The sequence below is a fragment of the Rhodococcus sp. IEGM1339 genome (assembly GCF_050321925.1).
In the GTDB taxonomy this organism is placed as follows: domain Bacteria; phylum Actinomycetota; class Actinomycetes; order Mycobacteriales; family Mycobacteriaceae; genus Rhodococcus; species Rhodococcus pyridinivorans.
Window position 1 is genome coordinate 29,564 of record NZ_JBNQFT010000008.1, and the last position, 56,779, is coordinate 86,342.

Consider the following 56,779-nt stretch of genomic DNA (forward strand, 5'->3'; position numbering starts at 1 on the left):
CGGGAATGAACGAGAGAAGAACATCGAAAAGAAAAGGTATCCGGGAAAGCCAGGGTGGTGGGGGTGTGAGGGATCCCCACCCCCCCCCACTGCTGTGATCAGGCTTTCTGCCCGTTTTCCTCCTGCGGCGACTAGACTTCTCGGGCACTTTCGTCGACGCGTCACCCCTGCGGCGGCGAGCGATCTCGTCCTGTCTATCCCCGAGGAGTCCCTGTGCCGGTTGATGGCGCGTCCCATCCGGAGCTCGATCGCGAGCAGGCCTACGTGGCGATGCTCTACACGCATCTCGACGGTCTGCGCGACTACGCGAAGACCCGGCTGGCCCGCGTGCTGCGCGAGACCGGAGGCACCCCGCAGGCGCGCAGCGAACGCGAGTCGTACACCCACATGTACACCGAGGACATCGCGAAGTACGACGCCGCCGAGCACGGCTTGTGCTTCGGCCGCATCGATGTGCGGGACGACGGGACGGACACCTCCGGCCCCGTGACGGAGGACGGCGCGGAGACCCGCTACATCGGCCGCCTCGGCATCCTCGACGAGGACAACGACTACGAGTCGCTGCTGCTCGACTGGCGCGCACCCCAGGCCCGCCCGTTCTACCTCGCGACCCCCGCCGCTCCGGACGGTGTCGTGCTGCGCCGCCACATCCGCAGCCGCGGCCGCTCCGTCACCGCACTGCACGACGAGTACCTCGACCTCGACGCCGCGCTCGAGCACGCCGACACCCCACCGGCCGGTGGCGTGGCCGGAGAATCGGCGCTGCTCGCCGCTCTGAACGCCGCGCGTACCGGGCAGATGCACGACATCGTGGCGACGATCCAGGCCGAGCAGGACGCGGTCATCCGGTCCGAGCATCGCAGTGTGCTCGTCGTCCAGGGCGGTCCGGGCACGGGCAAGACCGCGGTCGCGCTGCACCGCGCGGCCTACCTGCTCTACACCTACCGCAAGCAACTGGCCAAGAGCGGCGTGCTGATCGTGGGTCCGAACAGCCGCTTCCTCGACTACATCGGTCAGGTGCTGCCCTCGCTCGGTGAGACCGGCGTGCTGCTGTCGACGGTCGGGGATCTGTATCCGGGGGTCACGCCGACGATCGAGGACGATCCGATGGCCGGCGAACTGAAGGGCTCCCTGGACATGGTGAAGGTGCTCGAGAAGGCGGTCCGCGACCGGCAGGAGGTGCCCCGATCCCCCGTGCAGCTGAGTTTCGACACCTACGCGCTCACCCTCGACCGCACGATCGTGACCCGTGCGCGGGGTCGCGCCCGGTCGTCCCGTCGGCCGCACAACCTGGCCCGGCCGATCTTCGTGAACGGTGTGATCGATGCCCTCGCCGACCAGTTGGCCGGGATCATCGGATCGAACCCGCTCGGTGGCGCGAACCTGTTGAGCCGGGAGGACATCCACGACATCCGGTCCGAGATGCGTTCGGATCCCGACATCGTCGGTGCGATCGACGCGCTGTGGCCGGAACTGTCCCCGCAGCAGGTGCTCTCGGATCTGCTGGCCTCCCGCGACCGGATCGCGTCGGCGGCTCCGGCCCTGACCGACGAGCAGATCGATGCGCTGCACCGTCCCGATGCATCGGGACACTTCAGCGCCGCCGACGCTCCACTGCTCGACGAGCTCGCCGAACTGCTCGGGGTGGACGACGCCGCCGAACGCGAACGCGCGAAGCGGCGCTGGCGCAAGCAGATCGCCGACGCGCAGGGCGCACTCGACATCCTCACCGGTTCGGCACCGCAGGATCTCGAGGACGACCTCGATCCCGAACTGCTCATGGCGTACGACCTGATCGACGCCACCCAGCTCGCCGAACGGCAGAACCACCGTCGTCACGAGACCACGGCGGAGCGGGCGGCCGGCGATCGCACCTGGACGTACGGTCATGTGATCGTCGACGAGGCGCAGGAGTTGTCGGCGATGGCGTGGCGAACGATCATGCGCCGCATCCCGAATCGCTGGATGACCCTGGTGGGCGACACCGCGCAGACCGGGGATCCGGCGGGAACCGAGTCGTGGCAGCAGATTCTCGAACCGTATGTCGCGAACCGGTGGAAGAAGACCGAACTGACGGTCAACTACCGCACGCCGGCGGAGATCATGCGGATCGCGCACGCGGTGCTCGCGGAGATCGATCCCGACCAGGTGCCGCCGCAGTCGGTGCGCGAGTCCGGTTTCGAGCCGTGGTCGCAGCACGTCGAGGCGGACGCGGTGCTCGCCACCGTGCAGGCAGCTCTCGAGGCGGAGACCGGCCCGGGTACGACTGCCGTGCTCGCCCCGGCGCGACTCGTGGGTGCGTGGGAGCACCTCGCGTCCGAGTCGGTCACGGTCGCGACCGTCAAGGAGGTCAAGGGACTCGAGTTCGACGCGGTGCTGCTCGTCGAACCTGCGGAGATTCTCACCGATTCCTCACGCGGGATGAACGACCTGTACGTGGCATTGACCCGCGCTACCCAGCGTCTCGGGGTGGTGCACTCGGAGGCGTTGCCGGAGGTGCTGGCCGGTATCGCCGGACCGACACGCTGCTGAACCGACACGGTTCGGCCGACACCGCCGAGCGGACCCCGGGACCGGCCACCGGACGGTACCGTCCTTCGGGGCAAGGAGATGGGACGGATCATCCGCGGAGGGAACGAACACGTGGCCTATCGGGCAGCGCACCACCGGATACGTCGAGCGGGGTGCGCTGCGATCGCGGCGCTGAGCGGGTTCTTCGTCTCCGCCGCGTGCGGATCGGTCACGCCGACCCAGGACGAGGCGCAGGCCACGACGTCCACGACGTCGGTATCCCCTACCTCGTCGACGCCGCCCGACGCGCGTTTTCTGCGGGTGAAGGAGGCACTGGAGGCGTCCGGTCTGGTCGCCGACGTCACGGACGACACGGTGCTTGCGGTGGTGCGAGGGGTGTGCGACCAGTTGCGCGCGGGCGTGCCGGAGCACGACGTCCTCGTCACGCTCCGGCCGATCGCCGCCTACGCCGCGGGCGCCTCGGGTTCGCGCATGTCGGCGGACGACGCCGCCGCGCGCTATCTCGAAACCGCCCGCGAGGAGTACTGCTGATCCGTCAGCGGACCGTGTGCACTACCAGCACGTCGCACAGGGCCTTGCGGGCGACGTCCGAGGGGACGGAGCCGAGCAGCCGCCCGGTCAGCGTGTTGAGGCCGCGATTGCCGATGACGATGAGATCGGCTTCGACCTCCTCGACGAGCGTGAGGAGCGATTCGACAGGTGCACCGACGATGGGCCGCTCGGTGATCTTGCGGGCGCCGGCGACGGTTGCCTTCTCCCGTGCGGTGCGCAGGATCTCGTAGGTCGGTGCCGAGCCGGTGACCTGGTACGCCTCGTCGCGCAGCGCGTCGGCGGCCTGTGCGGTGTCCTTGGGGTCGGCCGGGTAGTAGGCGCAGGCGATCACCAGTTGGGCGCCCGCGTCGCCGGCCAGAGCAGCTGCCTTCTCCACGGCCCGATACGACGATTCGGAACCATCGGTTCCGACGACTATGGTCCGGTAGGCGCTCATTCATCCTCCATCGAGTGTGTGGTCCATCGACGCGGGCCGCCGATGCCGTCGTCGACGGAGGACACGCACGCTCCCCCGCCATACGCTGCGTCGACAGTAGCGGGATGGGCGGCCCGGGTGGGAGGTTTGGGTCTCATCCCACAATCAGGTTTGATGTTACCGCGCGTCACCGTAACGCGGGCCGAACAGGCCGGCAGGGAATACCTCGGCGTCGACGAAGGCGTCGCGCCACGGCAACGCGAGGTCGAGCAAACGTTCCACCCCCTCCTCACCGAGCGCAGTCCACGGCGCGACCGCCAGGTCGTCGGTGAGATCCTCGACGAGTTCGCGGACCTCGAAGCCCTCACCGGTGAGCTCGCCGCGCTTGTCGAGCAGGCCGCGCCCGCGCAATCCCTTCTCGGCGTCCGCCCACTCGTCCCGCGACCAGCCCCGCAGCTTCCGGGCCGGATCAGTGGCGAACCCGATACCGGTCGCCGTGTGGGTGACGAGCGCATCGAGCCCCGAAAGCCCTGCCGTCTGCAGGGCCGCGATATGACCGTCGCCGCGATACTCGCGCAGCAGGGTCAGGGCGTGCCACAGGCGCAGGTGCGCCTCCTCGGGCCAGGGCAGGTCGGCGTAGGCGGCGTAGAGCGGGCGACCGTCCGGGCCGGGAATCGCCCGCGCCGCGGTGGCCGCGAGGTCCGCCGCCTCGTTCATCTCCGCGGAGCCGAGTACGTCCTGCCCGAGGACCCGTCGATGGAGTGCGTCCAGAGCCCGCAACCGCGCCGCGATGATCGTGGCCGGCTCGGCCGTCTCCCACACTGCCGGGACGGCCGATGCCACCAGGCGGGGCGAGAAGCTGCAGAACGTCGCGGTCACGACCCCGGGGCCGACGGCACCCAGGGGTGCCGATCGCCCACCGAAGTACTGCGCAGCCGGTCCGTCGACACCGAGCGCGGCGAGTTCACCCGCGATCTCCGGCGCGAAGTAGACGACCGAGTGCAGCAGTTCGAGTGCGCGGGCAGCACGCCCGGCGGAAGAGGGATCCATGGGAGTGGACCCTACCGATTCTCCGGCGCCGATCGGGCCGGGCGACTACTTCAGACCCGCGGCGTCCATGCCGCGCAGCTCCTTCTTCAGATCTGAGATCTCGTCGCGAAGCCGTGCGGCCAACTCGAACTGCAGGTCGCGGGCGGCCTGCATCATCTGGTCGGTGAGCTGCTGCACGAGATCGGCGAGCTCGGCGCGCGGCATCGTCGAGGTGTCGCGACCTTCCACCACACCGGAGCTGACGGCCCGTCCGGACTCGCCCTGGGCTCGGCGACCACGCGAAGCGTTGCGGCCGGAGCCGCCCACCTCGACGGCCTCGGTGTCCTCGGCCTCCTGATAGACCTGGTCGAGGATGTCGGCGATCTTCTTGCGCAGCGGTTTCGGATCGAGACCGTGTTCGGTGTTGTAGGCGATCTGCTTCTCGCGCCGCCGTTCGGTCTCCTCGATGGCCCGCGCCATCGAGTCGGTGATCTTGTCGGCGTACATGTGCACTTCGCCCGAGACGTTGCGGGCCGCGCGGCCGATGGTCTGGATCAGCGAGGTCGTCGACCGCAGGAAGCCTTCCTTGTCGGCGTCGAGGATCGCCACCAACGACACCTCGGGGAGGTCGAGACCCTCGCGGAGCAGGTTGATGCCGACGAGCACGTCGTATTCGCCCAGGCGCAGTTGTCGCAGCAGTTCGACGCGGCGCAGGGTGTCGATGTCGGAGTGCAGATAGCGCACCCGGATACCGAGTTCGAGCAGGTAGTCGGTGAGGTCCTCGGCCATCTTCTTGGTGAGGGTGGTGACGAGGACGCGTTCGTCGCGCTCGGCACGTTCGCGGATCCCGTGCACGAGATCGTCGATCTGCCCCTTGGTGGGCTTGACGACGACCTGCGGGTCGACGAGGCCGGTGGGGCGGATGACCTGCTCGACGAACTCGCCGCCGGTCTGTCCGAGCTCGTACGGGCCGGGGGTGGCCGACAGGTAGACCGTCTGCCCGATGCGGGCGGCGAACTCCTCCCAGGTCAGTGGCCGGTTGTCGACCGCCGACGGGAGACGGAAACCGAAGTCGACGAGGTTGCGCTTGCGCGACATGTCGCCCTCGTACATCGCGCCGATCTGCGGCACGGTGACGTGCGACTCGTCGATGACCAGTAGGAAGTCCTCCGGGAAGTAGTCGATGAGCGTCGCCGGCGCGGACCCGGCGGGTCGTCCGTCGATGTGGCGGGAGTAGTTCTCGATGCCGGAGCAGAAGCCGACCTGCCGGATCATCTCGATGTCGTACTGGGTGCGCATGCGCAGACGCTGCGCCTCGAGCAGCTTGCCGCGGTTCTCCAGATCGGCCAGGCGCTCCTCGAGCTCGGCCTCGATGCTCGCGACCGCGCGTTCCATGCGCTCGGGACCGGCGACGTAGTGGGTGGCCGGGAAGATGCGCAGGGAGTCGACCTTGCGCACGACGTCGCCGGTGAGCGGGTGCAGGTAGTACAGCGCGTCGATCTCGTCGCCGAAGAACTCGATCCGCACGGCGAGTTCCTCGTAGGCGGGGATGATGTCGACGGTGTCGCCCTTGACGCGGAACGATCCGCGGGTGAACGCCATGTCGTTGCGGGCGTACTGGACGTCGACGAGCAGGCGCAGCAGCGCGTCGCGCGGCACCTCCACACCGACCTCGAGCTGGATGGACCGGTCGAGATAGGACTGCGGGGTACCGAGACCGTAGATGCACGAGACGGACGCGACCACCACGACGTCGCGGCGGGACAGCAGCGACGAGGTGGCGGAGTGCCGCAGCCGCTCGACGTCGTCGTTGATCGACGAGTCCTTCTCGATGTAGGTGTCGGTCTGCGCGATGTACGCCTCGGGCTGGTAGTAGTCGTAGTACGAGACGAAGTACTCGACTGCGTTGTTGGGCAACATGTCTCGCAGCTCGTTGGCGAGCTGCGCGGCCAGGGTCTTGTTGGGCGCCATCACGAGGGTGGGTCGCTGGACGCGTTCGATGAGCCACGCGGTGGTGGCGGACTTGCCGGTACCGGTGGCACCGAGCAGGACGACGTCCTTCTCCCCCGCCCTCAGCCGGCGCTCGAGCTCGTCGATGGCGGCCGGCTGATCGCCGGCCGGTTCGTACTCGCTGACGACCTCGAAACGGGCCTCGGTGCGCTCGATCTCACCCACCGGCCGGAACTCGGAGTGTGCGACGACGGGATGCTCACTTGCGAACGCCATGGAATCCAGAGTAAGCGCTCCCACCGACACGCATCGCGGTCCTGCGTGCGGCGCGGTTCGCACGCTAGCGTGCATCCCGTGTCCGCGACCCCGCATCCCGTGAAGACCGAGATCTTCGACGTCGCCACGAAGACCAACATCGACCCCAAGGGCTTCGCGCGGGCTGTCGACGAGTACCGCGTCGAGGAGTGGGGGCTGTACATGGCGCGATCGTCCGACCACCCGCAGTTCCACTATCTCGAATCGTGGTTGCTGCCGGACCTGCGTCTGCGGGCCTCGATCTTCCATTTCACGCCGGGCAACGAACGCGACCAGGACCGCTACGTCGACGTCGGTGAGTTTCGGCGCGACGGCGACGTCTGGTACTCCCACGACCACTATCTCGACCTGATCGTCCGCACGGGCCGCGACACGACGGTCGAGGACATCGACGAACTGGTGGTCGCGGTCACCACCGGGATGATCGACGCGGCGGCGGCCGAGACGGCGATCGACACGGCACTGCGGGCGGTGGACGGCATCGCCGCGCACGGCCACGACCTCGACGCGTGGCTGCGGGAGCGGGGCGCGCCCGTCTCCTGGCGCTGACGCGCACCACCGCTGCGCAGGTGCCGTCACCTGCGCAGACAGCGGGGGCGCAGGAGCGAAAAAGTTACTGCCGCAAAGGACATGGTAATCTGCCCCGGCCGGCGAAGCAGTGCACCGAGAAGGCGACCATCGGGGCCGGCCCGGATCGCCCCTCCGCGTGCACATCACCCGACCGAGGACACCCCTCGCGCCGGCGGCGCGCGCCCGTGCAGCCCACGAGCGCCGACGAGAACGCCGCCGATCACTTCGTCGGCACACGCCCGGATCCGGGCGTGCCCTGCTGGAGCGGTATGCCGCGCCCGCCGGCCCGTGGCCGATCGGGCGCCCGACGCATGCCCACCGTCCGGCGGTGGATCGGACCGACGCCGCAGCGGAACCGACAGACAGGACGCGTGCAGCGCGCCCTGCGTTCCACTGCGCTCCGACGACCGCGGACGTGACGCGAACACGAAGGAGGTCGCAGTGAACGACACCGAGCTCGTTCAGTTCAGCGCCGCGACGATCGTTGCCCTGCTCGTAATCTTCTACGGCGGAACGCTTCTCGTCTCCGCCCGAATCGGGAAGAAGGACGAGAACGCCGACGGCTACATGACCGCCGGCAACAAGGTCGGTTTCGGGGTGTCGGCGGCCAGCATGACCGCCACCTGGATCTGGGCGTCCTCGCTGTACGCGTCGGCGACCTCCGGATACACCTACGGCATCTCCGGCCCGATCCACTACGGGCTGTGGGGCGCGTTGATGATCCTGTTCATCTACCCCTTCGGGAAGCGCATCCGCGCGGTCGCCCCGAAAGCACACACCCTCGCCGAGGTCATGTTCGCCCGGCACGGGCGGTCGAGCCAGCTCATGCTGGCCGGTTCGAATCTCGTCGGCAGCCTCATCAGCCTGATGTCCAACTTCATCGCCGGCGGTGTGCTCATCTCGCTGATCTCGCCGTTCGGCTTCGTCCAGGGTGTCGTCTTCATCGCCGCCGGTGTGCTGCTCTACACCCTGTGGTCCGGCTTCCGAGCGTCCGTGCTCACCGACTTCATGCAGGTCGTGGCGATGCTCGGTGCGGTCGTTGTCATCATCCCGGCGGTCTTCTTCATCACCGGCTTCCCCGACGCGTTCGACGGTGGTTCCGGGAACCTCACCGACCAGCAGAGCGACTTCTTCTCCAGCGATGCCTTCCTGAACCAGGGCGCGCCGTACATCGCCGCCGTGCTCGCGTACGCCATCGGCAACCAGACGATCGCGCAGCGCCTGTTCGCGGTGCGGGAGGATCTCATCAAGCCCACCTTCGTCACCGCGACGATCGGCTACGGCGCCACCGTCATCGGCGTCGGCATGTTCGGTGTGCTCGCGCTGTACCTGGGCATCGACCCGATGGACGGCGACGTCAACAACATCGTGCCGCAGATGGTGGCGTCCTTCCTGCCCACGGCTCTGGTCGTCGTGTTCTTCGTCATGATCATCGGTGCGCTGTCGTCCACGGCCGATTCCGACCTGTCGGCGCTGTCGTCGATCGTCATGGCCGACATCTACGGCCAGAACATCGCCGGCGGCACCCGCAATGCCGATCCCAAGCGGATGCTCTTCATCGGGCGCGCCACGATGGTCGTCGCGACCGCAGCCGCCGTGGCGTTCGCGAGCATGAGATTGAGCATCCTCGACCTGCTCGTGTTCGTCGGCGCGCTCTGGGGTGCGCTGGTCTTCCCCGTCATCGCGAGCTTCTACTGGCACAAGGTCACCAACAAGGCGTTCACGACGTCGGTGCTCGTCGCCCTGGCAGCGTTCCTGCCGGTGCGTTTCGGGTGGTTCCCGATGGACGGGGTGCTCGCCTGGACGGTGGACATCGCATCGGTCGTCGGTGTCGGCGTGATCGCGGGTCTGATGGCATTCGGCTTCTTCGGACTCCGGGCCGCACGCGTCATCGGTGTCGTCGCCGCGGGGGTCGTGGCGCCCTTCGCGCTCGGCTCGGTCCACGACTACGCCGTGCTCAGCGCCTCGCTCGTCGCCTACGCGGTCAGCACGGTCGTGTGCTGGGCGATGTCCGTGAACTCCGACGAGAACTTCGACTTCGAGGTCATCGCGCAGCGTGTCGGTGACTTCGACGTGGCTGCGGACGACGTGACACCCGAAACCGACCCTGCCTCGGCGAACGTCCCTGCCTCGGCGAAAACCCCTGCGTCCGAGACGGACGCCGCGGCGACCACTCCGGAGAAGGAGAACCGATGAGCACGCTCGCACTGACCGTCTACGTCCTGATCTGGCCCGTACTCGTCGCCGGTGTGCTGGCGGCGCTCTGCCGCGGGTTCTTCAAGGAGTGGCTGCAGGCCCGACGGGACGGCGAGGATCTGATCTGACAGTCACCGCAGGATTCCCTCCCGCACGGCTCGGAGGACCGCTTTCGTGCGGTCCCGGGCGCCGAGCTCGAGCAGGATCGACGACACGTGGTTCTTCACGGTGCCCTCGGCCAGGAACAGCACGTCGGCGATCATGCGGTTGCCGAAGCCCTCGGCCATCAACCGCAGCACCTCGAGTTCACGTTCGGTCAACTCCTGCACGACCGGGGTGTCGTCGGGCTGTGGAGCGGAGCGGATCGCGCGCAGCAACCGGTCGGTGATCGAGGGGGCGACGAGCGCGCCACCCTCCTCGAGGGTCCGTACCGCACGGGCGAGTTGCTCGAGCGTGACGTCCTCGAGGAGATATCCCCGGGCTCCGGCACGTAGGGCCGCGAGCACGAGTTCGTCGTCGCCGAAGGTCGTGAGCACGAGCACCGGGACTTCGAGGCTGCGCTCGCGGAGACGGTCGAGGGTCCACGAGCGGTACGTGGCCGAACTCTCGGGCTGCGGCCGGTGGGGAACGAGGCTCCCGAGAACGACTCGCTTCGTACGATGTCACAGCGCTTGACCACCCAGTACGTGAAATTCGTCCGCTCCGAGGAGATAGGCTTGGGCGAGAACTGATCTCGCGGTATTGTCGACGGGTGGTCGACGCTGCCCCCGACGGCGTCGACCACTTCGGGCCGCGAAACGTTCGCAACTCTGCCGCCCGCCGAACCGAGTCTCGAATGCGCATGTGGGGCAATGTGTCTGCTCGGGATGGCGAGGGGGCTCGATGGACGAAGCCGAGTTGATCGAGCGGTGCCGGGCAGGCGATCGGGCAGCGTTCGCCGAGCTCGTCGCACCGTCACGGGAACGCGTGTGGGCGGTCTGCGTCCGGATCACAGGAAACCGGCACGACGCCGAGGATGCACTGCAGGATGCGCTGATCGCGGCGTGGCAGAATCTCGGCAGATTCCGTGGTACAGCAGCATCCGGAACGTGGTTGTATCGCATCGCGAGCAATGCGGCGCTCGCTGTCGTGCGGACGCGACGTGGTGAGGTCCTCGACGAACGGCTCAGGGACGAATACGTCTCCGGGGAAACGCCTCTCACCGAGAGCGTGGTCGACGGTGATGTGGTCCGGCGAGCTTTTCTCCTTCTCCCCGAACAGTTTCGGGTTGTCATCGTGTTGCGTGAGTATGCGCAGCTCGGTTACGCCGAGATCGCAACGCACCAGGGCGTGGGTGTGCAGACGGTGAAGAGCCGGATCAGGCGTGCCCGTATGCAACTCGCCGATCTACTGAGTCCGGCACTGCTCGGCGCCGAAGAGGTTGCCCTCCGACCGACGGTCGGGTCCGCCGACACGGAGGGCACCGAACCGCCGAGGACAACCCGGAAGGATGAGCAATGACGCAGAGCGAACCGATTTCGTTGCCCCGTCGAGGGAATCGATGAGAACGATATCGAGCACCCCGCCATCGACGACCTGCCGATCGAACAACTCGATGATCACGGCAACGACGAGCTGCCGAAGCCGGAATTCGTCGTCGACGCAACCGATCCCGACTCGAGGTAGCCTGCCCTGCAGAGATCCGGCCCGCATCATCGCAGTCCCATCCCGGTCGATCCGAGATCGGCGACCACCTCGTGCAGTGGTCGCCCGACCGGACCGACCGCCAGTAGACCTCGGATCGTCGCCGTGAGGACCATCGTCGAGAATCCTTCGTGGTCGAATTCCGGAAGGTCGCGATGGGCCTCACCCAAGCGTTCGTCGGTGCTCAGCCGTTCGGCGACGTCGTCGCGTTGCTGCCGGAGCCCCGAGATACGCTCGAGCTGCGCTTCCTCGGCGACCGCGAAGTTGATCGCGGTGCTCGCCACCGCACTCGCCAGTGCGACCGCGACGTCGGGTGTGTACCCGCGGCGCACGAGAGCCTCGACCTCGCTCACCATCAGCCGCTGCCCCGCTTCCCCACGCGGGAAGAGGGTCTGCATGTAGGTTCCCAGGCCCGCATGGGCAAGGACGAACGCGCGTAGCTGCAGACCGAACGACAGCAGGTGCCGTTCGATGTCGTGCTCCGGATCGTCATGCAGAACGAGATCGCCGAGCAGACTCTCCCCCACGACGAGTTCGAGTCCCCAGCGACCGTCCACGTGGCGGTACAGCGCCGTTGTGGAGACGCCGAGTTCCGCGGCGACAGCGTTGAGGCTCAACTGGCGCAGCCCGATCGCTCGACCGACACGGATGATGTCCTCCATGTCGATCTTGCGTACACGTCTGCGGACGCCGGCCACCCCGCTCGTTCCTCCGGTCACCTTGAGTTAGACCCCATAACTTAAGGAACTATAGGTGTGGCTTCAGGGAACGGCAAGTCGCCGATTCGTTCTCGGCGGGCTGCACCGGGCGAACGGCCCGGCGGCCGAGCTTCGCTCTCGCCGCGAACCTGCTCAGCGCGCATCCGCCGGCGGACGACCGAACCGGTCCGCGACGTCGGGGCTCACCCCAGGTGACGTCCGAGCAGTTCCCGGAAGGACGGCCCGTCCGTGCGGACCGCGTTTCCCGACACGCGCGGCCGTCCGGCGGGCACGGCGTCCGAGAACCCGCGGGGTGATCCCGTGCTGCGGGTGATCTGCTCGGCGAGTTCGTCCGCCGCCCTGCCGATCCGCCCCTTCAGTGCCGTGGCGGCCTCGCCTGTTCCGAAGTCGTCGGTGGTGGCGAAGACGCCGGTGGGCACGACGAGCGCACGCAGATAGCTCAGCAGCGGCCGCATCGCATGGTCGAGGACCAGTGAGTGTCGGGCGCTACCCGCGGTCACGGCGAGCAACGTGGGCACACCGGTGAGCGTGTCCGGATCGAGCGCGTCGAAGAACATCTTGAACAGACCCGAGTAACCGGCGGCGAAGACCGGGCTCACCGCGATCAGGCCGTCGGCAGTCGCGAGTTGTTCACGGGCTCGTGCGACCGCTGCGGTAGGGACACCGGCGGTGAAGGTGGTGGCCAGATCCATCGCGAGGCTGCGTAATTCGATGACCTCGGTTTCCGCGTCGTCTCCGCGCGTGCCGACCGCGACACGAGTGGCCTCGGCGATGCGGTCGGCGAGCAGACGGGTGGTGGACGGCTCGGCGAGGCCACCGCTGACGACGACGATACGGCGGGTCATCGGGCGTCCGCCTCTTCCGGCACGAGGGCGACGCGGGCCGGGATCACCTGACGGTGCGCCGAGTCGGCTCCCTGCGCGGCGAGCGTGCTGTGTGTGGGCGGGTCGGACGGCACGTGGGCAGGGCGGCGGCGTTCGAATTCCGCTCGCAGTACCGGCACGACCTCCCGGCCGAGGATCTCGATCTGCTCGAGCACGACGTCGAGCGGCAGGCCGGCGTGGTCCATGAGGAACAGCTGACGCTGATAGTCGCCGGCGTAGTCGGCGAAACCGAGCGTGCGTTCGACGACCTGCTCGGGTGTGCCGACGGTCAGCGGTGTCATCGTCGAGAAATCCTCGAGCGACGGGCCGTGGCCGTAGACGGGGGCGTTGTCGAAATAGGGACGGAAGATCCGTTTCGCCTCGGCCTCGGTCTCCGCCATGAACACCTGGCCACCGAGCCCGACGACGGCCTGGTCTGCGGCACCGTGACCGTACTGCTCGAACCGCTGCCGGTAGAGAGCGATCATCTGCTGGATGTGTTCCTTGTTCCAGAAGATGTTGTTGTGGAAGAAGCCGTCGCCGTAGAAGGCGGCCTGTTCCGCGATCTCGGACGAACGGATGGAACCGTGCCAGACGAAGGGCGGGGTGTCGTCGAGCGGCCATGGGGTGGAGGTGTAGCCGTGCAGCGGTGTGCGGAACTTGCCCTCCCAGTCGACGATGCGTTCGCGCCAGAGCCGTCGCAGCAGGTGGTAGTTCTCGATGGCGAGCGGGATGCCCTGCCGGATGTCCTTGCCGAACCACGGGTAGACCGGTCCGGTGTTCCCGCGTCCCATCATGAGGTCGACGCGGCCGCCGGACAGGTGCTGGAGCATCGCGAAGTCCTCGGCGATCTTCACCGGGTCGTTGGTGGTGATGAGGGTGGTCGCGGTCGAGAGGATGAGCTTCTCGGTCCTCGCGGCGATCCAGCCGAGCATCGTCGTCGGCGAGGACGGGACGAAGGGGGGATTGTGGTGCTCGCCGGACGCGAAGACGTCCAGGCCCACCTCCTCGGCCTTCAGCGCGATCTTCGTCATCGCGACGATGCGCTCATGTTCGGTGGGGACCCGGCCCGTCGTGGGGTCGCGCGTGACGTCGCCGATGGTGAAGATGCCGAACTGCACGGTCGAACCTCCGTCAAGTAGTTGAACTGTCAACTATTCTAACGGGCGGGTCGCCCGGAAGATTCCCGGGCGGGTCTCCGCCCGGGATCCGGACCCCCTAGGCCGACCAGCCGGTGCTCTCGGCCCACTCCCACGCGCGGTGATGCGCCCGGTCGAACCACGGCGCCTTGAGCGCTGCGTAGGTGGCCGCCGCCTCGGCACGATCCGTCTTCTGCGACGCCCCGACTGCGGCATCGGCCTTGAGGTCGGCGTACTCGCGCTTCGCGGTGTCGACCGCGGACAGCCAGTCGCGCAGTAGCAACGCGAACTGCTGGGCGGGCCAGCCGTCCACCCGGACCGCCACCCGCGCCGGACGGCCGGGATCGGCGCTGCCGTGCAACCGCATCTCCCACACCGCCGGGTCGGTCTCTCCCCCGGCCCCGTAGGACGGTTTCGGATCGTCGGTCACCACATGGTCGATGCGCGGGAAGCCCGCAGCAGCCAAGGCGGGTGCGAGCGCATCGGCTGCCGCGAGATCGCCGACGGTGATCTGCAGGTCGATGACGTCGACGCCGGCCAGACCGGGCACCGCGGTGGAGCCCACGTGGTCGATACGCTTCGTCGCGCCCCCGGCTGCGAGGGCCAGCCGGGCGACGAGCCGCTGCGCCTGCCGATGCCATTCCTCGCGCGCGGGCACGAGAACCGGATCCGCCTCGACCACCACACCGGTGCGCAGATTTCTCTCGAACGGCACCAGGCGATCGTTCCACAGCGTCCGGACCTGCTCGACCAGCACCTGCTGATCACCGGTGTTGTCGAGCCACACGTCGGCGACCTCGCGTCGCTGTTCCTCCGTCGCCTGCGCCGCGATCCGCGCGCGGGCGTCCGCCTCGGGCATGCCGCGCAGTTCGACGAGACGCCGGATCCGCTCCGCCTCGTCGGCGTGCACGACGGCGACGAGGTGGAAGGCCGGCGCCATCCCGCCCTCGACGAGCAACGGGATGTCCTGCACGACCACCGCGTCGTCGGGCGCAGCGGCGACCAGCTCGGCGGTGCGGCGCCCGACCCGGGGATGGGTGATGGCGTTGAGAACCGCGCGCGCGTCCTCGCTGGCGAACGCCTTCGCGGCGAGGGCAGGACGGTCGAGGGTGCCGTCGGGCTGCAGGATGTCCTCACCGAAGGCGTCCACGAGCTCGGCGAGGCCCTCGGAGCCGGGAGCGACGATCTCCCGGGCGACGACATCGGAGTCGACGATCACCGCCCCGAGTTCGACGAGCTCCTTGGCGACGGTCGACTTGCCCGCGCCGATTCCTCCGGTCAACCCCATTCGCAGCACGTTGCCCAGTCTCGCATCACTACGTCACCGAGGCACCTTCGCGGTCCCTACGAGGCCTCGCGCATCGTCAGCCCCGACAGCGCGACGACATACTCGCCGCCTGTTCGTCGAAGTCGACGGTGTACACCGTCGGGTAGTAGCCGGTCCGCCGGTAGGACGACGGTTGTTTCACGATCTCCCGCAGGGACGGCTTCGTCGCCAACCACTCCCGCGTCATCATCGGCTCGATGAAGATGAACTCCCCGTCCCACGATCCGTTGAGCAGCACCTCGGTGAACTCGAAGGAGCCGGGGATCACGTCGTCCGCGGTGTCTGTCCAGTGCATGCCCATGAACGGCACGGTGTTCTCGACGGGTGGACCGGGTGGTGGGATGTATCCCTCCGGAACGTACTCGGGTTCGGGGAGCCGCGCCGCGCGCGCCGCGAAAGCGGTTGCGGCCGGGTCCACCTCGTGGTCGGCGTCCGTCGTGTAGAAGTGCATGTCGAAATGGGGCGCGCCGTAGAGGATCTCCGGGTCGTGCCCGTTCGGGTTCCAGCCCAGCATCACGTGGTCTGAACCGGTGTCCGGAGCACCCGCGGGAAGAGCCGGCATGAGCATCGTCGTGCCGACGCCCGGACCCTCGGGAAGGCCGGTGAGCACGGACTCCGACATCCGGATACCGACCTCGCGCGGTCTCCCGCCGTGATCGACGACGATATATGCGCGGGAGATTCCCTCCCCCAGTTCGTTTTCCGGCCCGTAGAGGGTGGTGACACCGTGGTCGTGCCCTGCCGTCTCCGCACCCTCGGCGGTCGGGACGGATCCGTCGCTGCAACCCGCGAGGGTCAGAACGGTGCAGGTGGAGAAGGCGAGTGCGGTGATCGATCGAGAAGTGCGCATTGCCTGCCTTGCGTGAGTGGATGGGTTCGCGGTGGGAGGTGTCGGTCTCATCGGGGTCGGCGCACGACCTGCCCGACGCGCAGCACACCGTGGGTGTCGTGCTTGTCGGCGAGAGCGCCGAGCCAGTGCGTGGTGTCGTCGTCGTAGGTCCGCGCGATGCGGTCCGGATCCGAGGTGGCGGTGAAGTTGGGCAGCGACGTGCCCGTGGCCCACGGTGCCAGTGCCCGATCGATGACCTGGATGTGCGCGACGACGACGTCGGCCGAGGGTGGCGCGAGGACGCCGCTGACGAAGAGGGAGAAGGCGGCGTCGCGGTGGCAGAAGGCGCTGCGATGCCGTGGTTCACGTGCCAGCGCTCCGCCGAGGAGCCGCATCTCGATGATGGTCTGCGGCGAGTGGGAACCAGGTCCCGCCACCGAGAGCAATACGTCGATCGCGTCGTGCGTCAGTTCGCGTGTCAGCGCACTGTGTTCGTGGACGGGCATCGGGTCGACCGGGTCGGCGTGCACTGCTCCCAGTGCCGTGTACGGCAGGGTGCCGATGCCGTCGAGGATCGGGGTCGCGACCGTGCGCAGCGCGCCGAGGATCTCCTCGGACTCGGCTTCGCCGGCGACGCTCGCGAAACGGACGGCCACGGTGGCGCGACCGGCCAGCGGTTCCGGGACTCCCGGCAGCGGTGGCAGTTGAAGGAAGGCCAGCGAGGTCGAACTGTGCTCGGGCAGGCCAGCGCACAGGTCCAGCCAGGCGTGCGCCACCGCGTCCGCGTCGGCGCCGTCGAAATACAGCGCGCCACCGTAGAAGTGCGGCAGGAGCACGAGATCGATCTCCACCGCGGTGACGATCCCGAGGGTCGCCTTGCCGCCGCGCAGGCCCCAGAACAGTTCGGCGTGCTGTTCGGAAGTCACCCGGAGCAGGTCTCCGTCACCGGTGACGAGATCGAAGGCCAGCACGTGGTCGGAGGAGAGTCCGTAGGTGCGGACCAATGGGCCGATGCCCCCGCCGGTGAGGAAACCGGCCGCGCCGAGGTGGGGTGCCGATCCGGCGAGCGGGGCCAGGCCGTGGGGTGCGGCGGCGTCGACGACCTGCTGCCACACCAGGCCGGCGCCGAGACGGGCGGTGCGGGTGTCGGGGTCGATCGAGCATTCGGTGAGGCGGCCGGTGTGCACGAGCAGCACATCGTCGCCGAGTGGCACGGCGCCGTGACCGGTGCGCTGCACGGCCACCTTCAGGCCGTGTTCGCCCGCGAACCGGACGGTGGCGCTGACGTCGAGGGCGTTCTCGACCGCGATCACCGCGCGGGGACGGACCGGCACCGCCACGTTCCACGGGGTTGCGACGTCGTAGCCGGGTTCGCCCGGAAGGGAGATCGATCCGGTGACCGCGGTACGGAGAGCCTCGATGGGGTCGGTGCCGACGGTGGGCGTCCGCTGGTTCATGTGCACTTCCTTTCGTCGCACTGGATGGGGTGCGACGAAAGAGTGCCGGGACCGGCTTGGCGGCTTCTTGCGGTGGCGCGGGCCGCCGTCCAAGCGGTCGCCAAGAACCGGTCAGGTGGGGATCGAGCGGGCGTAGGCGGCGAGTCCGAGCATGCCGGTGTGGGCCGCTTCGTCGGCGATCGCGGCGATCTCCCGGCTGCGTTCGGGCGCGTCCGGCCGCAGTTGGGCACGCAGTAACCGGCACCGCAGCAGCGTCGGGGGCTCGATGTGCGGGTCGCGAGGTCCTCGGCCCGATCCAGCAGCGCCGCGGCGTAGTCGGTGCGCCCGAGCAGTGCCTGCAGGCGTGCGCAGACCTCCGCCACCGAACCGATCACCCCGACCTGTCCCACCGTCGCGATGCGATCAGTGAACGGATCGAGGAGCTCGAGGAACATCTCGGCGTAGTCGACGAGGGCGAGGTCGGCGACGACGCGCGCGATGAGTGTGCGATGCCCGAGGGTCGTCCAGGTGAAGGGTGCGCCTTTTGCCGCCCATTGCTCGATGTCGCGGATCACCGTCCCGGTGTCCCGACGGGCGCCGGCGATCGCGATCGCTCCAGGAATCCGGTTCCACGGTGCCGGGATCCGCGCCGGCGAGGGTGCCGTACTCCCATTCGAGGGTGTTGTTGGCCGGGCGGCTGGCGCACGATCGGGGAGGCCGCACCGCTCTCCCCTCGCAGCACCCTGCGCAGATTGGAGATGTACGCCTGGATGCTCGCCATCGCACTGGCAGGCGCCTCGTCCTGCCGCAGGGCGTCGATCAGCCGGTCGGTGGAGATCACCCGCCCCCGGTTGAGCAGCAGGACGGCGAGGACCGCTCGCTGCTTGCGCGGCCCGAGATCGACCTGCGACTCCGACGAGGGCACCGCCGGATCGGCCGTCGACGCGACCCGGACCACCTCCAGCGGTCCGAGCAGTCGGTACATCATGTGGTGCGCCCCCTCGACCCCGGCCGAACTACGCGATCGTTGCAGTGTAAGGACCGTTTTCGCCGGGTGCGCGGCGACTTCTCATCCCGTCACGGCCTGGAGTTCGACCGTGTCGCTCTCGGCGTCCCCGAACACCGGTGCGGTCTGCGGCCGGGGACGCAGGCAGACTGCACACACCACGGTTCCGAGAGCCGCAACGAACGCCGCCGCCACGAGCGCCCCCTGCAGGCCCGACACGAAGTCCTGCGGTGATCCGCCGGGCAACAGCGACTCGGCCGGCAGGAGCATCCAGAGCACCGCGACGCCGACGGCGATGCCGGTCTGACGGAACGCGTCGTTGATACCGGCCGCGAGACCGGAATGCGCCGCGGTGCTCTCCCCGAGGACGATCCCGCTCATCGCCGGGTTGAACACGCCGGCGGCCGCGCAGGCCACGACGAGTCCCGGCAGCAGTACGTACTTCGAACTGTCCGCCTCGGCGACCGTCATCATGAGCAACCCGACGGCGACGAGCGCCAGTGAGCACGACAACGAGACCCACGCAGGGACGACACGATCGAGTTTCGCCGTCGCACCGGCGACGACGAACATGGCGACGGTCGCGGGCAGGTACGGGGCAGCATCGGTTCGGCGGTGCGCATCTCGTGCGCGACGAAGGCGACGAGGGCACCGACAGCGAGCACGAAGGCGATGACGGCCTGCGCATCGGACCACCCGATCTCGTGGCCACGCAGCACGGCGAACACGAACGCCGCCAGCCCCACCGCGGCCAGGAGCTGCCCCGGCACGTCGGCGGCGCGCGGGCGGGGATCTCGCGATTCGGGCACCCAGCGCAGGGTCAGGAGCAGGGTCACGAGACCGATCGGCACGTTGACGAAGAAGATCGCGCGCCAGTCCAGCAGTTCGGTGAGCAGACCTCCGACGAGCGGACCGACCGCGAAGGCGCCGCCGATGGTCGCGCCGTAGGCGGCCAGGGCCGACGCCCGCGCCCGCCCTCGGTCGAAGACGTCGGCGAGGAGGGCGAGCGAGCAGGCGAACAGGACCGCCCCACCGATGCCTTGCACTGCCCGGGCGAGATCGAGGACCCGGATCGTCGGTGCGAGGGCGCACAGGAGCGAGGCGCCCGTGAACCAGACGAGGCCGACGACGAACACTTGGCGGCGGCCGCGACGATCGGCCCACGACCCGGCGCCGAGGACGGCTGTGGCCAGGGCGAGGGTGTAGGCGTCGATCACCCACTGCAGTGAACTGACGCCCGCGTCGAGGTCGACGGCGATCGACGGCAGTGCGGTGTTGACGACGGCGATGTCGAGCATGAGCATCGCCGTCGTCACGCACACCACCAGCAGCGTGATCCGTTTCGTCGCGGTACTTCTCGCGGGGGTCGGTGTGGTCATCGAGAATCCTTCCGTGTCGAGGTGTGTGGACCTCGGACACGGTGCGCCGCGTCGCTTGGGACGAACCGGGTGTACTTCTTGGACGGCCGAGAGAACCGTCGACGTCTCCCCTCGGAGGGGCACCGGGGATCACACATCGATCACGGCGGGGTCACGAGGCGGTCGCAACGCCGCTCGGAAACTGGACACACCCCCTTCTACCTGGGGTAAATGCGGAGAATTCGACCGACTGTCCGATATCGTCGTTGCGAAGCATCCGTCCCGGCTCGTCCGGAGCATTCGAGAAGGCAGGCCATGCGATCCTCCACCTCAACCACAGGTCGGCATCGCCTCGGCATGGAAAACGGTGTTCACTGCATCCTCATCCCCGAGGTCGCTGCCGCCCTCGCCGAGCACCGGCGGAACTGGTTCACCGCGCTGCTGACGAACGCGCGCCACAGCCACGCCGCGATGCGCAAGCGAGCGACGGCCCTACCCGCGCAGTGGGCCACTCCCGCCGTGGGATGAGCTCGCCGTGAGTTGAGCACCTGCTATCGACGACACACGAAGACCGGCCCCCTCCGATTCGGAGGGGGCCGGTCCCGTTGTGGCCCGGGAGCCCTTGTGCCACAGCAACAATGACCCCCCGGAACGCGGACGACCCCGCACCGAACAGTGCGGGGTCGTCCGTCGAAGCGCTGTATCAGGCGTTACCCGACAGCTTCTCGCGCAGAGCGGCGAGCTGGGCGTCGCTCGCGAGCGATCCACCGGTGGTCTCCGGAGCCGCCTCGGCACCCGACTCGGAGGAGTAGTTGCTACCGGACACGCCGGCCGCAGCCTCGGCGGCCTCGTCGGCAGCCATCTTCTCGATCTGAGCGGTGTGCATCTTGTGGCGACGCTCGGCCTCCGCGTAGCGGGACTCCCACTCCTCACGCTGCTTCTCGTAGCCCTCGAGCCATTCGTTGGTCTCGGGATCGAAGCCCTCGGGGAAGATGTAGTTGCCCTGCTCGTCGTAGCTGTCGGCCATGCCGTACTTCGACGGGTCGAACTCGGCCGTGTAGTCCTCGTTCGCCTGCTTCAGCGACAGCGAGATACGACGACGCTCGAGGTCGATGTCGATGACCTTGACCATCGCGTCGTCGCCGACAGCAACGACCTGGTCCGGGACCTCGACGTGGCGCTCGGCCAGCTCGGAGATGTGGACGAGGCCCTCGATGCCCTCCTCGACGCGGACGAACGCGCCGAACGGAACGAGCTTGGTGACCTTACCCGGCACGATCTGACCGATCGCGTGGGTGCGGGCGAACTGGCGCCACGGATCTTCCTGCGTCGCCTTGAGCGACAGGGAGACGCGCTCGCGGTCGAGATCGACGTCGAGAACCTCGACGGTGACCTCGGTGCCGACCTCGACGACCTCGGACGGGTGATCGATGTGCTTCCAGGACAGCTCGGAGACGTGCACGAGGCCGTCGACACCGCCGAGATCGACGAAGGCGCCGAAATTGACGATGGAGGACACGACGCCCTTGCGGACCTGGCCCTTCTGGAGCTGGTGCAGGAACTCGCTGCGAACCTCGGACTGGGTCTGCTCGAGCCATGCGCGGCGCGACAGGACCACGTTGTTGCGGTTCTTGTCGAGCTCGATGATCTTGGCCTCGATCTCCTTGCCGACGTAAGGCTGGAGGTCGCGGACGCGTCGCATCTCGACGAGCGACGCGGGCAGGAAGCCACGCAGGCCGATGTCGAGGATCAGGCCGCCCTTGACGACCTCGATGACGGTGCCCTTGACGGCCTCGTCCTTCTCCTTGAGCTCCTCGATCGTGCCCCAGGCGCGCTCGTACTGAGCACGCTTCTTGGACAGGATCAGACGGCCTTCCTTGTCCTCCTTGGTGAGAACAAGAGCCTCGACCTCATCGCCCACCGACACGACCTCGTTGGGGTCGACATCGTGCTTGATGGAGAGCTCGCGGGACGGGATGACGCCTTCGGTCTTGTAACCGATGTCGAGCAGCACCTCGTCGCGGTCGACCTTGACGATGGTGCCCTCGACGATGTCGCCATCGTTGAAGTACTTGATCGTGGCGTCGATGGCGGCGAGGAAATCCTCGGCGGAGCCGATGTCGTTGACGGCTACCTGCGGCGAGGTGACGGTGGTGGAGGCCATGTGTTGAGTTGCTCCGGACGGGTTGATAGTCGGTTGGTCAAATTCGGTCGGGCACGTGAAACACCCACTGCGATACGGCGATGTGCGAGTCACGGCGAGTTCCTCGTTCGAGCCTGGGGCCGAACTGCGGACACTCGCGATCACCAGGCTACGCGCTTCGAGGGGACCCGGGCAAACCGATATCGGGACCGCTCCCCCGCACCCGATAGGCTCACACCCATGCCGGGCTCCGCGAACCCCCCTTTTCCAGACCTTTCGGGCGTCCCGGAGGGAACCGACGACGAGGCCGCGCGGCACGCGGACGCCGAGACGATCCTCGGCGAGACCCGACCCACCCGGACCCGCCTCGGCTCCCTCGAGAGCGAACGCGCGAACCGGGTCTGGTGGGACGCCGACACCGACGACTACCACCGCACGCACGGCGAGTTCCTGGGCGTGGACTCGGCCGCCGGGGAGTTCGTGTGGTGCCCGGAGGGCCTGCACGAGGGCGATGTGCAGTTGCTCGGCCCGGTTGCCGGACGCGACGTCCTCGAACTCGGGTGCGGTTCGGCGCCGTGCGCCCGCTGGATCGCCGGGCAGGGTGCCCGGGCGGTCGGGCTGGACATCTCCATGGGTATGCTGCAGCGCGGACGCGCGGCGATGACCGGTTCCGGCCCGACGGTTCCGCTCGTACAGGCCGGCGCCGAGAACCTGCCGTTCGCCGACGGAAGCTTCGACATCGTGTGCTCGGCGTTCGGCGCGGTGCCCTTCGTCGCCGATTCCGCCCGGGTGATGCGCGAAGTGGCGCGGGTGCTGCGACCCGGCGGACGGTGGGTGTTCTCCGTGAACCACCCGATGCGGTGGATCTTCCCCGACGATCCGGGCGAACAGGGCCTGGTCGCGATGTTCCCGTATTTCGACCGGACCCCCTACGTCGAGGTGGACGCGACGGGCCGGGCGACCTACGCCGAGCACCACCGCACCGTGGGCGACCGGGTGCGCGAACTCGTCGCCGCCGGCCTCGAGGTCTACGACATCGTCGAACCCGAGTGGCCCGAGCATCTCGACCGCGAGTGGGGACAGTGGAGCCCGCTGCGCGGTTCGATCTTCCCGGGCACCGCCATCTTCTGCAGCCGCAAACCCACCTGATCCCGACTCACAGCAGCCGGGACAGGAACTCCCGGGTCCGGCTCTCCTTCGGGTCGGCCAGCACCTGGCGGGGATCACCGGCCTCGACGACCACGCCGCTGTCCATGAACACGAGCTGATCGGCGACCTCCCGCGCGAAGCCCATCTCGTGCGTGACGACGACCATCGTCATGCCGCCGTCGGCGAGATCGCGCATCACCGCGAGCACCTCGCCGACGAGTTCGGGGTCGAGGGCCGAGGTGGGCTCGTCGAACAGCATGAGCTTGGGATCCATGGCGAGCGCGCGGGCGATCGCGACGCGCTGCTGCTGGCCGCCCGAGAGCTGCGCGGGATAGGCGTCGACCTTGTCGGCCAGCCCGACCCGCGCGAGCAGGTCCCGGGCCTTCTCCACCGCCTCGTCACGCTTGAGCTTCTTCACGAGGATCGGCGCCTCGATGATGTTCTCGAGCACGGTGCGGTGCGGGAACAGGTTGAAGTGCTGGAACACCATGCCGATGTCGCGGCGCTGCTTCGCGGCGGCCCGCGGGTGCAGTTCGTACAGTTTCGAACCCCGTTCGGCGTAACCGACGAGATCGCCGTCGACGTACAGGCGACCGGCGTCGACGCGTTCGAGGTGGTTGATGCACCGCAGGAAGGTCGACTTGCCGGATCCGGACGGACCGATCAGGCAGGTCACCTGGCCGCGCCCCACCTCGAGCGAGATGCCCTTGAGCACCTTGACGGCGCCGAAACTCTTGCAGACCCGGTCGGCCCGCACCATCGGCGTCTCGACGGACGTCATATGTGTTCCTCCCCCGGTGCGCCGGGCTTCGGCGTCGGCTTGCCGGCCTCGGCGACCGGTACGTTCTGTGCGTCGGCGAGTGCCTGCAGCTGACGGGCCGTGAGCTGCCGGCTCAGGCCCTTCGAGTAGTGCCGCTCGAGGTAGTACTGGCCGATCATGAGCAGGCTGGTGATCGCCAGGTACCAGGTCGCGGCGACGAGCAGCAGCGGGATCGGCTGGAAGTTCGCACCCGAGATGTCGCGGGCACGGCCGTACAGCTCGAGGCTGTAGGGCACGGCGGCGACCAGCGAGGTGGTCTTGAGCATGCTGATCAGCTCGTTGCCGGTCGGCGGGATGATGACCCGCATCGCCTGCGGCAGGACGGTGCGGCGGATGGTCTGCGACCACGACATGCCGAGCGCCGTGGACGCCTCCAGCTGCCCCTCGGGCACGGAGGTGATGCCGGCGCGCACGATCTCCGCCATGTAGGCCGCCTCGTTGAGTGCCAGGCCGATGACGGCGAACAGGAACGCCGCGTTCAGACCCTGCACGTCGATGTGGACGAACTGGTGGACGAACGGGATCCCGAGGTCGATCTGCTTGTAGATCGACGGGAACAGTCCCCACAGCACGAGTTGGACGTACACCGGGGTACCGCGGAAGACCCACAGGTACAGCCACGCGACGGAACGCAGCACGGGATTCGGGGACAGACGCATCACCGCGAGCACCACGCCGAGGACGACGGCGATGGCCATGGCGAGCACCGTCAGCTGCACGGTCTTCCACGCGGCTGCGGTGATGCGGGCGTCGAACAGGTACCGGGCGTAGATGTCCCAGCGGTAGGCCTCGTTGGTGGCCGCTCCCCAGGCGAACAACCCGAGTGCGATCAGGACGATCGCGCCGGAGATCCATCGTCCGGGATGTCGCAGGGGTACTGCGCGTATCGGCTCCGGGTCGTCCGGTCGCGGTTCCGCGGAGCTCGCGGACGTGGACTCGCTCATGGTTCCCTTTCTCAGCTCGTCGCGCCGTTGATCTGCGAGGCGGTGATCGCGCCGTCCTCCATGCCCCAGCGCGCGGTGATCTCGTCGTACGCACCGGAATCGATGAGGTACTGCACTGCCTGCTGCAGTACGGGACCGAACGGCGACCCCTTCGCGACGACGAATCCGTAGGGCGCGGCGTCGAAGACCTCACCGGCCGGTTCGAGTCGTTCCTCGCTGCGGGCGATGACGTACGCCGTGACCGGCGAGTCGGCGGACAGTGCGTCCACCCGGCCGAGGATGAGGGCATTGGCAGCCTCGTCCTGGCTGTCGTACTTGACCTTGTCGATGGGCGGCAGCCCGCGGGCGACGCATTCCTCGCTCTTCGCGGGGACCTCCTCGAGGTCCTCGATGGTGGTGGTCTGTACCGCCACCCGCAGTCCGCACGCGTTGTCGGGGTCGACGGATTCGCCGGTGCGCTGCGCCCACTGCACTCCGGCGCTGTAGTAGGTGACGAAGTCGACCGATTCCTCGCGTTCCTTCGTGTCGGTGAACGACGACGAGCCCATCTCGAAGGTGCCCGCCTGGACGGCCGGGATGATCCGGTCGAAGTCGGCTTCGTTGAGCACCGCCTCGAGTCCGAGGACGTCGCCGAGGGCGTGGACGAGTTCGACGCCGAAGCCGACGATGGTGCCGTCGTCGTCCTTGAACTCGTTGGGGGCGTACGGGACGTTCACCCCGACCTCGAGGGTGCCGCCGTCGGCGATGTCGGGCGGCAACTGCCTCGCGATGGCGTCGACCTTCTCGACGGTGACTCGGTCGCCGGGCGGCACGGTCGATTCGCTGTTCACCACGCACCCGGTCGCGAAGGCAAGCACCGCCGCTCCCGCCGCCAGCCTGCTCAGGGTCCGGACACGACGACGCCCCCACGAGGTCACGCGGCGGGTGTGCACTGCTCGATTCACAGTCGCACAGTATCCAACCAGGGAGGGGTCCGAATGCAAACCCGAAGCTCAGGCTTCGAGGCGGGCGATGACGGCGGCGGTGAACTCGTCCGTCGACGCGGTGCCACCGAGGTCGGCGGTCGCGACACCCGCCGCGACGGTCGCGCGCACGGCGTCCTCGATGGCGCGGGCGGCCGCGGAGAATTCGATGTCCGCGCGTGCACCGACACGGTCGAGAAGCATGGCGGCGGAGAGGATCAGCGCGATCGGGTTGGCGCGGCCCTGCCCGGCGATGTCGGGTGCGGCGCCGTGCGCGGCCTGGGCCATGGCCTTGGTGCGCGACGCGTTGATCGACGCCGCGGTACCGAGCGAGCCGGACAGTTCGGCGGCGAGGTCGGACAGGATGTCGCCGAACATGTTCTCCGTCACGATCACGTCGAACTCGGCGCCGCGGCGGACGAGCAGCGCGGCCATCGCGTCGACGTGCTGGTCGTCGACAGTGACGCTCGGGTAGAGACGACCCACTTCCTGGCACACGTCCCGGAACAGGCCGGTCGTGCTGGCGAGCACGTTGGCCTTGTGCACGATGGTCACGCGCTTGCGGCGACGCGACGCGAGGTCGAAGGCGGTGTGCGCGATGCGTTCACAGGCGGCGCGGGTGATCACTCCGACCGCGAGTGCGATGTCGGGTGTGGGCATGAACTCGCCGCTGCCGACGGCCATGTTCCGGTCGGCGTAGAAACCCTCGGTGTTCTCCCGGACGACGACGAGATCCATCTTCGGTGACACCGACGCCGCTCCCGGCAGTGCGCACGCCGGCCGGATGTTCGCGTACAGGTCGAAGTGCTTGCGGATCCGACCGCCCGGAGTGAGCTGACCCCGGAACTCGGGTGGGTACGAGGCGCTGTCGTGCGGGCCGAGGATCCACGCGTCGACCTCGGCGAGGGTGTCGAGGGTGACCTGCGGCAGCGGGCTGCCGTGCGTCTCGATCGCGGAGGCACCGACGGGCAGCGGCACCCAGTCGACCGCGACCCCGGCTGCCGCGACGGCGGTGTCGACGATCCTGCGGGTCGCCGGCACGATCTCGGGACCGATGCCGTCCCCCTCGAGAAGTCCGATGCGATGGGTCTGAAGCGTTGCGGTGTCGTCGGTCACCCGGTCATCATTGCCTACCGTGGTCCAGTCGGTGGAACTCCTCCTCGACGCCCCGCTCGACACGGCGGTGCGCGACGAGTGGACCCGGCTGCTCGACGCCGGCCTGCACAGTCAGGGACGCGTCCGTTCCGAATCCAACCGTCCGCACGTGACGCTGTTCGTCGCCCATGCCCTGCCGGACGAACTCGAGGACGCGCTGCGGGCCACCATCACGGTCCGGCGGATCACCCTCCGGCTCGGTGGCGTGGTGATCTTCGGTGGCCGGTACGCGACGCTCGCCCGCACGGTCGTGCCGTCGATCGAACTGCTCGAACTCCAGGCGCGGGTGTTCGAGGTGCTCTCGGAATGCCCCGGCATCCCCGCACACATCCGGCCGTGCGAGTGGACGCCGCACGTCACCCTCGCACGGCGGGTGCCGGCCGCGCGCATCGGTACCGCGGTCCTGGCGGCGCAGACGCCGGAGCGGCAGCTGACCGGATCGAGTGCAGGAGTGCGGCGCTGGGACGGCGAGGCCAAGCGGGAGTGGCTGCTCACCTGAGCAGCGGGACGGTGCGCCGTTCAGAAACGGTAGTCGCCGAACTGCGTCACTTCCATATGGGTGTCGGGCGTGCGTCCGGTGAGGGCCAGCACGTCGAGGAGGAGAAAGACCGCCAGAAGTACGAGGACGAGGACCAGCAGGATCATGCTTCGAGCCTGCCGCGCCGGGGTCCCACCCGACAGTGGCAGAGCCGTCGGAGAACATCGTTTTTCTGCCACCAAGGTGTCACACTGGGTTGCGTGTCCGGAACACCTGGAACCACCGGCCGGCTCGAGAAGGTGGTCGTCCCCGTCCTCCCCTACGTCGAGACCTTCGAACTAGGCGTGGCGTGCGAGGTGTTCGGCTTCGACCGCTCCGACGACGGCCTGCCGACCTACGACTTCCACCTCGTCGCCGCGACCTCCGATCCGGTGCGCACCCGCTTCGGCTACACCATCGAGGTGCCTCACAGGCTCGATCTCCTCGACGACGCCGACCTGATTCTCCTGCCAGCGGTGAACAGCGACGGCATCGCGCTCGACGACGGGCGCCTCGAACCGTTGTTCGCGAAACTGCGGGCCGCCGTCGACCGCGGCGCGCGCGTGGCGAGCATGTGCACCGGGGCGTTCATCCTCGGTGCGGCCGGGTTGCTCGACAGGCGTCGCTGCACGACCCACTGGATGCACGCCGACCGTCTCGCCCGGACCTATCCGACGGCGCAGGTCGACCGGGACGTGCTCTACGTCGACGACCATCCGGTCCTCACCGCCGCAGGCACCGCGGCCGGCATCGACCTGTGCCTGCACATCGTCCGCTCCGCCCAGGGAGCCCAGGTCGCCAACACGATCGCCCGGCGCATGGTGGTGCCACCGCACCGCGACGGTGGGCAGGCCCAGTACGTCGCGATGCCACTGCCCGAATGCAAGGACGAGTCGCTCGCGCCGTTGCTCGACTGGATGAGCGAGCACCTCGACCGGGAACTCCCGGTGGCCGCACTGGCGCAGAAGGCGCACATGTCGGCGCGGACCTTCGCGCGGCGGTTCGTCGCCGAGGTTGGGGTCACGCCCGCGCGCTGGCTCCGCGATCAGCGGGTCCTGGCCGCGCAGCGCCTGCTCGAGGAGACCGACCTTCCGATCGACGTGGTGGCCGACCGCGTCGGTTTCGGCACCGCTGCGGTGCTGCGCCAGCATTTCCTGCGCCTGCGGCAGACCACTCCGCAGGCCTACCGACGGACCTTCCGGCGGTCCGTCGAACCGGTCGGCGTGTGACGCGTCCCTCGATCGGCACCTCCCGACGACACCCCCGGATCGGACACGTCACGTAGCGTGGCGGAAGGAACCCCGTCACGACGCGTGACGGCGGGAACGAACGGGAAGAAACAGCGGCGGCCGGATGTTGGACCCGTCGACACGCCCGACCGAAAGGATTTCCGTGGCAACCAAGGCTCTCACCCAGCAGGACTTCGACGAGGTCGTCACGAGCAATGACATCGTGCTCGTGGACTTCTGGGCCGACTGGTGCGGCCCCTGCAAGCAGTTCGCGCCCACCTTCGAGGCATCGTCGGACAAGCATCCCGACGTCGTGCACGCGAAGGTCGACACCGAGGCCGAGCAGGCCATCGCGGCGGCGGCGAACATCCGCTCGATCCCCACGATCATGGCGTTCCGCGAAGGCATCCTCGTCTACAACCAGGCCGGTGCTCTTCCGCCCGCCGCTCTCGAGGATCTCGTCTCGCAGGTCAAGAACCTCGACATGGACGATGTGCGCAAGCAGATCGCGGAGGCTCGCGCCGAGCAGAGCTGACCCACTCGTCGCGTCGACGGCGCCCGTCCCCGGTGATCCGGGGGCGGGCGCCGTCGTACGTACGGTGTGTGTACCTGCGGCCGGTGTCCCTGCGACTCGGTGTCCCCGCGCCTCGGTGTCCCCGCGACTCAGTGCGCCGCGGCGTCCCAGCTGCGGCCGTAACCGACCGAGACCTCGAGCGGCACCGACAATTCGATGACGGAGTCCATCTTGTCGCGCACGAGCGCCTCGACCTGTTCGCGCTCGGCCTCGACCACTTCGAGCACGAGTTCGTCGTGCACCTGCAGCAGCATCCGCGACCGCAGTCCGGCCTCGCTGAGCGCCTTCTGCACGTCGATCATCGCGACCTTGATGATGTCGGCGGCCGTGCCCTGGATGGGGGCGTTGAGCGCGGCGCGCTCGGCGATCTCCCGGCGCTGCCGGTTGTCGCTGTTGAGGTCGGGCAGGTACCGGCGGCGGCCGTAGAGGGTGGACGTGTAGCCGACCTTGCGGGCCTCCTCGACCACGTTGTAGAGGTAGTCGCGCACGCCGCCGAAGCGGGTGAAGTAGGCCTCCATCTGCTCGCGGGCCTCGTCGGTGGAGATCTTCAGCTGCTGGGCGAGACCGTAGGCGCTCAACCCGTAGGCGAGACCGTAGGACATCGCCTTGACGCGGCGACGCAGCTCCGGGGTGACCTCCTCGAGCGGCAGCCCGAACGCCCGCGACGCCACGAAGGTGTGCAGGTCCTCGCCCGTACGGAATGCCTCGATGAGCCCCTCGTCGGCCGACAGGTGCGCCATGATGCGCATCTCGATCTGGCTGTAGTCGGCGGTGAGCAGCACGTCGAATCCGTCGCCCACCACGAAACCGTCGCGGATCCGGCGACCGGCCTCGGTCCGCACCGGAATGTTCTGCAGGTTCGGCTCGGTCGACGAGAGCCGGCCCGTCGCCGCGACGGTCTGGTTGAAGGTGGTGTGGATGCGACCGTCGTCGGCGATGGACTTGATGAGTCCGTCGACGGTGGTCTTCATCTTGGTGTGCTCACGGTGCGCGAGCAGGTGTTCGAGGAAGGGATGGCCCGTCTTGTCGAACAGGTTCTGCAAGGCATCCGCGTCGGTGGTGTAGCCGGTCTTGGTCTTCTTCGTCTTCGGCATCTCGAGCTCGTCGAACAGCACCACCTGAAGCTGCTTCGGCGAGCCGAGGTTGATCTGCTTGCCGATCACCTCGTAGGCGGCGTTCGCGGCGGCGGCGACCTGGGCCGCGAATTCGGACTGCAGGTCGTGCAGGTGCGCCGAGTCGACGGCGATGCCGGTGGCCTCGAGTTCTGCGAGGACCTCGAGCAGGGGCAGTTCCATCTCGGTGAGCAGGCGCACCGATTCGATCTCGCCGAGTTCGGTGTCGAGGGCCGCGGCGAGGTCGACGACGGCGCGCGCCGCGAGGATCTGCGCCTCGGCCGCCTGCGCGTCGGCGGCGTCCTCGTCGTCGAGCAACGAGAGTTGTTGCGCGCCGGTGTCTTCCACTCGCAGCTCACGCTTGAGGTAGCGCAGCGACAGGTCGTCGAGCTTGAACGAGCGCTGGCCGGGCCGCACCAGATAGGCGGCGAGCGCGGTGTCGCTGGTGATGCCGGCGAGCGTCCAGCCGCGTCCGCGCAGCGCGTGGATGGCGAACTTCGCCTCGTGCACGGCCTTCTCCACTGCGGGGTTCGCGAGCCATGCGGCGAGGGCGTTCTCGTCCTCGGGCGTGAGCGCCACCGTGCTCACATAGGCGCCCTCACCGTCGGCCCCGGCGACGGCGATCGCGGTCGCGTCGCCTCCGTAGGGAGTGCCGGTGCCCACCACGGCGAGGCCATGACGTCGACCCGCCGGGGCGTGCTCGGCGAGCCAGTCGCCGAGGGCACCCGGCTCGACGATCCCGCCGCGCACCTCGAAGCCCTCCTCGGCCTCGGGCTCGGCCGACGAGAGCGTCTCGAACAGCCGGTCGCGCAGCACCTTGAACTCGAGGTCGTCGAACAGGCGGTGGATGCGGTCGCGGTCCCACGGGGCGAGGGCGAGTTGTTCGGGGGTGTACGGCACGGCCACGTCGCGCACCATCTCGGTGAGCTGGCGGTTGAGCAACACGTTGGACAGGTTCTCGCGCAGCGCGTCGCCGGTCTTGCCGCGCACCTCGTCGACGCGGTCGACGAGTCCGCTCAGGCTTCCGCACTCGCGGATCCATTTCGCGGCGGTCTTCTCGCCCACGCCGGGGATGCCGGGCAGGTTGTCGCTCGGGTCGCCGCGCAGCGCCGCGAAGTCCGGATACTGCTGGGGGGTGAGTCCGTACTTCTCCTCCACCGCGTCGGGGGTGAAGCGCGTCAGGTCGGAGACGCCGCGCCGCGGATACAGCACCGTGATGTCGCCGTTGACGAGTTGGAGCGCGTCGCGGTCGCCGGTCACCACGAGCACCCGGAAGCCCTGGGCGTGCGCCTGCGTCGCGAGCGTGGCGATGATGTCGTCGGCCTCGTAGCCCTCGATCGCCATCACCGGGATCCCCATCGCGCCGAGGACGTCCTTGGTGAGGTCGATCTGACCCTTGAAGTCGTCGGGTGCGGCGCTGCGCTGGGCCTTGTAGGCGGCGAACAGTTCGGCACGGAAGGTCTTGCGGCTGACGTCGAATGCCGCCGCGACGTGCGTGGGCTGCTCGTCGCGCAGCAGGTTGATGAGCATGGAGGTGAACCCGTAGACCGCGTTCGTGGTCTGCCCGCTGTGGGTCTTGAAGTTCTCGGCGGGCAGCGCGTAGAACGCGCGGAACGCGAGGGAATGGCCGTCGAGGAGCAGCAGGGTCGGGCGGTCGTCGGTGGCCGCGGTGGACGTCGCGGAAGTGGATGCACGGGTCACGCGTGCCAGTCTAGGGACCGAGGACGACAGCGTCGGCCACACCGCCCGACCAGCACCTCTCCGGTATGTGCGAACACTCGTTGTCCGAAGAAACGAGACCGAAACGTCCGGGTGATCCAATTTTTCCCGTGGACGTGCGATCCAGCCGCTAGAGTCCCCTGTCACGACACCGTAGTCCGGCGTCATCGAGGTTGACGATGATGCCCCGGGCGCAGTGCCGCGCTCGATGACAGCGCACCCACCGGGAGGACCTGCGTGGCCCCTACCTCGGGATGTCGGCGACGACCGACCTCGACCCTCCACCGATCGGTCCGCGCCGCACTCGTCACGCTCGCGAGTGTCCTGTTCGTCCTCGTCGGCGCCGGCCTCTCCTCCGCCCAGGATCCGCCGGACCCACCCTCACCGCCCGCGAACACGGCACCGGCCGCACCCGACGAGGAATCCGCGGAGGGGGTGACCGTCCGCGGAACGCTCAACAATGCCGGCGAACGACTCGACGGTGTCGTCGTCCGTGCGACCACCGAGAGCGGCGAGGTGGTCACCGAGACGGAGTCCGCCGACGGTGGGCGCTGGGAACTCACCGTTCCGCCGGGCACGTACGTCTTCGAGGTCGACACCGAGAGCCTGCCCGACGACGTCACCGTCCAGACCTCGGTGACCCGCGATGTCGCTCCGGGACGGGCGAACACGGTGATTTTCTCGTTCGGGGAGGCGCGTAGCGGTTCGACGGTCGCGTGGGGCGAGACGCTGGTGCGCACGATCGTCGACGGTCTGCGTTTCGGTTTGGTCATCGCGATCGCCGGAGTGGGCCTGAGTCTGATCTTCGGCACGACCGGCCTGACGAACTTCGCCCACGGCGAGCTGGTCACCCTCGGGGCGGTCGCGGCGTGGATCTTCAATGTCACCCTCGGTGTCCAGCTGATACCGGCCACGATCCTGGCGGTGATCGTCGGCGTCATCATCGGCCTGCTCAACAACGCACTCATCTGGGCTCCGCTCCGGCGCCGCCACACGGGCCTGATCGCCCAGCTGGTGGTGTCGATCGGCCTCGCGATCTCGTTCCGCTATCTCATCCTGGCCTTCTACTCCGACCGCACCCAGCCGTTCGACGACTACCAGGCACAGCAGCAACTGGTGTGGGGGCCGATCGCGATCACCCCGGTCAACCTCGCGTGCATCGTGATCAGCCTGGTGGTGCTCGTCGGGGTCGCCCTGCTGCTGCAGCGCACCCGGATCGGCAAGGCGATGCGCGCGGTGGCCGACAACCGCGACCTCGCGGCATCGTCGGGGATCGACGTCGAACACGTCATCCGCTTCGTGTGGGGTCTCGGTGGCGGGCTCGCCGCGCTCGGCGGGGTGCTGTTCGGCCTGTCGGAACTCGGCGGGCGCGTGCAGTGGGAGATGGGCTTCAAGCTGCTCCTGCTGATGTTCGCCGGCATCATCCTCGGCGGCCTCGGCACCGCCTACGGCGCACTGGTCGGCTGCGTCGTGGTGGGACTGCTGGTCCAGTTGTCCACCCTCGTGATCAACCCGGACCTGAAGTACATCGGCGGTCTGCTCGTACTCATCGTCATCCTGGTCATCCGCCCCCAGGGCATCCTCGGCAGTCGGACAAGGATCGGTTGACCCATGGATATCGTGTCGGTACTCCAGGTTTCCTTCGCCCAGCTCATCGGTCCGTCGGCGATCTTCTACGCACTGCTCGCGATCGGCCTGAACCTGCACTACGGCTATGCAGGGCTGCTGAACTTCGGGCAGATCGGTTTCGCCCTCCTGGGCGGTTACGGCGTGGGCATCATGACCGTCACCTACGACCAGCCGTTGTGGGTGGGCATCCTCGTCGGCCTCGCACTGGCAGGTCTGCTCGCGCTCGTCCTCGGCATCCCCACCCTGCGGTTGCGGGCCGACTATCTCGCCATCGCGACGATCGCCGCGGCGGAGATCCTGCGGCTGATGTTCCGCTCGACCGCGTCCGACTCGGTGACCGGATCGACCCGCGGCCTGTGGGGTTTCGCCGACCCGTTCACGTCCCTGAGCCCGTTCGATTCGAGTCGCCAGTACAACCTGCTCGGTATGCGGTTCTACGGCGACGACCTGTGGGCGATGGTCGTCGGCTGGACCCTCGTGCTGTTGCTGTGCGGGCTGGTCTACCTCCTCTCCCACAGTCCGTGGGGGCGGGTCCTCGAGGCGGTGCGTGAGGACGAGGACGCTGCCCGCGCGCTCGGCAAGAACGTCTTCGCCTACAAGATGCAGGCCCTGGTACTCGGCGGCATGATCGGCGGTCTCGGCGGCGTCTTCAACGCTCTGCAGACCAAGTCGATCAACCCCGACTTCTACTCGACCGCGCAGACCTTCTTCGCGTTCGGCGCGCTGATCCTCGGGGGTGCGGGAACGGTCTTCGGACCGGTGCTCGGCGCCATGGTGTTCTGGTTCCTGCTCACCCTCCCGGATGCCTTCCTGCGTCAGGCGATCGCCGGACCCGACCCGCTGCTCCCGCTCACCGAACAACAGGTCGGCGCGATGCGGTACGTGCTGCTCGGCATCCTCATCGCGGTGATGATGGTCTTCAGGCCACAAGGCATCCTGGGAAGCAAGCGGAAGGTGCAACTCGATGCCTGACACGATCCGACCCGACCCGACACCACCGCGCACGGTCCTCGGCGCGGACGAACGCGCCGCACTGTTCGCCGGCGTCGACCGCGCCCCCGGCGCCGCCAAACCCGACCCGATCCTCGTCGTCGACGATCTGTGCCGCACATTCGGAGGGCTCAAGGCCGTGGACGTGGCCCACCTCGAGATCCAGCGCTCGTGCATCACCGGCCTGATCGGCCCGAACGGCGCCGGCAAGACCACCCTGTTCAATCTCCTCACGGGCTTCGACCGGCCCGACACCGGCACCTGGGCGATGGACGGCGCCCCGCTCGGCCGGCTCCATCCCCATCAGGTGGCGCGGCGCGGGATCGTGCGCACCTTCCAGCTCACCAAGGCGCTGTCGAAGATGACGGTCCTCGACAACGTCCGCCTCGGCGCCCGGCACCAGACCGGCGAGCGCATGGCCGGTGCACTGCTACCGTGGACGTGGCACCGCCAGGAACGCGAGATCACCGCGCGCGCATACGAACTGCTCGACCGTTTCGGTCTGGCCGCGAAGGCCGACGACTTCGCCGGTTCACTGTCCGGCGGTCAACGCAAACTGCTCGAGATGGCCCGTGCGCTGATGACCGAACCGACCGTCGTCATGCTCGACGAGCCGATGGCCGGCGTCAATCCGGCGCTCACGCAGAATCTGCTGGGACACATCAAGACCCTGCGCGACGACGGGACGACCGTGGTATTCGTCGAGCACGACATGGACGTCATCCGCGACATCTCCGACTGGGTCGTGGTGATGGCGCAGGGTTCGGTGATCGCGGAGGCACCGCCGGACGCCCTGTCGTCCGATCCGGCCGTGGTCGACGCCTATCTCGGCAGTCACCACGACCAGGCACTCGAATTCGACGACGAGGGCAATCCCGTGGGCGCGACCGCCGAACTCGCCGACGCCCTCGCTGACGCGGAAGCGCAGACCCTCGAGGCCGGAGGCGACCTGTCCGATCCCGATTCGGCGTCGACCGACGCGACGGCCACGACCCTGGAGAAGCCGTGAGCGACAACATCACTCCTGCACTCACCGGGACGACGCCAGCGGAACGTGCCGCGACCCCGGAGGAACATGCCCGCCTGGCGACCGGAGCTCTCCTGCGCGCCGACGATCTCGTGGCCGGTTACTTCCCCGGGGTCGACATTCTGCGCGGTTGCAACTTCTACCTGCGCGACGGTGAGATCGTGGGCATCATCGGCCCGAACGGAGCCGGCAAGTCGACCCTGCTCAAGGCGTTGTTCGGCCTCATCCCCATCCGCAGCGGCACCGTCACGCTCGGCGGGGACGAGATCACCTCGGCGCCCGCACACATCCTGGTGCGCAAGGGGATCGGCTACGTGCCGCAGACGCAGAACGTGTTTCCCTCACTGACCATCGAGGAGAACCTCGAGATGGGGATCTATCTGCGTCCGAAGGACTTCGAGAAGCAGTTCGAGCGGGTGGCGTCGTTGTTCCCGTTGCTGTCCGAGCGCCGGAAGGTCAAGGCGGGAGCGCTCTCCGGTGGTGAGCGGCAGATGGTCGCGATGGGCCGCGCGCTGATGATGGAGCCGTCGGTGCTGCTCCTCGACGAGCCGTCGGCGGGACTGTCGCCGATGTTCCAGGACGAGGTCTTCATCCGCTGCAAGAAGATCAACGCGGCGGGGGTGTCGATCATCATGGTCGAGCAGAACGCGCGTCGCTGCCTGCAGATCTGCGATCGCGGATACGTTCTCGACCAGGGCCGCAACGCGTACACCGACACCGGCAGCAATCTCATGCACGACCCGAAGGTCGTCGAACTGTATCTCGGCACTCTCGCCGGCAGCCGGGAGAAGCGGAAGGGGTGACCGCCTACCGGCGATCACCCCTTCGCTCACGACCGGCGGGTCACTCACCCACCACGATGTAGTCCTCGGTGGTCAGGGTGTTGTCGGGACCGAACACGAGTCGGCCGTACGAGCCCACGCCGGGTTCGCCCGCATCCACGAAGGTGAGTTCACCGGTGGCACCGTCGTAGTCGATGTCCTGATCCGCACGGAGCAGGTCGAGGCACTGCTGGTAGCTGGTGCACTTCTCCCCGTCGCGGGTCACCGAGTTGATGTTCGCGGCGATGTCCACCCCGGCGGTCGACCCTGCCTGTTCCGCGGCCAGCGCCGAGACGATCACGGCGTCGTAGGACTCTCCGGCGTAGTTGAAGTCGATCAGACCCGGATCGACGCCGAGCAGTCGCTGCTGGAACTCCTCGCCGGTGTCGGTCAGCGGCGTGGTGCCGGCCATGCCGTCGAGCAGTCCTTCGGCGACGTTCTCGCCCAGCGCGTTCCCCATGTTGCCGTCGACACCGAAGACCGCCATGCCGTCGGACGGGCCGATGCCCACCTCGTGCATGCGGGTGATGATCTTCGCCGACTCCTCGAAGCCGATGAGTGCCACAGCATCCGGTGCGAAGTTGGCCACCTGGTCGACCTCCGCGTTGAACGACTGCGCGTTGGGATCGTAGATGATCTTCTGGATCTGGTCCTCCGGGATACCGGCGTCGACGAGATTGGTCACGGTGTTCTCGGCGAGGCCGGTGCCGTACGGATCGTTCAGCGCCAGGATCGACACGCGCTGCGCCCCGTCCTCGGCGATCAGCTGCGCGAGCGCCTGCGCCTGGAGCACGTCGGTCGGGGCGGTGCGGAAGTACAACCCGCGGTCGGCGTAGCAGACGAACTGGTCGGAGGTGTTCGCCGGCGAGAACTGCACCACGCCGGCACTGACGATCTTGTCGATCACCTTGAGCGAGACCGACGACGAGGCGGCGCCGACGATCACCTGGGTGCCGTTGGCGAGATGCCGGTCGACGGTGGTGTTCGCGGTGTCGGTCGTCGTGTCCCCGGAATCGCCCGGGAACAGTTCGACCGGCTGGTCGAGAACACCGCCCGCGGCGTTGATGTCGTCGACGGCGAGCCGGACGGCAGCGACCTCGGGCGGTCCGAGGAAGGCGAGACTGCCGGTCTCGGGGAGAATCGTGCCGATCTTCAGCGGTCCCGTGGCGGGAGTCGCCCCTGCTGTGGCCTGCTGTGGTTCGCAGTCGGTCTCGACGGTCGTCGCGGCCGCCGACCCCTCGTCACCGGCCGACGTACCGGATGCCGAATCGTCGCTGTCCGAACCACACCCGGTGAGGGCGAGCGTCGCAGCACCGAGTACCGCTACGGCGCGGACCAGAGTCCGTCTTGCCATTCAACTCTCCTTCGAACGCCTGACACCGCATCCGGCGGATTCCGGATGTGGTCGAAACATAGCGGTCGGAAGCACCCCGCGAACCCGGCCGAAATCCTTGTGATACGACCGTTATCTGCGGGGCGGAGATTTGATGTGGCGGTAACGCGTCGGGCGCCGTGAGCACTCGAAACCGGTTCGCGCGGCTAGCCGGCGGTGTCGCTTCCGAGGGTCTCGAGGACGACCACCGCGACCTGCTTCATGGTGGTGCGGCGGTCCATCGCGGCGCGCTGGATCCAGCGGAACGCCTCCGGTTCGGTCATCGCATGCTTCTCCATGAGCAGTCCCTTGGCCCGGTCGACGAGCTTGCGGGTCTCGAATCGCTCGTTGAGCCCTTGCACCTCGCGCTCGAGCTCGCGCAGCTCGGAGAAGCGGCTGACGGCCACCTCGATGGCGGGCACGAGATCGCTCTTCGAGAACGGCTTGACGAGATACGCCATGGCGCCTGCGTCGCGGGCGCGTTCGACGAGCTCGCGCTGACTGAAGGCTGTGAGAATGACCACAGGGGCGATGCGCCGCTGTGCGATCTCCGAGGCGGCGTCGATGCCGTCGCGGCGCGGCATCTTGACGTCCATGATCACCAGGTCGGGCCGGAGTTCCTCGGCGAGTTCGACGGCACGCTGTCCGTCGCCGGCCTCACCGACCACCTCGTAGCCCTCCTCGCGCAGCATTTCGACGAGATCGAGCCTGATCAGGGCCTCGTCTTCCGCTACGACGACCCGACGAGGAGTTGGTGTGCTGTCGTGCGGCGCGGAGGTCATGGTCGGGCCTTCCCCTCGGTACTGGCGGTCCCCGGTGCAGGGTGGAACGTAAGAAGGGTACCGGTGCGCGCCCGCTTCGCCCGATCCTCTACAGTGGTGTCCGCAACGCCCCCGTATCCCAATTGGCAGAGGAAACGGATTCAAAACCCGTCCAGTGTGAGTTCGAGTCTCACCGGGGGCACCACTTTTCGGTTCGCGCCACACGGCCGGAGCACGCCTTCCGCATCCCGCCGATTCCGGCTCCGCTGTCGTAATGTTCCGGCGTGAGTATCTGGGTTCCCGTCGTCGTTGCACTCGTCACCGGGGTGGTGTCGTGGGCGGCCGCACGTCTGTCGCGCGAGCTGTCCCGTCGAAACCTCCGGACCCGGATCGCAGCCGATCTGGCCATCTACAACGGACTCGGCGACGAGTTCCGGAAGCGCCCCCTGCGGGAGAGCGTCGATGCCCGGTTGTGGCAGCTCGCGGCCCAGTCGATGCCGTTGGCGCCGGGATCGCGTCCGAAGCCCAGGATCCGCCGGATCCCGGCCCTGATCGCAGTGGTGTTCGTCGCCGTCGGAGCGCTCGTGTTCGTGGAACTCGTCCTGGGCATCCGGGAGGGCGATTCGGCGCGGGTGGCGCTCGCGCTGCTGGCAGGTGCCCTGGTCGGATTCTCGATTCCCGGCCTGTCCGCCGATCCGGCGGAGTTGCAGGAGCGGCAGCTCATCCGGGCGCTGCGGGAGCGACGGGCCATGGAACAGCTGCAGAACGGGCAGAGCTCCTCCGCAGGTACTCCCCCGGACCTGGCGGAGACCGCGTAGCTACGATTCTCCGGGTGACCGGTTACGACGAGTTCGACATGTTCGGGGGCCTCGACCCCGCGTCCCTGCCGCTGCGCCAGCAGCAGATCCTGGCCGCGATCCGCGACTGGATCGTTGCGCAGGGATCGTCGCCGAGCACCCGGCAGATCGCCGATTCGGTGGGTCTGCGGTCGACGTCGACGGTCTCGAAGCATCTGAAGAGCCTCGCGGACAAGGGTTTCCTCCGCCGCGGCACCGCTGTGGCGCGCCAGCTCGACGTGCGCCCCTTCCTCGGCTCGTCCGGCGGTGAACGCGCATCCGACGACACCGTGACCGTGCCGGTCGTCGGCGACATCGCCGCGGGCGCACCGATTCTCGCCGAGGAGCACACCGACGACCTGCTCACCCTCCCCCGCGATCTGGTCGGCTCCGGCACGGTCTTCGCGCTTCGCGTGCGAGGCGACTCGATGGTCGACGCGGCGATCTGCGACGGCGACACAGTGGTGGTTCGGCGGCAGCACGAGGCCCACTCCGGTCAGATCGTCGCGGCGATGATCGACGGCGAGGCGACGGTCAAGGTGTACCGGCGCCGAGGCGGCCACGTCCACCTCGAACCCCGGAACTCCGCGTACCCCGTCCTCGACGGTGACGAGGCAATCGTGCTGGGCACGGTCGTGTCCGTTATGCGCCGCATCTGACCCCTGCCGAGGTCGGCCGCAGGTCGGATCGGTGACGACCGGCGGCAACCCGTCGAGGAGATCCTGCGCGGGCGGCCCGAGAAGCGGATCGCCGGCGAGCCGGCACAGCGGCGGGCAATCCTGCAGAGAAGGACCGGTCTCCGGTCCGGGTGGGACCCTTTCAGTGAACGCGCCGAGGACGTGCTCCGAGAGCGTCCCTGCCGATCCGTAAGTCGACGCCGCGACCGAGAAATCGGGACCGAACGAGGCGGAGGCGTGGAACGAGCGGTCGTCGCTCCAACCCCGCTTCGTGCCGATCACTCCGGCGATCAGCGCCGTGCCGTAGTCCTGCGGATATCCGTCGACCGCGGTGTCGTAGGCCGTGGCCATCGCGGCGAGCACCGGCGAACCGGGATCAGTGCGCTTCTTCGTCTCGCGATAGGCGACCATGTCGTGCGTCGACGTGGTGCCCACACCCCAGTAGCCGGGCACGTGGGTGTCGGTGAGCCCGAACTCCGCCGCGGTCGACGAGATCGCCTGGGGGTATTCCGCGTGCAGGCGGTCCGCGATCGCGTCGTTCGACGACCGGATCATCTCCGTCGCGTCGGCGTGATCCGCAGGATCGACGTAGGTGAGAACGTACTCGGCCGGATACATCTTGACGATCGACACGTCGGCGCGGGACTCGTGCTCGTTCGCAGTGCCGGCGCGCAGACCGGTCGGGGTGTGCGCGAACGAGATCTGGGTACTGCTCGGAGCAGCGATCGCGCCGGTGTCGTCCAAGATCGGCACGGGCGCTGCGGAGGCGATGTGACCGCCGAGGGCGGTGAGGGCGGCTACGGCGAGGGCTGTCGCAATCGGGCGGTTACCCGAAGCGGACGAGCAGTGACGGCCGCGACCTGCACGCGGCCGTTCCTGTCGGTGCCCGCCTCTACAGTTCGGTCGTCCGAGGATCGCTCCGGAACCAGCGACACGAAACGGATCCACCATGTCGATGCCCGCCACTCCGCCCACTCGTCGACCGTGTCGATCGTCTGTCCCGGTGCGCCCCGCTCGCGGACCGGGCTCCCGGGTGATCGCGTGCCGGACGACGATCCCGTTCGGGCGCGACAACGACGGCACGCCTGTCTCGTGGGATCTGTCCGCCGGACGGCACCTGCTGATCCGACGCGACGAGCGCCGCTCGTCGCCCAGCGTGTCGCTCGACCTGATCGCGATGACGACACTGACCGGCGGCACCCACGACCTGGTGGTCATCGATCCGCACCGTCGTCATCGCTGGCTCGGTGGCTCCGCCTCGCTCCCCACGGGGCCGTGTTGCTGGGCCACCACCACCGATCAGATCACCGACGTGGTCGCCGAACTCGATTCGCCGGTCGTCGACCCCCCGCGCGTGTTGCTCGTCGCCGATCTCGCCGCGACGGTCGCGGCGCTCGACGACGAGGGGCGCACCCGGCTCGCCCGGGTAGCCGTGGACGCACGCGAACACCAGTTGCTGCTCGTCGCCACCACCGCCGACACGAATCCCCGCTGGTATCCCGAGGGGCTGATCGACGCGTTCGACGACATCGTCGCGCGGCGGCGCGAGGAGAGTCCGTCCTTCGGCCTTCGCTGATCGCTCGATCGGCCGAGGAAGTTCTCGATACCCCGTAATGCTCGATCGACGCCGAGAAAGACCGATCGAGCTGCCACAATCGTTCTACGAACACCCTCCCGTAGCGACTCGGTGATCGTCACGGTGCGCGGAGGACGGATCGATGAACGTCGGCAAAGTGGTCATGCTGGTCGTCGGTATTCTCCTCGTGCTCCTCGGAGGCGCTGCCGCGGTCGGAGCGCTCATTCTGGGGTGGTTCTTCGTCGTCCAGCGCGCCGACGGTTTCATCACCGGTCCCGAGGGGACCCTCCGGACGCAGACGCACGCGTTGGTCTCCGAACGTCTCGACCTCGTCACCGACGATCAGAGCCCCACGGGTCTGCGCAGTGAGGACATCGGCCGGCTTCTGGTGCAGGCCACCGCACTCGATCCCGCATCGGCGGTGTTCGTCGGGATCCCGTCGGGGAGGTCGAGGCCTATCTCTCAGGGGTCGCCCACACCGTCGTGACCGATCTGCGGTTCGAGCCGTTCGAGGTCACCTACCGTGACGTTCCCGGGGGCGACACCCCGGCTGCTCCTTACGCGCAACAGTTCTGGGTCGCATCGGCGGACGGGACCGGCACCCAGCAAGTGGAATGGGATCTGCGCGACGGCACATGGACCGTGGTGGTGATGAACGCCGACGCATCCGCAGGGATCGGCGTGGACGTGCGCGCCGGGATCCACATCGACCTGCTCGGACCGGCCGTGCTCGCCCTGCTGATCCTCGGTCTGGTTCTTCTCGCCGTCGGTGTCCCTCTGCTGCTCGCCGGCGCGGTCGGACTCGGTCGGCACGGGCCTCCGCCGCCCGGTCCGGTGTCCGCTCCCGCTACCGGCGCCACTCCGGTCACCGCACCTTCGCACCCGGCGGCGGTGCCCTATCCGGTGCATCTGCGCGGCGATCTCGACGAACCGTTGTCGCGGTGGCTGTGGCTGGTGAAATGGCTAGGTCTCCGTCACTCCCCCGGCCGGCCCGACCGGCACCGGTCAGCCCTGATCACGCGGTATATCGATGAGGCCTTCCCGGATCCTCTCCGTCCACGCGTCGACGTCGACCCAGTCCCGGGCATCGCCGTAGTGTCCGCCCATCAGCCGGAAGACGATCCGCCCGATTCCGGCCCAGTCGCCCGAAGCGATGGCACCGGCGAAGAAACGGTGATCACGCACATCGGTGATCGAACGGAGGTTCTGCACCGCCCGAGGTTCCGGCGTGACCCGTCGCAGATATGCCGCCACCCGGGGCGAGAGAATCGTGCTGGTCGCTCCGATCGACGAGACGGAGAACGCCCACACCGGTCGCCCTTCCGATTCGGTGCCCAGCCGATAGATCGCATCCGAAGCCTCGGGGAGCCACTGCCCGTTGTGGATCGCACTTCCGACGATCAGCGCCTCGTACGTTCGTACCGACGCGACATCGCCGAGCGCGCGCAGTTCCACGGCACCGCGGCTTTCCAGTCCCGCAGCGATGCGTTCGGCGATTCCCCGCGTCGACCCTCGAGCGGTCGCGTAGCCGATCAGGACGGACATGGCGGGGCCTTTCGGCAGTGGGTGATTGCGCCGGATGCAGTCTCCAGTGTGAGAAGCGGCGTGCACGGCACGTGAGGGTCTTCGGTCACTTCCTGCGGGCAGGTCGGGACCGTCGACTCTTGTGCGACCGACCGGTCCGAGCGTGTGCTGGCAGGGTCCCGAAACCGCAGGATCCCGGAAAAAGCAGGGCCCGAAACGGCCGTGCCCGCAGCTCGGACAGGCACCGAGGTGATCGTGATGACAGCACACCACCCCATCGTCGCCGGAGTGGACGGATCGAGAGCGTCCCTGCAGGCCGTGGTCTGGGCAGCTCGCGAGGCGGAACGGTGCCGGCTCCCGTTGTCGCTGGTCACCATCGTGTCGGTCCGCAACACGTTCGGTGTCCCGATCGGCATGCCCGCCGGATTCTTCGAGCAGGAGGGATCCGAGGGACGCGACATGCTCCTCGATGCCGCCGAATACGCGCGCCGCGCGGTGCCCGAGGATGAGCTCGACATCGAGACCCACCTGTGCACCGATTCTCCGTCGCTCGAACTGGTGGACCGATCGAAGTCGGCGTCGATGGTCGTGGTCGGGGCCGGGGACAACCGGTTCGGCTGGGAGCGATTCGGTTCGGTCAGCCGAGCGGTGGTCACGCGTCCGGTGGTCGTCGGCGTCGACGGTTCGGAGCACAGTGTGCGCGGTGTCCGCCGCGTTCGAGGAGGCCTCGCTGCGCGGCACCGACGTGGTGGCAGCCCACGCGTGGTCCGACCTCGATGTGCGCGGTCCGTTCCGATTCCGGATCGAGTGGGACAGCGTGGAGAACAAGGAGCGGGCACTGTTGTCCGAGAGTCTCGCCGGGCACGGCGAGGAGTTCCCCGACGTGCGGGTGCACCCGGTGGTGGTGCTGGACCAGCCCTCCCACTATCTGGCATCGCACGCTGCCGATGCGCAGTTGCTCGTTCTCGGCCGTCGTGGTCGAGGCGGGTTCCCGAACCTGATGCTGGGATCCACCACATGGGCGCTGCTGCACACGGTGACCTGGCCCGTGATGGTCGTCCCGTAGTGCGCGGCGCCCCTGACGAAGGACGGTTCCCCGCCGGTCATGCCCCGGCGCGCCGGGCGCGGTCGAGCAGGATGCGTTGTTCCGCTCGCGCCACCGTCCGTCTCGTCTGCGCCGCGGCGTCGGGCGCGACCGACACGGAGGTGATGCCGCGCCGCACGAGATGCTCGGCGAGGTCGGTGCTCGTCGACACGGCCTGACCGCACAACGACGTCGTCAGTCCCGCGGCCGAGGCCCGTTCGATGATGTGGTCGATCGCGTCGAGCACCGCGGGGTCGAGGGTGTCGAACAGGTCCTTGCACACCTCCGAGTCCCGGTCCACGCCGAGCATCAACTGCGTGAGGTCGTTGGTTCCGATGGACACGCCGTGGATGCCGAGCTTCGCGTATTCCGGCAACCAGTAGACGACCGACGGGACCTCGGCCATGATCCAGCGCTGCATGCGCTGGTCGGAACCGAGCGGATGCCGGTCGAGTTGGGCGAGGCAGTCCCGCAGCTCCCAGCGGGTGCGCACGAACGGGATCATCAGATGCACATTCGGGTGTGTGCGCCGAACCCGGTGCAGCACATCGAGATCCAAGGAGAACAGTTCCGGATCCCGAATGTACCGGAAGCACCCGCGGTAACCGATCATCGGGTTCTCTTCGTGGGGTTCGACCTCCCCACCCTCGAGATCGGCGAATTCGTTGCTGCGCAAGTCGATCGCACGGTATACGACCGGACGCGGGGCGAATGCCGCCGCGATCCGCGCCAGGCCACCCGCCATCTTCTCCACGTACTCGTCGCGGCGTCCCTGCGCGATCATGCGCGAAGGGTGTTCGCCCGCGAGTGCTTCGGTGATCATGAACTCGGCACGGAGCAGACCGACGCCGTCGACATCGGTCGCGGCGACCGACTCCGCGGCATCCGGAGTTGCGAGATTGACGTACACCGCTGTGGCCGTAACGGTTTCGGCGGCGACGGCCGACGCCGCAGGCGCGGATACCGTCGCGACGGGCCGTTCCGCCGTGTGGACTGCGCCGTCGAACACCACACCGGCGTTGCCGTCGACGGTGATCAGTTGCCCTGCCTTCAGATCCTTGGTGGCGGTACGTGCACCGACCACGACGGGCTTGCCGAGTTCGCGTCCGACGATGGCCGCGTGGCAGGTGATACCACCACCGTCGGTGACGATGCCGCCGGCGCGGCGCAGAATCGGCAACCAGTCGGGTCTGGTCATCGGCGCCACGATGATCTCGCCGTCGTTCAGCTTCTTCCCGTCGACCAGTTCGTGGAGCACCCGCACTCGGCCGGTCGCCGTCCCGGGGCCGGCACCGAGACCGGCCAGCAATGCTCGTGCCTCGCCGTTTCCGGACGGGGCGGGCGCCGCCGGTTGATCGAGCGTGGTGATCGGGCGGGTCTGCACGATCCACAATTCGTCGTCCGCGAACGCGAACTCGAGGTCCTGGGGGCGCCCGTAGTGCTCTTCGACTCCGGCGGCCAGGCGCGCGACGCGCACGAGCTGATCGTCGTCGAGCACTCGGGTGCGGCGCGTGGGATCGACGGCGACGCGACTGTCCCCGCTGTCGGTGGAGGTGATGCGGAACTCCTGATGACCGAGACGCACGTCGAGCACCTCGAGGCCGTCCTTCGCGACGACATAGGTGTCGGGTTCGACCTGCCCGCCGACGACGACCTCTCCGAGACCGACAGCTGCCTCGATGACGATGCGATCGAGTTCGCCCGTGCGCGGGTCGGCCGTGAAGGCCACGCCCGACAATTCGGACTTCACCATCACCTGGACCACCACCGCGATGGACGGCTCGTCGGTCACCCCGCGCAACCCTCGGTAGGTGCGGGCGCGTTCGGACCACAACGAGGCCCAGCACGCCTGCACCGCGCGGATCACCGCGTCCGGACCGATGACGTTCGTGTACGACTCGTGGATCCCGGCGAACGATGTGTCGGAGGCGTCCTCCGCGGGAGCCGACGACCGCACTGCAACCGGCGCGTCGGGACCGAGGCTCTCGTAGGCGGAGACGATCGCCGCGCGCATCCCGGCCGGGACGCTCGAACCCGTCACCAGAGCGGCGAGTTCCGCGGAGGTACGGATGAGGGTGGCGTCGTCGATATCGGGGTCGGGCACGGCCTCGGCGGCCAGCCGGGATCGGATGCCGGCTGCGTCCATCGCGTCGAGATAGGCGGCGGTGGTGACGGCGAACGCCGGCGGTACCGGAAAGCCTGCGCGGGTGAGCTCTCCGAGGTTCGCGGACTTGCCACCGACGGTCGGCGCGTCGGCGGCGCCCACCTCCGCGATCGGTCGGACCCACAGTTCGTGTTCGGTCATCGACGACTCCCCACACTCCCCGCCCGCGTCGACCTTCCGGGCCGGATCGGATACTCGGTCTTCCCATCGTCGCCCCGGCCCGATCGATACCGTAGGGGCAAAGGTCATCATTCCGGGACGGGGACGACCGTGGCCGATCCTCCGCGCACACCTGATCCACGGGAGCGGAAACGGTTGATCCTGACCGCGATAGCGCGTCCGACGCTCACCGCCTTCGTGCTGGTCAGCGTTTACTTCGTGATTCCGGTCGAGCATGTCCGCAGCACGTCCGAGGTCCTGACCCTCGTCGGTGGTGGCACTGCGGTCCTGATGGTCGGCTGGTGGCAGATCCGCAGGATTCTCGCGTCCGAGTACCCGGCGGTCCAGGCCGTCGAGGCACTCACCACGATCGTGTCCGCCTATCTCGTGGTCTTCGCAACCCTTTACCTCCGCATGTCCGTGGCGCGTCCGGACAACTTCACCGAACCACTGTCCCGCGTCGATGCCCTGTACTTCTGTCTGACGGTCTTCTCCACGGTGGGATTCGGGGACATCTCCGCTGTAACCGAGACCGCGCGAGCCGTCGTGTCGGTGCAGATGATCGCAAATCTGATCTTCCTCGCTCTCGGGATCCGATTGCTCACGGCCGCCGTGCAGTGGCGTCGTCGCAATCGCGGGGACGAGGAGTGACCGATCACGGGATCGACCTACGCGATTCGGCGTCCGGGTATTCCCCAACCGCCGCGCGGGGTGATCCTTGAAAGGATTCGACGTCCACTGGCAGATGTCGGAGGTCCGAGATGCTGAATGGGGAACCGTCGTCGACAGCGTCATGTGGACCGCGAAAGCGCCTCGGAGTTCGCAAATCGGACAACAATTCTCACTTCGTGGGAAATCGGGCGTCCGGACTTGGCGATATGGCCCGGTGTCGCGTATTAGTTGTGTCGCGTCATAAATCTGTGATGGGGGTCATGGTTTGACGCACATGTCGACGGGGCAGCTGGGGGCCTCGTCGCGAACTGCCCGGGGTACCGGGCGGAGGAAACGTGCTGATGCGTCCACCCATGTCGCCCGCCGATTCGATGTTCCTTCTCGGGGAGTCCCGTGATCATCCGATGCATGTGGGCGGACTGATCCTTCTGAGTCCCCAGGACAGTACGAGCGCCGCGGATCTCGGGGCACTGTTCACCGCCGCCACACAGAACGGTGAGGTCGCCCCGCTGTGGCGTAAGCGCGCGGTCCGCTCCCTGGGCACCTTCGGCCAGTGGGCGTGGGAAGAGGACTCGGAATTGGACCTGAGCTACCACGTACAACGCAACGCGTTGCCGCAGCCCGGCGGGCTCGACGAACTGTGGGATCTCGTCTCCCGGCTGCACAGCACGCTGCTCGACCGGAGCCGGCCGTTGTGGCAGATGCATGTCATCGAGGGTCTCGCGGACGGCCGGCTCGCCGTTTACACGAAGATCCACCATGCCCTCGCCGACGGCGTGGGCGCGATGAAGTTGCTGCGCCGCGCCCTGAGTCCGGACTCCGAGCAGACCGACATGCCGGCACCGTGGTCGCTCTTCGACGCGCCGAGCCGCTCCCACTCGTCCGGGACCGCGCCAGATCTTCCCGAAGCCGCGATGCAGGCGGTGCGGACGGCGACGTCCGAGGTCACCGGTTTCGTGCCCGCGCTGGCCGGCACCGTGAACAGGGCGCTGCGCGGCGGTGGCGGATCGCTGTCGCTCGCCGCGCCGAACACCATGATCAACGTGCCGATCTCGGGGACGCGCCGGTTTGCCGCGCGCTCGTGGACGCTGACCCGCCTGCGTGCTGTGTCGAGAGCGGCCGACGCGACCGTCAACGATGTCGTGCTGGCCATGTCGTCGGGAGCACTGCGCGCCTTCCTGAGCGAGCAGGGGGCGTTGCCCGACAAGTCGCTCGTGGCCATGGTCCCGATGTGCCTGCGACCCGACAAAGATTGCGCCGGAAACGAACTCGGTGTCCTGATGGCTGATATGGGTACGGATCTCGCCGATCCGGCCGACCGGCTGGCCCGGGTGTCGGCATCGACGACGCAGGGCAAGGCCTCCATGCAGGGGATGTCCTCCCTGTCCCGGTTGGCGGCCAGTGCACTCGGCGTCGCGCCTCTGGCGGTGGGGATCCTCACCCGCAATCGTGCACTCCCGCGACCGCCCTTCAACGTCATCGTCTCGAACGTGCCGGGAGCTCCGGATCCGTTGTACTGGAACGGCGCTCGCGTGGATGCGGTGTATCCACTGTCCGTGCCGGTCGACGGTCAGGCACTGAACATCACGTGCACGAGCACCGACGACGCGATCGCTTTCGGCCTGACCTCGTGCAGTCGCAGCCTGCCGCAGCTGCAGCCTCTGCTCGACCACTTCGATACCGCCCTCGGAGAGCTGGAGGACGCGTTCGACATCGTGCCGGTCGCCGACGAGACATCCGTCCGTGCGGGCTGACACCACGGAATAACGGCAGCACGCCGGTGCCCGAGTCGGACATCTGCCCCAGGAATCGCCGTTCCCGTGGGAGAAGGCGCTCTGCCGGAGCACTATCGACCGATAGCGGTGTATCGCCGGGACGCACCGACGCCCCGCACCGGAACTCGTGTCCCACTCCTCGCGGAGAGTAGGTCCGAATGCAGCAACTGACGCCGTTCTACGAGAAGGTCCAGACCCACTACGACCTGTCCGACGACTTCTTCGAACTGTTCCTCGACCCCACGCGCACGTACAGTTGCGCCTACTTCGAATGCGACAACATGAACCTCGAGGAAGCTCAGATCGCGAAAGTCGATCTTGCTCTCCGTAAGTGCGATCTCCGGCCCGGGATGACGCTGCTGGATATCGGTTGCGGTTGGGGCTCGACGATGATGCGGGCGGTGGAGCGATACGACGTGCACGTCATCGGTCTGACGTTGAGCCGCAACCAGTACGAACACGTGTCCGGTCTGCTCTCGGGCATGTCCTCCGGAGGCCGTACCGCGGAAGTGCGTCTACAAGGCTGGGAGGGTTCGACGAGCCGGTGGACCGCATAGTCAGCATCGGAGCGTTCGAGCATTTCCGCCGACAGCGGTACGACACCTTCTTCGACCGCGCCTCTCGCATCCTGCCCGACGACGGCAGGATGCTGCTGCACACCATCGTGGGCCATTCCCGCGCCCAGTTCGAGGCGATGAAGGTGCCGGTCACCCGCGAGGACGCACTGTTCCTGCGGTTCATCATGAGGGAAATCTTCCCCGGAGGACAGCTCCCCGACCGGGATCTGGTCATCACCGGCGCACAACGCAACAGCTTCTGGGTGCAGAACATCGAGTCCCTGCAACCTCATTACGCTCGCACGCTCGACCTGTGGGCGCGAGCCCTCGAGGCGCGGCGCAACGACGCGGTGCGGATGGCCTCCGAGGAGGTCTACCAGCGATACATCAGGTACCTCATCGGGTGCGCCGCGAACTTCCGACGTCGCCTCATCGACGTCCAGCAGTTCACCCTCGTGAAGCAGCAGCACCGCTGAGGCTCGGTCCCGAGGGACCGGCGGCACAACGAAACCGGTGAGCCTGCACGCCGATCCGCTGCCCGGGTGGACAACGGATCAGCGAGGGGCAGATCAGTGCGGGCCGCGGCGCTTCTGCTGCAGCTTGGCGAGCATCTCCTTGGCCTTGCGCTGATTCTCGGGCTTGGCCGCTTCGCGTCGGGCGACCTGGATCGCCTTGACCACGGCGGCGCTCTTCATAGCCTTGCCGAACATTCCCATCGAGTACTCCTCCGCAGTGGCGTCACAACCTGTACCTCCACGATACGGATCCGCGGAAGGAACCACCCGTGCGCGTGATTCAGTTCGCCGCGTCGGCGATGCGACTGTTCGGCAGCCTCCAGTCCGGCCGCGGGAAGTGGCAGGTGTACCCGTTCGGGTAGTGCTGGAGATAGTCCTGGTGCTCGGGTTCGGCCTCCCAGAAGGTGCTCGCGGGAGTCACCTCGGTGACCACCGTGCCGGGCCACAGACCCGACGCCTCGACGTCGGCGATGGTGTCCACCGCGACCTGCTTCTGCTCGTCGTCGAGGTAGAAGATCGCAGAACGGTAGGACGCCCCGACGTCGTTGCCCTGCCGGTTCAGGGTGGTCGGATCGTGGATCTGGAAGAAGAACTCGAGCAGCGCCCGGTAGTCGGTCCGTGCGGGGTCGTAGACGATCTCGACGGACTCCGCGTGCCCCGGATGGTTGCGGTAGGTAGGGTGATCGTTCTGCCCACCGGTGTAGCCGACCCGCGTCGACACCACCCCGGGCTGTCTCCGGATCAGCTCCTCCATACCCCAGAAGCATCCGCCTGCCAGAATCGCGTTGCGTGTATCGGTCATTACGCCTCCTCGGGAGGTGGAACCGATACGACGGTCGCGACATTCCCTGCCCGCGCCCGCTCGTGGTCAGAGCACGAACACCGCCGCCCGTTCGGCGAGGTCGAGGACGGGTTGCGGCAGGATGCCGAGCAGCACCGTCGCCACCGCCGCGAACGCGATCGCCGCGCTCGTCGCCACGGTCGAGGTCGCGAGCCGCGGGGCGTCGTCGGTCGGGTCGGTGAAGAACATCAGCACGATCACCCGCACGTAGAAGTAGGCGGCGACCGCACTGACCAGCACACCGACGATCACGAGCGGAGCCGCACCGCCCTCGATCGCCGCACCGAAGACCGCGAACTTCGCGATGAACCCGCTGGTGAGCGGAATGCCCGCCAGCGACAGCAGGAACAGCGCGAACGCCCCGCCGAGCAACGGTGAGCGCCGCCCGACACCGGCCCAGCGCGACAGCTCCCACGTCTCGCCTTCCGGGTCGCGCACCAGCGTCACCACGGCGAACACACCGACCGTCCCGATCCCGTAGACGAGCAGATAGAACAACGTCGACGACACCCCGGACGCGGTGCCGGCCACGACACCGGTGAGCACGAATCCGGTATGGCTGATCGCCGAGTACGCGAGCATGCGCTTGATGTCGTTCTGCGTCACCGCCAGAACCGCACCGACGATCATCGTCGCGATCGCGACGGCCCACAGGATCGGACGCCACTGGTCGGCGGAACCGGGAACCGCGACGTAGAGCACTCGCAGCAGTGCGCCGAATGCGGCGATCTTCGTCGCGGCGGCCATGAACGCCGTCACGGGCGTCGGCGCGCCCTGATAGACGTCCGGCGTCCACGAATGGAAGGGCACCGCTCCGATCTTGAAGAGCAACCCGACGGCCAGCAGACCCACCCCGACGAGCGCGGTGGTCTCGCTGCCCGCGCCGGTGTCGATGGCCAGGGCGATCCCGCCGAGGTGGACGGTCCCGGCGTAGCCGTAGAGCATCGCCACGCCGTACAGGAAGAACGCCGACGAGAACGCGCCCAGCAGGAAGTACTTCAGTGCTGCTTCCTGGGAGAGCGACCGCCGGCGCCGCGCCAGACCGCACAGCAGGTACAGCGGCAGCGACAGCACCTCGAGCGCGACGAACATCGTCAGCAGGTCGTTCGAGGCCGGGAACACGAGCATCCCGCCCACCGCGAACAGCAGGAGCGGGAAAACCTCGGTCCGTGCGCCGCCCGCCGCGAGCGCCTGCCGTTCGGCCGCGGTACCCGGAATCGCCGACGCCTGGGGCGCGAATGCGTCGAGATGCGCACCGGCCGCGGCGCGGGAAACCGATTGCGCGCGAACCTGTTCGATACTCCGTTCCGCGACGAGCGCAACCGACAGCACCGCCACGATCAGGACCGATCCCTGCAGGAACAGCGCCGGTCCGTCGATCACGACCGCCCCCGACAGGGTGGTCGCACCGGTTCCCGCGAGCATCACCACGGCGACGAACGCCGCCACGAGCGCACCCGTCGTCAGGAGCACGTGGGCGAGGTAGCGTGCCGAGGCCGGCGCGAACGACTCGATCAGCACACCGACGACGGCGGCGGCGAAGACGATGAGGATCGGTGCGATCAGTCCGTAGTCGATCGCCGGGGCGGGAATTGATGCGGCTAGAACGACGATGCCCTCGGAGGGGTTCATTCGGCTTCACCTTCCTCGGAACCGTGCGCGGGAACACCGCTCTCGGCGACGGGTCGCTCGGCGGGCACCACCGGTTCGGGCCGGGAGATGTCGATCGAGACGAGCGTGTCGTCGACCGCCGGGGTGATGACATCGAGCGCGGGTTTCGGATAGATCCCCAGAACGAGCAGCAACGCGATCAGCGGCGCGACCACCGCGACCTCACGAGGCACGAGATCGGAGAGCCTGCGGGCGTGTTCGGCACCGCCGTTCCCGTCGTCACCGTCGTCCCCACCGGGCAGGCGCACGGGTCCGCCCATCATGCGCTGGTAGAGCCACAGCACGTAGAGCGCGGACAGCACGAGCGCGAGTGTCGCGATCACCGCAGCCACCTGGTAGCGCGGATAGGTGCCGACGAAGACGAGGAACTCGCTGACGAACGGCGCGAGCCCGGGCAGGGACAGGGTCGCCAGTCCGGCGACGAGGAAGGTTCCGGCGAGGACCGGAGCGACCTTCTGCACCCCGCCATAGGCGGCGATGGTGCGGTCTCCGCGCCGCGAGACGAGGAAACCGGCAATGAGGAACAGTGCGGCCGTGGAGATCCCGTGGTTGACCATGTACAGCGTCGAGCCGGCCTGCCCCTGCGAGGTCAGCGCGAAGATGCCGAGGACGATGAACCCGAAGTGCGAGATGGAGGTGTAGGCGATCAGGCGCATCACGTCGGTCTGACCGATCGCGAGCACCGCGCCGTAGACGATGCCGATGACAGCGAGAGTCACCACGACCGGCGCGAAGGTCACCGAGGCGTCGGGGAAGAGCTGCAGGCAGTAGCGCAGCATGCCGAAGGTGCCGACTTTGTCGACCACTGCCATCATGAGCACCGCCGCGACCGGCGTGGTCCGCACCGCCGCGTCGGGTAGCCACCCGTGCAGCGGCCACAGTGGAGCCTTCACCGCGAAGGCGACGAGGAAACCGAAACACAGTGCGGCGAGCACGGCGGGGGTTGCGTCGAGATCACCGGCGACGGCGGCGGCGGTGACGGTCCGGACGTCGAAGGTGCCCACTCCCGCGGTCTCCCCCAGCCCGGATCGGGCGGTGACCACGTACAGGCCGATCAACGCGGCGAGCATCACCAGTCCGCCGAGCAGGTTGTACAGCAGGAACTTCACGGCGGCTCGTGCCCGGTCGGCACGCGGTGTCCCCGGCGAACCGAACCCGCCGATGAGGAAGTACATCGGGACGAGCATCGCCTCGAAGAAGACGTAGAACAGCAGGATGTCGAGGGCGGTGAACGACACGAGCACCATCGACTCGACGAGCAGGATCAGCGCCACATAGGTGTGCGCGGAGCGTGGGCGGGCCGCGCCGGCGTCCTCGTCGGCGGCGCGGTGATCGTGCCATCCGGCGGCCAGGAGCAACGGCACGAGCGCGGCGGTCAACAGGACCAGCACCAGGGCGATGCCGTCGACGCCGAGCCGGTAGCCGGCGCCGAACGAGGGGATCCAGTCGTGCGATTCGACGAACTGGAAACGCTCTCCCGCGCGGTCGAATCCGACGGCAACGATCACCGCGACCACCAGAACGGCGATCGACACCGTCAGGGCGATCGACCGGGTGGCGGAACCGAGGCGTGCGGGCAGGGCCGCGATCGCGGCGGCGCCGAGCAGCGGGAGCACCCACAGGATCGTCAACCAGGGAACGGTGGTCACCAGTACACCCCCATCACAGCGTCATCAGGACGAGCGCGCCGACCACGACGGTCGCGCCGGCGAACATGTACAACGCGTACGAACGGACGAAGCCGGTCTGCAGCCGGCGCAGTCCGCGCGAGAGCGCACCGATCCCGGTGGCGGCACCGGTGACGGAGCCGTCGATGCCGGTGGATTCCACGCCGTCCAGGGCGCGCACCAGACCCTGACCGGGACGCATGAACACCGCTTCGTTCACGGCGTCGCCGTAGAGGTCGCGACGCGCGGCGACGGTCAGCGCCGACACCGCTTCGGGTGCCGTCGCCGGGACCGGTGCGCGCACGTACTGCCGGTAGGCGACGGCGACACCGGCGAGCACGACCGCCAGCGTGACGGTGGTGACGAGCCAGACGGGCAAACCACCTTCGTGATGGTCGTAGCCGACGACGGGTTCGAGCCAGTGCTGCAACGAGCCACCGAACACCAGCAGACCGCCGGCACCGACCGAGCCCATGGCGAGAGCGATCATCGGCCAGGTCATCGAGGCCGGCGACTCGTGCGGGACGGCGTCGGGCGCCCATCGCCGGTCGCCGAAGAAGGTCAGGATCATCACGCGGGTCATGTAGAAGGCGGTCAGTCCCGCACCGAGCAGCGCGACGACACCGAGCACGAGGCCTTCGACACCGCCGGCGGCGAAGGCCACCTCGATGATCTTGTCCTTGGAGAAGAACCCGGCGAACGGCGGGATGCCGATGATCGCGAGGTAGCCCAGCCCGAAGGTGGCGAAGGTGATCGGCATGACCGCGCGCAGTCCGCCGTAGCGGCGCATGTCGGTCTCGTCGTTCATCGCGTGCATCACCGAGCCGGCGCCGAGGAACAGTCCGGCCTTGAAGAAGCCGTGGGTGAGCAGGTGCAGGATCGCGAAGGCGTACCCGGCGGGGCCGAGACCGGCGGCGAGCACCATATAGCCGATCTGGCTCATCGTCGATGCCGCGAGAGCCTTCTTGATGTCGTCCTTGGCGCAGCCGATGATCGCGCCGAAGAGCAGCGTCGCGGCGCCGACGATCACCACCGCGAGTCGTGCGGACGGTGCGGCGTCGAAGATCGCGTTCGCGCGGACCACGAGGTAGACACCGGCGGTGACCATGGTCGCGGCGTGGATGAGTGCGGAGACGGGGGTGGGGCCCTCCATGGCGTCGCCGAGCCACGACTGCAGCGGCAGCTGAGCGGATTTCGCGCACGCGGCCAGGAGCAGACACAGGCCGATCGCCGTCACCGTGCCTTCGGTCGCGGCGGGGACCGAGGCGAAGACCGTGTCGTAGTCGAGGCTGCCGAACGTCGCGAACATGATCATGAGAGCGATGAGCAACCCCATGTCGCCGACGCGGTTGACGACGAACGCCTTCTTCGCGGCGGTCGCGGCGGTGGGCTTGTACTGCCAGAAGCCGATGAGCAGGTAGGAGGCGAGACCGACGCCCTCCCACCCGAGGTACAGGACGAGGAAGTTGTCGGCGAGGACGAGCACCAGCATCGCCGCGAGGAACAGGTTGAGATAGGCGAAGAACTTCCGGCGTTCCGGATCGTGCGCCATGTAGCCGATCGAGTAGAGGTGGATCAGCGAGCCCACGCCGGTGATGAGCAGTACGAAGCAGATCGACAGCGCGTCGAGCCGCAGTCCGAGATCGACCTGCAGCTCGCCGACCGGCACCCAGGTGAACACGGTCTGCTGCGCGAGCCTCTCGCTCGCGTCGAGTCCGAGCAGTCCGGCGAACATAACGGCGCCGACGACGAACGAGGCGATTGCCGTGGCGCACCCGAGCAGATGTCCCCAGCGGTCGCTGCGACGCCCGAGGAGCAGCAGAACGAACGCGCCGGCCAGGGGCAGTGCCGGTATCGTCCACAGCGCCGAGTTCAGGAACGAAGTCATGCCGCGTGTCCTCTCGGTTCGTCGTGGGCTCTCACACTCACCGTCCTCGTGGGGTCGTCAGTACTTGAGCAGGTCGGCGTTGTCGACGGAGGCCGATCGCCTCGTCCGGAAGATGGTCACGATGATCGCGAGGCCGACGACGACCTCGGCGGCCGCGACGACCATCGTGAAGAAGGCGAACACCTGTCCGTGGAGGTTGCCGTGCATCCGCGCGAAGGCGACGAAGGCCAGGTTCGCGGCGTTGAGCATCAACTCGACGCACATGAACACGACGATCGCGTTGCGGCGCAGGAGAACTCCCACCGCGCCGATGGTGAACAGCAGCGCCGA

At 68.1% G+C, this 56,779-nt stretch carries 53 protein-coding genes, 1 tRNA gene and 3 pseudogenes (1 of these 57 only partly in view); 25 read left to right on the forward strand and 32 right to left on the reverse strand.

The window, feature by feature from the left end; genetic code table 11:
• The first annotated feature begins 213 nt into the window (after positions 1-213).
• Entirely contained in the window at positions 214-2,532 is a 2,319-nt protein-coding gene (locus ACQR3U_RS10595; protein ID WP_006553986.1) for a HelD family protein, read from the forward strand.
• Between the two features lie 111 nt (positions 2,533-2,643).
• Positions 2,644-3,063 carry a DUF732 domain-containing protein gene (locus tag ACQR3U_RS10600; protein ID WP_033097705.1) on the forward strand — a complete coding sequence of 140 codons (420 nt, stop codon included), beginning with the start codon at positions 2,644-2,646 and terminating at the stop codon, positions 3,061-3,063.
• Between the two features lie 4 nt (positions 3,064-3,067).
• On the opposite strand, the gene ACQR3U_RS10605 is transcribed toward ACQR3U_RS10600, so the two are convergent.
• The 3 genes from ACQR3U_RS10605 to uvrB all read right to left on the reverse strand — a co-directional run bounded on the left by ACQR3U_RS10605 (position 3,068) and on the right by uvrB (position 6,754).
• On the reverse strand, positions 3,068-3,520 hold the full coding sequence (locus ACQR3U_RS10605; protein WP_006553987.1) for a universal stress protein: 453 nt from the start codon (positions 3,518-3,520) through the stop codon (positions 3,068-3,070).
• Positions 3,521-3,676: 156 nt separating this feature from the next.
• Positions 3,677-4,549: an SCO6745 family protein gene (locus ACQR3U_RS10610; protein WP_230810535.1), complete on the reverse strand. Its 873-nt coding sequence runs from the start codon at positions 4,547-4,549 to the stop codon at positions 3,677-3,679.
• A 45-nt stretch (positions 4,550-4,594) separates the two neighbouring features.
• Positions 4,595-6,754, reverse strand: coding sequence for an excinuclease ABC subunit UvrB (gene uvrB, locus ACQR3U_RS10615; RefSeq protein ID WP_006553989.1), 2,160 nt, complete (start codon positions 6,752-6,754; stop codon positions 4,595-4,597).
• A 69-nt stretch (positions 6,755-6,823) separates the two neighbouring features.
• On the opposite strand from uvrB, the gene ACQR3U_RS10620 reads away from it, so the two are divergent.
• The 3 genes from ACQR3U_RS10620 (at position 6,824) to ACQR3U_RS10630 (ending at position 9,687) form a co-directional block, all read left to right on the forward strand.
• Positions 6,824-7,342 (forward strand): DUF402 domain-containing protein, encoded by a 519-nt coding sequence (locus ACQR3U_RS10620; protein WP_037216870.1) that lies wholly within the window; start codon positions 6,824-6,826, stop codon positions 7,340-7,342.
• A gap of 462 nt (positions 7,343-7,804) precedes the next feature.
• The gene (locus ACQR3U_RS10625) at positions 7,805-9,559 is read left to right on the forward strand and encodes a sodium:solute symporter family protein (RefSeq protein ID WP_230810534.1); all 1,755 of its coding nucleotides are present in this window, start codon (positions 7,805-7,807) and stop codon (positions 9,557-9,559) included.
• Positions 9,556-9,687 carry a putative transporter small subunit gene (locus ACQR3U_RS10630; RefSeq protein ID WP_006553992.1) on the forward strand — a complete coding sequence of 44 codons (132 nt, stop codon included), beginning with the start codon at positions 9,556-9,558 and terminating at the stop codon, positions 9,685-9,687. The genes ACQR3U_RS10625 and ACQR3U_RS10630 overlap by 4 nt, the downstream gene beginning before the upstream one ends.
• A 3-nt stretch (positions 9,688-9,690) precedes the next feature.
• Here the strand turns inward: ACQR3U_RS10630 and ACQR3U_RS10635 are convergent, their stop codons facing one another.
• Complete coding sequence (locus ACQR3U_RS10635; RefSeq protein WP_230810533.1) at positions 9,691-10,101, reverse strand: LuxR C-terminal-related transcriptional regulator; 411 nt, start codon at positions 10,099-10,101, stop codon at positions 9,691-9,693.
• Positions 10,102-10,441: 340 nt separating this feature from the next.
• Between ACQR3U_RS10635 and ACQR3U_RS10640 the strand changes: the two genes are divergently transcribed.
• Positions 10,442-11,059, forward strand: coding sequence for an RNA polymerase sigma factor (locus tag ACQR3U_RS10640; RefSeq protein WP_308251508.1), 618 nt, complete (start codon positions 10,442-10,444; stop codon positions 11,057-11,059).
• A gap of 191 nt (positions 11,060-11,250) precedes the next feature.
• Here ACQR3U_RS10640 and ACQR3U_RS10645 read toward each other — a convergent pair whose 3' ends face one another.
• The 10 genes and pseudogenes from ACQR3U_RS10645 to ACQR3U_RS10690 form a co-directional block, all read right to left on the reverse strand.
• Positions 11,251-11,904 carry a TetR/AcrR family transcriptional regulator gene (locus ACQR3U_RS10645; protein WP_230810532.1) on the reverse strand — a complete coding sequence of 218 codons (654 nt, stop codon included), beginning with the start codon at positions 11,902-11,904 and terminating at the stop codon, positions 11,251-11,253.
• A gap of 239 nt (positions 11,905-12,143) precedes the next feature.
• Positions 12,144-12,806: a CE1759 family FMN reductase gene (locus ACQR3U_RS10650; RefSeq protein WP_033097666.1), complete on the reverse strand. Its 663-nt coding sequence runs from the start codon at positions 12,804-12,806 to the stop codon at positions 12,144-12,146.
• Positions 12,803-13,945, reverse strand: a complete 1,143-nt coding sequence (locus tag ACQR3U_RS10655) for an LLM class flavin-dependent oxidoreductase (RefSeq protein ID WP_230810531.1) — start codon at positions 13,943-13,945, stop codon at positions 12,803-12,805. Before ACQR3U_RS10655 ends, ACQR3U_RS10650 begins: the two co-directional genes overlap by 4 nt.
• Before the next feature lie 97 nt (positions 13,946-14,042).
• A complete protein-coding gene (coaE, locus tag ACQR3U_RS10660; RefSeq protein ID WP_230810530.1) occupies positions 14,043-15,260 on the reverse strand; it encodes a dephospho-CoA kinase in 1,218 nt (405 codons plus the stop codon).
• A gap of 67 nt (positions 15,261-15,327) precedes the next feature.
• A complete protein-coding gene (locus tag ACQR3U_RS10665; RefSeq protein ID WP_230810529.1) occupies positions 15,328-16,140 on the reverse strand; it encodes a DUF5602 domain-containing protein in 813 nt (270 codons plus the stop codon).
• A gap of 47 nt (positions 16,141-16,187) precedes the next feature.
• Positions 16,188-17,576, reverse strand: coding sequence for an FAD-binding oxidoreductase (locus tag ACQR3U_RS10670; RefSeq protein ID WP_230810528.1), 1,389 nt, complete (start codon positions 17,574-17,576; stop codon positions 16,188-16,190).
• Positions 17,573-18,130 carry a hypothetical protein gene (locus tag ACQR3U_RS10675; RefSeq protein WP_230810527.1) on the reverse strand — a complete coding sequence of 186 codons (558 nt, stop codon included), beginning with the start codon at positions 18,128-18,130 and terminating at the stop codon, positions 17,573-17,575. Before ACQR3U_RS10675 ends, ACQR3U_RS10670 begins: the two co-directional genes overlap by 4 nt.
• A 113-nt stretch (positions 18,131-18,243) precedes the next feature.
• Positions 18,244-18,543: pseudogene (locus ACQR3U_RS10680) on the reverse strand (AfsR/SARP family transcriptional regulator); the annotation flags it as partial.
• Between the two features lie 81 nt (positions 18,544-18,624).
• The gene (locus ACQR3U_RS10685) at positions 18,625-19,035 is read right to left on the reverse strand and encodes a hypothetical protein (protein ID WP_230810526.1); all 411 of its coding nucleotides are present in this window, start codon (positions 19,033-19,035) and stop codon (positions 18,625-18,627) included.
• The gene (locus ACQR3U_RS10690) at positions 19,032-19,940 is read right to left on the reverse strand and encodes an MFS transporter (RefSeq protein WP_230810525.1); all 909 of its coding nucleotides are present in this window, start codon (positions 19,938-19,940) and stop codon (positions 19,032-19,034) included. Before ACQR3U_RS10690 ends, ACQR3U_RS10685 begins: the two co-directional genes overlap by 4 nt.
• 294 nt (positions 19,941-20,234) lie before the next feature.
• Here ACQR3U_RS10690 and ACQR3U_RS10695 point away from each other — a divergent pair, with 294 nt between their 5' ends.
• Complete coding sequence (locus tag ACQR3U_RS10695; protein ID WP_016934979.1) at positions 20,235-20,447, forward strand: hypothetical protein; 213 nt, start codon at positions 20,235-20,237, stop codon at positions 20,445-20,447.
• 175 nt (positions 20,448-20,622) lie between these two features.
• Here ACQR3U_RS10695 and rpsA read toward each other — a convergent pair whose 3' ends face one another.
• Positions 20,623-22,083, reverse strand: coding sequence for a 30S ribosomal protein S1 (gene rpsA / locus ACQR3U_RS10700; RefSeq protein WP_006554003.1), 1,461 nt, complete (start codon positions 22,081-22,083; stop codon positions 20,623-20,625).
• 219 nt (positions 22,084-22,302) lie between these two features.
• Between rpsA and ACQR3U_RS10705 the strand changes: the two genes are divergently transcribed.
• Positions 22,303-23,211: a class I SAM-dependent methyltransferase gene (locus tag ACQR3U_RS10705; RefSeq protein WP_006554004.1), complete on the forward strand. Its 909-nt coding sequence runs from the start codon at positions 22,303-22,305 to the stop codon at positions 23,209-23,211.
• 7 nt (positions 23,212-23,218) lie between these two features.
• On the opposite strand, the gene ACQR3U_RS10710 is transcribed toward ACQR3U_RS10705, so the two are convergent.
• From ACQR3U_RS10710 to ACQR3U_RS10725, 4 genes are all read right to left on the reverse strand, one after another.
• Complete coding sequence (locus ACQR3U_RS10710) at positions 23,219-23,992, reverse strand: amino acid ABC transporter ATP-binding protein (protein ID WP_019289663.1); 774 nt, start codon at positions 23,990-23,992, stop codon at positions 23,219-23,221.
• Positions 23,989-24,975, reverse strand: a complete 987-nt coding sequence (locus tag ACQR3U_RS10715) for an amino acid ABC transporter permease (protein ID WP_019289664.1) — start codon at positions 24,973-24,975, stop codon at positions 23,989-23,991. The genes ACQR3U_RS10710 and ACQR3U_RS10715 overlap by 4 nt, the downstream gene beginning before the upstream one ends.
• Before the next feature lie 11 nt (positions 24,976-24,986).
• Positions 24,987-25,859 (reverse strand): ABC transporter substrate-binding protein, encoded by an 873-nt coding sequence (locus tag ACQR3U_RS10720; protein WP_170318567.1) that lies wholly within the window; start codon positions 25,857-25,859, stop codon positions 24,987-24,989.
• 108 nt (positions 25,860-25,967) lie between these two features.
• Positions 25,968-27,053 (reverse strand): isocitrate/isopropylmalate dehydrogenase family protein, encoded by a 1,086-nt coding sequence (locus tag ACQR3U_RS10725; protein ID WP_064852350.1) that lies wholly within the window; start codon positions 27,051-27,053, stop codon positions 25,968-25,970.
• Between the two features lie 19 nt (positions 27,054-27,072).
• Between ACQR3U_RS10725 and ACQR3U_RS10730 the strand changes: the two genes are divergently transcribed.
• Positions 27,073-27,591: a 2'-5' RNA ligase family protein gene (locus ACQR3U_RS10730; RefSeq protein WP_230810524.1), complete on the forward strand. Its 519-nt coding sequence runs from the start codon at positions 27,073-27,075 to the stop codon at positions 27,589-27,591.
• Positions 27,592-27,611: 20 nt separating this feature from the next.
• On the opposite strand, the gene ACQR3U_RS10735 is transcribed toward ACQR3U_RS10730, so the two are convergent.
• Positions 27,612-27,737, reverse strand: coding sequence for a hypothetical protein (locus ACQR3U_RS10735; protein WP_269065619.1), 126 nt, complete (start codon positions 27,735-27,737; stop codon positions 27,612-27,614).
• Between the two features lie 93 nt (positions 27,738-27,830).
• On the opposite strand from ACQR3U_RS10735, the gene ACQR3U_RS10740 reads away from it, so the two are divergent.
• A complete protein-coding gene (locus ACQR3U_RS10740; protein ID WP_170318564.1) occupies positions 27,831-28,838 on the forward strand; it encodes a GlxA family transcriptional regulator in 1,008 nt (335 codons plus the stop codon).
• A gap of 163 nt (positions 28,839-29,001) precedes the next feature.
• Positions 29,002-29,373 (forward strand): thioredoxin, encoded by a 372-nt coding sequence (gene trxA, locus ACQR3U_RS10745; RefSeq protein WP_006554011.1) that lies wholly within the window; start codon positions 29,002-29,004, stop codon positions 29,371-29,373.
• A 128-nt stretch (positions 29,374-29,501) separates the two neighbouring features.
• Here the strand turns inward: trxA and polA are convergent, their stop codons facing one another.
• Entirely contained in the window at positions 29,502-32,225 is a 2,724-nt protein-coding gene (gene polA, locus ACQR3U_RS10750; RefSeq protein ID WP_230810523.1) for a DNA polymerase I, read from the reverse strand.
• A gap of 255 nt (positions 32,226-32,480) precedes the next feature.
• Between polA and ACQR3U_RS10755 the strand changes: the two genes are divergently transcribed.
• Genes ACQR3U_RS10755 through ACQR3U_RS10770 form a run of 4 tightly spaced genes read left to right on the forward strand, consistent with a single transcriptional unit; the run spans position 32,481 to position 36,692 of the window.
• Positions 32,481-33,851: a branched-chain amino acid ABC transporter permease gene (locus tag ACQR3U_RS10755; RefSeq protein WP_006554013.1), complete on the forward strand. Its 1,371-nt coding sequence runs from the start codon at positions 32,481-32,483 to the stop codon at positions 33,849-33,851.
• Between the two features lie 3 nt (positions 33,852-33,854).
• Positions 33,855-34,844, forward strand: a complete 990-nt coding sequence (locus ACQR3U_RS10760) for a branched-chain amino acid ABC transporter permease (RefSeq protein WP_006554014.1) — start codon at positions 33,855-33,857, stop codon at positions 34,842-34,844.
• Entirely contained in the window at positions 34,837-35,871 is a 1,035-nt protein-coding gene (locus ACQR3U_RS10765; protein WP_230810522.1) for an ABC transporter ATP-binding protein, read from the forward strand. The genes ACQR3U_RS10760 and ACQR3U_RS10765 overlap by 8 nt, the downstream gene beginning before the upstream one ends.
• Positions 35,868-36,692 (forward strand): ABC transporter ATP-binding protein, encoded by an 825-nt coding sequence (locus ACQR3U_RS10770; protein WP_006554016.1) that lies wholly within the window; start codon positions 35,868-35,870, stop codon positions 36,690-36,692. The genes ACQR3U_RS10765 and ACQR3U_RS10770 overlap by 4 nt, the downstream gene beginning before the upstream one ends.
• Before the next feature lie 40 nt (positions 36,693-36,732).
• Here ACQR3U_RS10770 and ACQR3U_RS10775 read toward each other — a convergent pair whose 3' ends face one another.
• Complete coding sequence (locus ACQR3U_RS10775; protein ID WP_019289674.1) at positions 36,733-38,064, reverse strand: ABC transporter substrate-binding protein; 1,332 nt, start codon at positions 38,062-38,064, stop codon at positions 36,733-36,735.
• A 185-nt stretch (positions 38,065-38,249) separates the two neighbouring features.
• On the reverse strand, positions 38,250-38,864 hold the full coding sequence (locus ACQR3U_RS10780) for an ANTAR domain-containing response regulator (protein WP_006554018.1): 615 nt from the start codon (positions 38,862-38,864) through the stop codon (positions 38,250-38,252).
• A gap of 107 nt (positions 38,865-38,971) precedes the next feature.
• Between ACQR3U_RS10780 and ACQR3U_RS10785 the strand changes: the two genes are divergently transcribed.
• The 6 genes from ACQR3U_RS10785 (at position 38,972) to ACQR3U_RS10810 (ending at position 42,419) form a co-directional block, all read left to right on the forward strand.
• A tRNA-Leu gene (locus ACQR3U_RS10785) sits at positions 38,972-39,048 on the forward strand.
• A 79-nt stretch (positions 39,049-39,127) separates the two neighbouring features.
• Positions 39,128-39,661, forward strand: a complete 534-nt coding sequence (locus tag ACQR3U_RS10790; protein WP_230810521.1) for a hypothetical protein — start codon at positions 39,128-39,130, stop codon at positions 39,659-39,661.
• Between the two features lie 14 nt (positions 39,662-39,675).
• The gene (gene lexA, locus ACQR3U_RS10795) at positions 39,676-40,338 is read left to right on the forward strand and encodes a transcriptional repressor LexA (RefSeq protein WP_230810520.1); all 663 of its coding nucleotides are present in this window, start codon (positions 39,676-39,678) and stop codon (positions 40,336-40,338) included.
• Between the two features lie 610 nt (positions 40,339-40,948).
• Entirely contained in the window at positions 40,949-41,131 is a 183-nt protein-coding gene (locus ACQR3U_RS10800) for a hypothetical protein (protein WP_019289678.1), read from the forward strand.
• A 228-nt stretch (positions 41,132-41,359) separates the two neighbouring features.
• Positions 41,360-41,932, forward strand: coding sequence for a hypothetical protein (locus ACQR3U_RS10805; RefSeq protein ID WP_006554022.1), 573 nt, complete (start codon positions 41,360-41,362; stop codon positions 41,930-41,932).
• A 142-nt stretch (positions 41,933-42,074) separates the two neighbouring features.
• A complete protein-coding gene (locus tag ACQR3U_RS10810; RefSeq protein WP_006554023.1) occupies positions 42,075-42,419 on the forward strand; it encodes a hypothetical protein in 345 nt (114 codons plus the stop codon).
• Here the strand turns inward: ACQR3U_RS10810 and ACQR3U_RS10815 are convergent.
• Together ACQR3U_RS10815 and ACQR3U_RS10820 are read right to left on the reverse strand one after the other, a co-directional pair.
• On the reverse strand, positions 42,395-42,745 hold the full coding sequence (locus tag ACQR3U_RS10815) for a hypothetical protein (RefSeq protein WP_051121666.1): 351 nt from the start codon (positions 42,743-42,745) through the stop codon (positions 42,395-42,397). The two genes, ACQR3U_RS10810 and ACQR3U_RS10815, sit on opposite strands and share 25 nt — an antisense overlap.
• A 192-nt stretch (positions 42,746-42,937) precedes the next feature.
• Positions 42,938-43,477, reverse strand: a complete 540-nt coding sequence (locus ACQR3U_RS10820; RefSeq protein WP_006554024.1) for a flavodoxin domain-containing protein — start codon at positions 43,475-43,477, stop codon at positions 42,938-42,940.
• A 237-nt stretch (positions 43,478-43,714) separates the two neighbouring features.
• On the opposite strand from ACQR3U_RS10820, the pseudogene ACQR3U_RS10825 reads away from it, so the two are divergent.
• A pseudogene (locus ACQR3U_RS10825) lies at positions 43,715-44,522 on the forward strand (universal stress protein).
• A gap of 37 nt (positions 44,523-44,559) precedes the next feature.
• Here the strand turns inward: ACQR3U_RS10825 and ppsA are convergent.
• Entirely contained in the window at positions 44,560-46,845 is a 2,286-nt protein-coding gene (gene ppsA, locus ACQR3U_RS10830; RefSeq protein ID WP_230810519.1) for a phosphoenolpyruvate synthase, read from the reverse strand.
• 174 nt (positions 46,846-47,019) lie between these two features.
• Here ppsA and ACQR3U_RS10835 point away from each other — a divergent pair, with 174 nt between their 5' ends.
• The 3 genes and pseudogenes from ACQR3U_RS10835 (at position 47,020) to ACQR3U_RS10845 (ending at position 50,343) form a co-directional block, all read left to right on the forward strand.
• Positions 47,020-47,514: a potassium channel family protein gene (locus tag ACQR3U_RS10835; protein ID WP_269065641.1), complete on the forward strand. Its 495-nt coding sequence runs from the start codon at positions 47,020-47,022 to the stop codon at positions 47,512-47,514.
• A 362-nt stretch (positions 47,515-47,876) separates the two neighbouring features.
• Positions 47,877-49,289: a WS/DGAT/MGAT family O-acyltransferase gene (locus tag ACQR3U_RS10840; RefSeq protein WP_230810517.1), complete on the forward strand. Its 1,413-nt coding sequence runs from the start codon at positions 47,877-47,879 to the stop codon at positions 49,287-49,289.
• Between the two features lie 179 nt (positions 49,290-49,468).
• Positions 49,469-50,343: pseudogene (locus ACQR3U_RS10845) on the forward strand (cyclopropane mycolic acid synthase family methyltransferase).
• A 93-nt stretch (positions 50,344-50,436) separates the two neighbouring features.
• Here ACQR3U_RS10845 and ACQR3U_RS10850 read toward each other — a convergent pair.
• The 6 genes from ACQR3U_RS10850 to nuoK all read right to left on the reverse strand — a co-directional run.
• Positions 50,437-50,577 (reverse strand): hypothetical protein, encoded by a 141-nt coding sequence (locus ACQR3U_RS10850; RefSeq protein WP_255026307.1) that lies wholly within the window; start codon positions 50,575-50,577, stop codon positions 50,437-50,439.
• Positions 50,578-50,662: 85 nt separating this feature from the next.
• Positions 50,663-51,184: a peptide-methionine (S)-S-oxide reductase MsrA gene (gene msrA, locus ACQR3U_RS10855; protein WP_006554031.1), complete on the reverse strand. Its 522-nt coding sequence runs from the start codon at positions 51,182-51,184 to the stop codon at positions 50,663-50,665.
• A 66-nt stretch (positions 51,185-51,250) separates the two neighbouring features.
• Positions 51,251-52,855, reverse strand: coding sequence for an NADH-quinone oxidoreductase subunit NuoN (nuoN, locus tag ACQR3U_RS10860; RefSeq protein ID WP_230810516.1), 1,605 nt, complete (start codon positions 52,853-52,855; stop codon positions 51,251-51,253).
• A complete protein-coding gene (locus ACQR3U_RS10865; protein WP_006554033.1) occupies positions 52,852-54,543 on the reverse strand; it encodes an NADH-quinone oxidoreductase subunit M in 1,692 nt (563 codons plus the stop codon). The genes nuoN and ACQR3U_RS10865 overlap by 4 nt, the downstream gene beginning before the upstream one ends.
• Before the next feature lie 13 nt (positions 54,544-54,556).
• Complete coding sequence (gene nuoL, locus ACQR3U_RS10870) at positions 54,557-56,449, reverse strand: NADH-quinone oxidoreductase subunit L (RefSeq protein WP_006554034.1); 1,893 nt, start codon at positions 56,447-56,449, stop codon at positions 54,557-54,559.
• Between the two features lie 57 nt (positions 56,450-56,506).
• A protein-coding gene (gene nuoK / locus ACQR3U_RS10875; RefSeq protein WP_230810515.1) for an NADH-quinone oxidoreductase subunit NuoK crosses the window boundary here: on the reverse strand, positions 56,507-56,779 show its 3' portion. It continues 27 nt past the right edge of the window; the window shows 273 of its 300 coding nt (coding positions 28-300); the start codon falls outside the window, past its right edge — the gene reads right to left on this strand; the stop codon is at positions 56,507-56,509.

Coding starts and splice junctions, on each gene's coding strand:
- ACQR3U_RS10605 (WP_006553987.1), bottom strand. CDS start 3,520: ATGAGCGCCTACCGGACCATAGTCGTCGGAACCGATGGTTCCGAATCG.
- ACQR3U_RS10610 (WP_230810535.1), bottom strand. CDS start 4,549: ATGGATCCCTCTTCCGCCGGGCGTGCTGCCCGCGCACTCGAACTGCTG.
- uvrB (WP_006553989.1), bottom strand. CDS start 6,754: ATGGCGTTCGCAAGTGAGCATCCCGTCGTCGCACACTCCGAGTTCCGG.
- ACQR3U_RS10630 (WP_006553992.1), top strand. CDS start 9,556: ATGAGCACGCTCGCACTGACCGTCTACGTCCTGATCTGGCCCGTACTC.
- ACQR3U_RS10640 (WP_308251508.1), top strand. CDS start 10,442: ATGGACGAAGCCGAGTTGATCGAGCGGTGCCGGGCAGGCGATCGGGCA.
- ACQR3U_RS10645 (WP_230810532.1), bottom strand. CDS start 11,904: ATGGAGGACATCATCCGTGTCGGTCGAGCGATCGGGCTGCGCCAGTTG.
- ACQR3U_RS10650 (WP_033097666.1), bottom strand. CDS start 12,806: ATGACCCGCCGTATCGTCGTCGTCAGCGGTGGCCTCGCCGAGCCGTCC.
- ACQR3U_RS10665 (WP_230810529.1), bottom strand. CDS start 16,140: ATGCGCACTTCTCGATCGATCACCGCACTCGCCTTCTCCACCTGCACC.
- ACQR3U_RS10670 (WP_230810528.1), bottom strand. CDS start 17,576: ATGAACCAGCGGACGCCCACCGTCGGCACCGACCCCATCGAGGCTCTC.
- ACQR3U_RS10685 (WP_230810526.1), bottom strand. CDS start 19,035: ATGATGACGGTCGCCGAGGCGGACAGTTCGAAGTACGTACTGCTGCCG.
- ACQR3U_RS10690 (WP_230810525.1), bottom strand. CDS start 19,940: ATGACCACACCGACCCCCGCGAGAAGTACCGCGACGAAACGGATCACG.
- ACQR3U_RS10695 (WP_016934979.1), top strand. CDS start 20,235: ATGCGATCCTCCACCTCAACCACAGGTCGGCATCGCCTCGGCATGGAA.
- rpsA (WP_006554003.1), bottom strand. CDS start 22,083: ATGGCCTCCACCACCGTCACCTCGCCGCAGGTAGCCGTCAACGACATC.
- ACQR3U_RS10705 (WP_006554004.1), top strand. CDS start 22,303: ATGCCGGGCTCCGCGAACCCCCCTTTTCCAGACCTTTCGGGCGTCCCG.
- ACQR3U_RS10710 (WP_019289663.1), bottom strand. CDS start 23,992: ATGACGTCCGTCGAGACGCCGATGGTGCGGGCCGACCGGGTCTGCAAG.
- ACQR3U_RS10715 (WP_019289664.1), bottom strand. CDS start 24,975: ATGAGCGAGTCCACGTCCGCGAGCTCCGCGGAACCGCGACCGGACGAC.
- ACQR3U_RS10735 (WP_269065619.1), bottom strand. CDS start 27,737: ATGATCCTGCTGGTCCTCGTCCTCGTACTTCTGGCGGTCTTTCTCCTC.
- ACQR3U_RS10760 (WP_006554014.1), top strand. CDS start 33,855: ATGGATATCGTGTCGGTACTCCAGGTTTCCTTCGCCCAGCTCATCGGT.
- ACQR3U_RS10765 (WP_230810522.1), top strand. CDS start 34,837: ATGCCTGACACGATCCGACCCGACCCGACACCACCGCGCACGGTCCTC.
- ACQR3U_RS10775 (WP_019289674.1), bottom strand. CDS start 38,064: ATGGCAAGACGGACTCTGGTCCGCGCCGTAGCGGTACTCGGTGCTGCG.
- ACQR3U_RS10780 (WP_006554018.1), bottom strand. CDS start 38,864: ATGACCTCCGCGCCGCACGACAGCACACCAACTCCTCGTCGGGTCGTC.
- ACQR3U_RS10810 (WP_006554023.1), top strand. CDS start 42,075: ATGAACGTCGGCAAAGTGGTCATGCTGGTCGTCGGTATTCTCCTCGTG.
- ACQR3U_RS10820 (WP_006554024.1), bottom strand. CDS start 43,477: ATGTCCGTCCTGATCGGCTACGCGACCGCTCGAGGGTCGACGCGGGGA.
- ppsA (WP_230810519.1), bottom strand. CDS start 46,845: ATGACCGAACACGAACTGTGGGTCCGACCGATCGCGGAGGTGGGCGCC.
- ACQR3U_RS10840 (WP_230810517.1), top strand. CDS start 47,877: ATGCGTCCACCCATGTCGCCCGCCGATTCGATGTTCCTTCTCGGGGAG.
- ACQR3U_RS10850 (WP_255026307.1), bottom strand. CDS start 50,577: ATGTTCGGCAAGGCTATGAAGAGCGCCGCCGTGGTCAAGGCGATCCAG.
- msrA (WP_006554031.1), bottom strand. CDS start 51,184: ATGACCGATACACGCAACGCGATTCTGGCAGGCGGATGCTTCTGGGGT.
- nuoN (WP_230810516.1), bottom strand. CDS start 52,855: ATGAACCCCTCCGAGGGCATCGTCGTTCTAGCCGCATCAATTCCCGCC.
- nuoL (WP_006554034.1), bottom strand. CDS start 56,449: ATGACTTCGTTCCTGAACTCGGCGCTGTGGACGATACCGGCACTGCCC.